Genomic DNA, 57,671 nt, shown 5'->3' on the forward strand with positions numbered 1-57,671 from the left:
TAGCCATGTCGTTCTGTGAGCCAAGGAGTTGCCAGACATATTTGTCTTCCTAAGACCGCTTGGCCTCCGACTTGGCCCAGACGATGAGGGAAGAGCGGCCCGAATGGTCGCCAAAGCGGGCTCGGCCCGCGAAAGTTGGTGACGCCCCGTAGAGTTTGCACTTCACCGCTGCAGCGGATGTATCGGGAGTCTTCGATAGAAGGGATGCCTCGCTCAATTCCATCGCTCACGATCCAAGATTTCCTTTCCCAGACAAAGACTGCATCGAGCTGGCAACAGTCTATCGTTCGGCGGAAGAAAACTTCTATGCTTATCCATGGATTCTGAACGTATAGGGTCTTCCACGGCAGCATGCTGGCGGCTTTTAGCAGGCGCGATTTCGTAGCCGATGGGCCGAGTGACGGCGTCGGACAGGGCGCTCAAAGTGTTCGACGTCGACCGGTCTGGCCGAGACCACTTCTCAGATAGATGACGGAGATTGCGGGTGAGAACATCGCCGAACAGGGGCGCGCCGCGCACTGCATTGTTGCTACCTCGTTGAAGCGCGATGCATGAGGAACTCGGCCTTTGCGCGACTGGTTCGTTGGCCTAGCCCCGGCCCGTTAGTCCTTAATGTCTCGTTAACCCTTTCTTCATTGCCGAGCGGTAGAGAATCGGAGTTACTAACGCCGAACGTAGAGTTTTCGGCAAAATGTCGTAACCACGAGATGCCGCCGTGTCTTTGACAGAACAAACTGTCGCCGATCATTCGGCGTTAAATGAGCCTCGCGCGATCCATGAACTGATCGCTGCGGACGCTCGCGAGCTGTCTGCGAAGCTTGTCGCCCACAGACTGAAACTCTTCCCGCCGAAAGCCGCCAAAACCTTACGTCGATTCTCGTCCGGCGAAGCGGCCAAGTTGATCGGCGTGAACGACTCCTATTTGCGGCAGTTGTCGCTCGAGAAGAAGGGGCCCGATCCCGAGATCGGCCCAGCCGGCCGACGTCTCTATTCCTTGAGCGACATCCAGGCGCTTCGGACTTATCTCGACGAGACCGGAAAGGCCTCGCGTCGATATCTGCCGACGCGCAGGGAAGGGGAGCATCTGCAGGTCATAGCTGTCGTTAACTTCAAGGGCGGTAGCGGCAAGACCACCAGCGCGGCGCACTTGGCCCAGCATCTCGCCTTGCAGGGATACCGCGTTCTTGCGGTCGACCTCGATCCCCAAGCGTCCTTATCGGCACTGCACGGATACCAGCCCGAATTCGACGTCGAAGAGAACGGCACCTTGTATGGCGCCATCCGCTACGACGACAGCCGCCGCGAATTGAGCGACATCATCCGACGGACCTACTTCCCGCTCCTGGATATCGTGCCAGCGAACATCGAACTGATGGAATTTGAGCACGAGACGCCCAAGGCTCTGGCCCAGCGGCAGTCCGGAGATCCACTCTTCTTCGCAAGGGTGGCGACGGTGCTCGGGTCGGTGGAGGCGAACTACGACGCCGTTGTCATTGATTGTCCGCCCCAGCTGGGATTCCTTACGCTGTCGGCACTATGCGCCGCGACCGCAGTCCTCATCCCGGTGCATCCCCAGATGCTCGATGTGATGTCGATGTCGCAGTTTCTTCTGATGACCTCGGACTTGTTGGAAGTCGTCGCGAAAGCCGGCGGCAACATGAATTACGATTGGATGAGATATCTCGTTACGCGCTACGAACCCGGCGACGGTCCGCAGGCGCAGATGGTTGGCTTCATGAGATCGCTTTTCGGCGACCGCATGATCACAAACATGATGCTGAAAAGCACCGCAATCAGCGATGCCGGCATCACCAAGCAAACCCTCTACGAGGTGCCGCGCGAACAGTTCACGCGATCGACCTACGACCGCGCGATGGAGTCGCTCGACGGCGTCAATGGAGAAATCCAGAACCTCATGCAAGCGGCCTGGGGGAGAGCCTGATGGGACGCAAGAACCTACTCAGCGATCTGCTGAGCGATGCCAAGCCGGCCGCTTCTAACGCGCCGCCGGCCGAGGAGGGGAGGGCACCCCACCCGACCCTCGGTGGGCGTGGCGTCGTCGGAGCCATGAGTCGATCGCTTGAGCGATTAACGGCCGAGAGCGAAGCGGCGAGAGCGCTAGCCGATCGGTTCGCCAATGGCGAGACAGTGCTCGAAATCGAGCCCTCGCTGATCGACGCATCTATCGTGCCCGACCGGATGCCTGGTACGGACGAGGAGCATGAGGCTCTGGTCGAATCGATCTCCGCCAACGGCCAGCTCGTTCCCGTTCTACTGCGTCCTCATCCAAGTCAGCCGGCCCGCTACCAAACGGCTTACGGTCATCGCCGGGTGAGGGCGCTGAAGGCACTCGGACGGCCGGTCCGTGCGGTCATCAGGAAGATGACCGACGAAGAACTCGTGGTGGCGCAAGGCAAGGAGAACGGCGAACGGAAGGATCTTTCGTTCATCGAGAGGGCAATCTACGCCGTCACTCTCGAGGACCGTGAGTTCAAGCGTGACACGATCGGCTCCGCCCTTAGCGTCGATAAGACCGAACTTTCCCGCCTGATCTCGGTCGGCCGCGCCATTCCGCGTGCGCTGATCGAGGCAATCGGCCCCGCCCCGAAAACTGGCCGGAGACGGTGGATGGAGCTCGAAGCCTTGCTCCAGGGCAAGGATGCAATTGGCGACTTGGCGCCGCTGATCTCGAGCCAGGCCTTTCGCAGTAAAGATTCCGATGCGCGCTTCCTTGCCGTATGCGCAGCGCTTGCGCCCAGGCCGCAGCGAGCGGAACCTGAATCTTGGACATCTGCCGACGGCAAGGCAGTCGCCTCGATCGACCGCAAAACGGAAAAGACCACTCTCGCGGTAAACGAGAAGGTTGCCCCGGGCTTCGGCGAATTCGTCGTAGGACGGCTAGGTGAACTCTACGTGGAGTACCTCAAGGGAACTGCGTAAGCGCGCTTCCCGAGGCTCCTGCAGAACATGGCGCAGCCAGCAAAGAATGCTTGCCGCGCGATCAGTAGGCGTATCGATTTTCAACAGAGGAGTAGAACGCAAAGAAAAAGGCCCCCGAAACGTCTCCGCCCGGAAGCCTTCTCTAACGTGTAAGCAGCCTTAGAGAATCACGGACGCGAATCCCAGTCAAGCGTATTTGCTGCGGTATCGATTCGCCGAGCGCTTTTTCTTTGCCTGAAAAGGCGAAGAACATGATCGACAGTCACCCAACGACGCCCTTCGGGCGGCGCGCGCTGACGCTTGCCATGATGGCGAGCCAGGCGGCCGCGAAGGCATGCCCTGAAGACAGAGTAGTTCACAAGTGGAAGATCTTCCGCGCGATCACCGATGCGAGGGAGCGGCTCGATATCTCGGATCGTGCGTTGACCGTGCTCAACGGCTTGCTGACGTGTCTACCGGAGACGGCTCTCACCCCTGGCAACCTCGTTGTCTTTCCCTCGAACGCGTCTCTGAGCGAGCGCACGCACGGCATGGCAGGGACCACGCTCCGCCGGCATCTCTTCGCGCTGGTCAACGCGGGACTCATCATCCGCCGCGATAGCCCCAATGGAAAGCGATACGCTCGGCGATCTGGCGATGGCACAATCGAGCAGGCGTTCGGGTTCGATCTGACGCCGATCGTGGCGCGGGCCGATGAGTTCGAACGTCTGGCCGAGGAGGTAAGGATCGAGCGTCGCACCGTCGCCTTGGCGCGGGAGCGTGTCTCGATACTCCGGCGGGATATAGCCAAGATGATTGCCGTCGCGGCGGAGGAGGGGGCCCAGGGCGACTGGGGGGATGTCCGGAGGCGCTTCGCAGGCCTCAGTGGCCGCTTGCCAAGATTGGTCGGGCTAGGCTTCCTCGAGCCTCTTGCCGAAAGCCTGGAGTCCCTTGCCGCAGAGGCGGGCAAGCTGTTGGATTCCCATCTCTTTGCACAGAAAACGGACGGCAATGACAGCCATTCCGGTGCGCACTATCAGAATTCAAATCCAGACCCCTTTATTGAACTTGAACCAGCCTCCCAAAAAGGCGGGGGGCCGATCGGTGAAACCCAACCGGTGCCGGAGAGGAGGAGCCAACAGACGACGGGATTCCCGTTGGGGATGATCCTCAAGGCTTGTCCCGACATCGCGATGTACTCGCGGACAGGGATCGGAAGCTGGCCCGAATTCATCGCGACGGCCGCGGTCGTTCGATCGGCGCTGGGGGTCAGCCCGAGCGCCTGGGAAGACGCCGTGGACGCTATGGGGGAGGGCGATGCAGCGGTCACCGTCGCCGCGATTCTGCAACGGTCGGCGGAAATCAAAAGTCCCGGCGGCTATCTACGGGGTCTGACGGCTAAAGCTAGGGCCGGGAACTATTCCATCGGACCGCAGATCATGGCGCTCTGGAAGAAGCAAAAGACTGCAAATCATGAACAAGCTTCCTAGCAGCGAGCGGGCGTTCCGACGCCCTGCGACTGGCGACTGCGTCTCAGGAACGGCGGGACGCGAACTGCACTGCGGGTGCGATTGAAGTGTTCGATGGTTCGCTAGAAGCGATGCCGCTGCCGGAGGGCGCGGGAGGCGGTGCGATGCGAAGAAAGGACATAGACTAACGGCGCGCCTACGATGTGGCGGTGAAGTAGCCCACGATCTGAGCTGCGACCTTTTCGCTAGGACTCGCCGGAGCCGGCGAACAGCACCGTCGGTGGCGTTGCGCGCGGCGGCGGGATGGACCGTCCGCCTGGTGATCCTGGTTTGCTCTTGAGATCGTATCGCTGGGCTAGGTCGAGTAGTCGCCGCCTGGTGAACGGGTCCGCGTTCTCAGCCAGATCGCGCGCCCGCTTCGCGAAGCCCCTATAAAAATCTTCCACGACGCCACCCCCGCAACATCACTGAAAACCGGATTTCAGTGCGGGACGCGCTCCGCGTCAAGCGGTCTGGTGCATACGGACAAGTTTTGGCGATCTACATGTGCTCGCGGTGCACCGGGAACTAAGCTGGTTCCGGCAGGGAAAAACCATGGCGGCCGGCAAGTCCAGCGACGCTAGCATCTGTCTCACGCCTCGCCGGGTGGTCGCGTGGATGCGGAGAGTGGGCGTTGAACCCACCTGGCGAGACAGGTCACCAGCCTTTTATCGATCTTGCGACGGCGACTTCGACAGGTGCGCCGACGTTGTTAACAGCGACAAGCTCCATCGCGGGTGATGACCGGCGCCGAGCTGGCCTGCTCAGGTTGATCTGCGCTTTATTACTACGCCGTTGCCTTGAGATCCGAATGGCTGAACCGATTGGGGCCGCCTGTCTTCACTCCATGCGTTTTCGCGATGGGCGCACCCATCTGCGTCCTCGATTACGGCTGGTCTGACCGAAGGACGGTCCCGCTGCGCGGGCCCTCGATCTCGCCCCCGCAACGGCCGTCCTCGACTTTCTTCCCCTGACGCTGCGCGCCATTCCTCGCGAGACAAGAAAGTCGCTGCCGGCCGCCCTCCACTTCGTTTCGGCCCTTCAGGTGCGGGTCGATCGCCTCCGGTCTCACGACCGCCATCGAGGTCGCGATGGGCGCGGCCCGAGAAAACCAAGGGAATGAGACAATGGCTACCATCGGCACCTTCACCTCCACGGGCAATGGCTTCTCCGGCGCGATTAAGACCCTTAACCTCAACGTCAAGGCCAAGCTGATCCGCGTCGAAAATCCTTCCGACAAGGGACCGCACTTCCGCATCTACTCGGGCAACGTCGAGTTGGGTGCGGCCTGGCAGAAGACCGCCAAGGACACCGAGCGCGATTACCTCTCCGTCAAGCTGGACGATCCGAGCTTCCCCGCTCCGATCTACGCCACCCTCGCCGAGGTCGAGGGGGCGGAAGGCCTCCAATTGATCTGGTCCCGGCCGAACCGGGACTGAGTCTCCCAAGAGGGCTCCGCCGCGAGGCGGGGCCTTCTTCCCTTCGAACGGGGAGAAGCTCATGACGGTCGACACCATCGAGGAACTGCGCGCCGAGCTGCGCGACTGCCTGTTCAGTCCCGGGGAGCGCAAGGCGCTCGAAGCGCAACTCGCCGAGCTGATCCGGCAACGCAACCAGCCAATCACGTCCGGCGACGCATCGTCCGCCGATCAGCGGTTTTCCACCGCCGGGGCATAGCCCCGGCGTCGCCTCGTTCGCTCGAGCGGGTCAAACACCTCGCCGGCTCTCGCGCTGTCGTCGAAGCTTTGCATCATCGTCCGACCGTTCGTACCGAACCGGCCTCAGTTGCGGACCACCGCCACGCCGCGAACAGGGTTGGCGCCAAGGATAGCAGGTAGAACCGCCGCATATTGCGGGCTGCGTCGACACGGCGAAGATGGACGCGGTCCGGCGGAAGCTGAGGCGTCCCGCGATTCTTCCGTCATCCAGAATCTGTGTCCAGTTGGATTGTTGAATCGGACAAGGGCGATCGGTTCATTTTTCCTGATAAATCGATTGCAGGTGCATGCGCGATCCCTCGATGGGGGCAGTTGTAGCGGCGCTGACGACGAGCATGAGCCATTTGGCGTGCCGGCCCCAGCTAGATTCAGCTCCCATTCCGGCCCGTTCTCTGGGATTTTCCGTCCGATCAGAGGACGCCATGCCTTCGGATTCCACTCGACCCCGAGACCGCCCAAGGCCTTTGACGCGACGCCGAACGAAGCGCGGAGCAAGACGCAGCTCGAGCAATGGTGGGATCGTCCCTACGGCCTCACCCGTCCGGATGGTCGCATCGAGGTTCGGTGCTTGAACGGCGGAGCAAGGGACCGTTCGACCCATCTCGGCATTGCGGATGACTACGATGCTGCCAGCGCATTTGGCCGAAGCAAAGCAGGCCGAATGCCTGCGATTCCGCGAGTACTTGTCTTGACAAGGCGGGGTCACAGTGCTCCGGCAGCCCCAGCGGCCCGACGAGGAGATGCTGGAGCCCGCTGCGTTCTCGACGGCGGAGGCGACGACCGAGTACCTGCGCGCAAATCCCCCGGAACCATCTTCCTCGCGATAACCGCTCCGAGGGCATGGGCGAGCCCCTTCGGGGACGGCTCTACTCGCGCCGCCAACGCGGCGCTCCCGGAGCCCGCACGCGGTCTCCGCGCATGCGCGTGACGATCCTCTCGCAGGTCGTGGACACATCTTTCGATTGTCATTGAAGTTCCGAAGCCTTGCTTCCGGTAGAAGCTCGCCATCTGGTACATGCAGGCATCTGTCGGTGAAAACAGCGGACGGATCGCAGCGGCGGATTGCCGGCCGTGAAGACGATTTGTTTGTCGGTTCGCGTGTGCAGCTTCGTGCGGCATGATCAGCGGTCTGCGGGCGAGTTGCTTCGATCGTGTCCGCGACGAAGCCGACGTTTGCGAGGACTGGCTGCGCAGATCGACCTCCACGGTCGTGTCGCCGCAGCGCTTCGACATATAGTCCGCTGCTTCGGGTTCGTTGATCGCCGTGAACGAGATCCGGGACGCCGCTTTCGAATGATTTGCTCGTCGCATCGCAGCCGCCATACGCTTCGCGCATCTTGCCGATCAACTAGTAGAGCATCAGCAGGTTGATGCCGTATTTGCGCCCGAGGGCGCCACGCGGTTCTTACCGTCGTCCAAGTTGGGTGGGCGTCGGCTCCGTCTCGTCTTCCCACACTATACGGAGATTGCGAGGTGGCGCTGCCTCAGAACGTGTTGGTTTGAACCAACGCGGCTAGGGGCCCACGCATTTGGCTTTCGTTGTCTTGCTTCAACGCCGGTGTGCGCCCGCCAATTGATGCGAGCTCATTTCGACTGAGCGCCCCGTTCCTATGTGGCTCGCCCACCTGACTCTTCTGGCAGGGGATTTTGTGCCTGGCTTTCAGGATTCTGCCGCGTGCTGGTTCGCAGTGGGCGTTGGTTCAAACCAACACTTGGGATGAAGAGGCCAGTCGAATCAGGACCGAGCCGGTAGGCGAAGCACGGTCTAGAGGAACATGGATGAAACGGGCGCAGATGGTTGCACCAAGGTCGACCCGGTGAACACGATCGTCATCAACAACCAAAAGGGCGGCGTCGGCAAGACGACGCTTGCCGTGCATCTGGCCTGGTTCATGGCGGAAGCGGGCCGCCGGGTTCTGATGATCGATATTGATGCGCAGGGCAATGCGACCGACACGCTCAAGCAGCATATAGGGTCAATTTCGGCGGCCGACCTCTTCAAGCCGGCGACCCGGTTTGTCGCTGGGGAAAACAACGGCATCACACTGGCGCCGGCCGACAGCTCATTGACGGATATTGATCGCGGCAATGCTGCAGCTGTCATGACCCTGCAGCAGAATCTCGCCGATGCCGCCAGCCAGTTCGATGTTTGCGTGATCGACACCCCGCCATCGCTTGGCCTTCGCAGTGTCGCCTGCCTGGTCGCCGCCTCGCATGTTCTGGCGCCGATTTATCTGGAAGATTACTCCGTCAAAGGCGTCAAAGCGCTGATGCAGACCGTGATCGGTGTGCAACGACGCTACGGTCAGGACACGCGATTCCTCGGTCTGCTGCCGTCGAATTTCAACACAAAGTCGCCGCGTCAACGAGCGCACCTAGAGCAGTTGTTGCGCGAAGCGGGCAAGTACGTGTTCCCGGGCCAGATTGTTGCGCGAGATGGTTATGCCGAAGCCGTCGCAGAGCGCGTGCCGGTGTGGAGCTTGAAGCGTCGCTCGGCGCAAGAAGCCGGTCGGGAAATCCGTGCGGTTCTCGCAAAGATCATGGAACGGCTCGATCAGGAGACGACGAATGACGCTTGATCTCAGCTTCAAGGAGCTCGTCGATGTCGCGGCAAACCCGGGCACGGCAGGCGGGCGGCCGCTCCTGGTCGCGATTGACTGCATCGACGAAGACCAGGATCAACCACGCCGGACCTTCAGCGAACAGGAATTGGAGGAGCTCTCCCAATCGATTGCCGAACATGGCGTATTGCAACCCATCGTGCTTCGCCGTTCTAGTGAAGATGGACGCTACGTCATCGCCATCGGCGCGCGCCGGTATCGCGCCGCGCAGCGCGCTGGGCTGCGTGAAATGCCCGCGTTCGTTCAAGACGCCGCCTTACCTGACCGATACGCGCAGATGATCGAGAATATCCAGCGGGATGATTTGCGCGCGCCCGAGATCGCGAGGTTCATCGCAGACCGATTGGACGCCGGCGATACCCAGGCGCAGATCTCGCGCAAGCTCGGCAAGCCAAAAGACTGGGTGTCGCGCTACGCTTCGCTTAAAGCTATGCCGGACTTCCTGCGGGCGCGACTTGAGAGCAGTTCGATCCGTGCTCTTTATGAACTCTATCAGGCCTGGCGCACGCACCCCGACGAGATCGAACGGCGATGCGCGACGCAGGACAGCTTTACCGACGCACAGGCTCGACAACTGGTCCGGGACGTTCGCGGGGATGCCGGCCGCGCCAATCCCCGGAACGAATTACCGGTTGGGCGACCTCGATCCGAAAACTCCGCTCCCCTCCCGGAAGCACTGCTCCCGCGCAACGCGGTGAACGACCGCGAGGCGGCAACGGGGGATCGGCCAAAAGCTCGCGTCGTTTCACAATTGAGGTCGGCAGCATCTCTGGCAATCCGGGTTCGGTATCAGGATCGGACCGGGCAGCTTGTTGTCGATCGGCTCGCGACGCAAGGCTCCCGTCACGCTGTGGTGTTGGTCGACGGCGCGGACCACGAAGAAGAAGTTCCAGCATCGGCGCTTACAATCGAGGAGATCCTGTCGAGATGAACTCGTTCGACACTTTCGCTGCCGCGGCGGCAGACCATCGGTGTGCGCCGGCGGAGCGACTTTCCCATCCGAAGGATGGCGCGTTAGCGCAGCAGCCGAAGGCCGAACGCGCTCCCCACAGCGCCGTAGAGAGGCCGCAGGCTGCTGGAAAGTCGCGGTCCACAGTGCCGGTGTCAGTTAGTGCCTTCGTCTCCTCGCTTGCCGGTGCATCGGTATTCGCGATGCCTACTCCGCCAAGAGAGCGCTGCGAGCAGAATCCGGTACAGAGGGCAGGGGCCCTCGATCGCTTTACAGCGGCGAGCGTTGAATGCAGAGAGTGTTGGTTTGAACCAACATCAAGGGACAAGTGTTTTTGCTTTCTAGTGCAGGATAGGCTTCGCGCCAGCGATGTATTACATCGCGATTGGGATTGGAGTGCATGGCTCTGATCTCGCTTCGCGTCTCCGACCAAGTGGCGGCGGAGTTCTCAGTTCTTGCAGCTACCCAGGGCGGTAAGTCCGCGCTGCTGCGGCGTCTCATTGCTGATGCACTAGCTGCGCCAGCGCCGCGCATCTTGGCGTTGCCGGTCGGGCGGCCGGAGAAGGTGACGGTGCGGTTTCGCGAGAGCGAGATGCGGCAGCTCGCGGAAGTCTCCCATCAGCGTGGCATGACGCGCACCGGCTGGATTGTCGCACTGGTGCGCTCACGGTTGGGGTCGCCAGTGCAGCATTCTCCGGACGAGCACGAAGCGCTTCGCGCGATTGTTCGCGAGCTCAATCGGATCGGCGGCAACATCAACCAGATCGCGCGGGCCGCAAACATCAGTGTGCTGCAGGGCAGGGCGGTTGAGCTCGATTTGTCCGTAATTCAAGAGGCCAAACAGGTTATAGAAAGAGAGCTCGCGCAATTGCGCAATGCGCTGCACGGCAACGCGGATTATTGGGATGGAAGACCATGAGCCGGCGCTCGCCGCGGCCGACCGACTTGGCCTCCGAACTTCCGCCGATCTCGTATGTCTGGGAAACGCCCAATCGGCGCCCACGGCGGGCCGAGTGGGATATCCCCGATCCGGCTACTCCGGGCCGCCTTACGCCGGCGATGCGTGCAAAACTCGAACGCATCGTGCGTCGTGCACCAGAGGTGATGGTCAAGATCACCGGTCGCACAAAGGGTGTGGCGCATCTCAAGTCGCACCTTGCATACATCACGCGAAATGGCGAGCTCGATGCGGAAACAGAGCAGGGCGCGACGCTGGCGGGTCGTTCCGGGTTGAAAGATTTGCAGCGGCGCTGGGAGGATGATGCCGGTCTCGACGACAAGCGCCGTCGTGATGCATCGCTTTCGATCAACATCATTCTGTCGATGCCGGCTGGCACCGACGCAGTTGCCGTCAAGGATTCAGCCCGGGCATTTGCCATCGAGACATTCGGTGACAATCACGATTACGTCTTCGTCCAGCACCTCGACGACAAACACCCCCACGTGCACTTGACCGTTCGGTCCCTCGGACATGATGGCAAGCGCCTCAATCCCCGCAAGGCGGATCTTCAGGCCTGGCGACAACGGTTTGCTGGAGAACTTCGGCTTCGCGGGATCGCGGCAGAGGCAACGCCGCGGCGAACCCGCGGACGGGTTCGAAAGGCCGATCGGGGGGCGGTGGTCGCTTTGCGCAAGCGAAAGATCACGCCCGATGTCGATCGGCTCGCTAGAAAGGAGGTGCTTTCGGAGGTGACGAGCGGCAAGTCTGCCAAACACCCTTGGAGCGAACAGATTAAGACACGTCAGGAAGCGATCCGGCGACGTTATCTCGACTATGCCGCCGAGCTACAGCGCTCTGAGACAGCAGGAGATCACGAGCTCGCGCGCCAGATTCGGCAATTCGTCAAGGACATGCCTGCCGTCGAGACTCGGCGGCATGCGTTGATGAACGAGCTTTCGGAGCTGGCCAGTAGTCGGCGCCGAGACACGAAACAGGACATTGATGCACAGAGGCACGACAAAACAAGAGGCGATGAGCGGACCAGATAGGGAGCGCAGGAATCGTAATCCTGGGGTCAAGGGTTCAAGTTCCCTTTAGGTACCAGCAAAATAAGCCCTTTCGAAGTTCCGCGGTTGTGCATCTCGCTCCGAGGTGTCACCCTATTCATCGGCGTCGTGAGCGTTGAGGACAGAAAAGGATGCTTCCCAAGCTGGATACGAGGGTTCGATTCCCTTCGCCCGCTCCAATTCAAGAAATGCCCGTAGAATAAGGGTTTCCAGCGCCTCCGGGTGACGAATTTCCGTGCTTTTTTGTGTTTGCGTACAACGTCCGTACAAATCCATCGATTTTTTCCGCTCCCGGCACCTGCCTTCACTCGTACAACGGCGGCAAATTGTATCTCTCGATCGCAGCTTTCAGGTGGAAATCGGCGGAGGTTTTCGTTGGAGCGTGTGCTTGTTTAGTCGCTAGGCGAAAGAGAGGGACTAGGCCGGTGTGGCAGCGTCATTCCGCGCTTCAGTCCAGGCGTCGGCGTAAACAGCCCCGTGGAAGGCCAGACGCGCCAGCCAGCCAAGATGAGTTCATTTGGCGCGGGGGCGTTCCTCGACGCGTTTTTGCCGACGTGAGCTCCAGTGGTAGATACCATCGGTCGAAAGGGAGCCGCGCATGGCCATCGTATTCATCACCGGCAGCACGGATGGGCTCGGGAAGGCCGCGGCGCAGTCGCTGCTCGATCAGGGGCACCGTGTGGTGTTGCACGCGCGATCGACCGATCGCGCCGGCTCGCTCGGAGATATCGCATCGCGCGCGGAGGGCGTCGTAATCGGGGACCTACAACGCGGCGTCGAGACGAAACGCATAGCCGACCAGGTCAACGCGATCGGGCGCATGGATGCGGTCATCCACAACGCCGGTGTCTACACGCGGCGGAGCCGCGGTTCGACTCCGGAGGGCCATGCCGTCACCCTGGCGATCAACACCCTCGCGCCGTACGTTTTGACTGCGCTTATCGAACGGCCGGCCCGACTGGTGTATCTCAGCAGCGGGCTTCATCGGGGCGGCGAAGGCTCGCTGGACGATCTCGATTGGAACAAAAGGTCGTGGGACTCGGCGAAGGCCTACGCCGAAAGCAAGCTGCACGCCGTTGCGCTGGCCTCGGCGCTGGCGCGCCGCTGGCCACAGGTGCTGAGCAACGCGGTCGATCCCGGTTGGGTACGCACGCGCATGGGCGGCGCCGGCGCACCGGTCGATCTGCAGATCGGTCAGAAGACCCAAGCTTGGCTGGCCGTGAGCGACGAACCTTCCGCATTGGTCAGCGGGCGATACTGGCATCACATGCGCCAGCAGGAGCCGGCAGGTGAAGCAGTGGATCCCGGCTTTCAGGACAAATTGCTCGACAAGCTGCAGGGGATTACGGGAGTGGCGCTATTGCCCTAGGCACCGTAAAGAGTCCGTTGTTCTCGCTTACCTGCCGGCAGCAGGCACAGGTCCGCTACCAGTTGAGGCAATCGCATAATGGTCGCCGCACCGAAGAAGCCATCGCTCTATGCACGCATGCAAACTCACGGCACTCTGACCGAAGCGCCGCGCGACGTGCCCGACGCGCGTTTTGCGTTGCCGTCTACGATTCACTGGATGCGCGCGTTGGCGATCCTGGTCGCCGACCTGAACGTCGATTTCGCAACGGGCCGGACCTTCTACACGAGGGTCCAGGCGCGCAGCGTGCCCGATCGCGAGCTCAACACCGTTTGCGAGCAGCTCTTATTCGTGCTCAACCAGATTGCTGCGCTGCGAGCTCTGACGTCGGCGCCGAACAAGGCAGACGTTGCGCGGACGGCGATTGTCGCCTGGTACTACGGCGTCTACAGCGCCGCGTCCGCCATGACGGCGGCGATGGACGGATCGTTCCAGGACAATCACACGGAGACCGCGAGGAAGTGGCAGGAACGCTTTCCCGCCAATCGCCTGGCAATGCCGCCGTTCGCCGACTGTCTGTCGAGCGTGCTTCCGGCCACCGCCGATGCCGAACTCGTCCCGATCAGGGCGAGGGGCCGGCACTCCCTGGTCAGCACGCCATCTACGGCACAGGAGGCCTGGGGCTGCTGCGCCGAGTACCTCTCCGGAACGGCGGGCTGGGAGCGGTGGAACGTCGAGGAACGAGTGAGGGAGACGGGAGCCTTCAAGGCGCTGGGTGTCTCCGACTTCCGGAAGAAGGCCGCGCGCGACCTGCGCGACGCGGGCTATGCTCGGCGCGGCATCGGCTTCCTTCACCAGGCGTCGCGGTACCGCGGGAAGGCAAACTACCGAGACGCGATCTTTCTCGCCTACGGCACTTCCGTCCCGACGCAGTTGTCGGGTTTCGTCGACGATATGCTGGCAGTGTTGCAGGCCTTCGCGGCGATGGCGGGGGCCTACTGCTCACTCAGAGTGGGTAAGGCGGCGTGGACGGACTTCGTTGACGATCTCGACCGCAAGAAGGCCATCTCCGTGTCGCCCGGGGATGTCTGGTGACGATCGAACGTGTCCAAGCGGTCATCGCGGATCGCCGACCATCGACCAGTATTCGCGCTCCTGCGCGGCTTCGAGCTCCTCCGGTGTCACGGGAATGAGCGAGAAGTCGAGATTGTACATCGGGATCTGCCAGGTCCGGTAAAGCGTGGCGAGATGTTTCTCCTCGGCCGTGTCCAGCATGAGACCTTCCGAATGGAGGCGTTGCAGCAGCCGGGCGGTCAATTTCTCCCCGTCATGATGATCTTCCCTGTCCTTGTACTCCAGGCTTCCCCAGATGTCGGAGACCGCCCGCAGGCCTTTGACCGTGAACATGCCGACCTGTTCCATGGCGACGGCGACTTGCAAGGCGGTCGGCACGAAGGAGTCGAGGACAGCAAAGCCGGTATATGAATGACGCGGCGCGTTCCAATTCAGCTCGCCGTCCTGATAGGCCTCGATGTCGACATAGAGCCTACTTTCGCGCTGATAGATCGTCCAGTTGGGCAAGATGTATTCACCGGCGTGTCCTTCAAGAAAGTGGCCACGCCGCTGTTGGTCTACGTACTCGCGCAGTTGCGCGAGGTGCATCGGCTTCCAAGAGACCGCCTCGGCGTAGATCAGGCGAGCCAGATGATCGTAGAACCATCCGACGATGCGGTTCATCTTGGACGCGATCAGCTTGGGCGGGCAGCGCACAGCGTCCATGAGGATCAGGATCTTTGCGGCTTCCTCCTTCGCGAATCCCTCGAGCACTTTAGCTTCCCGCCCGTGCTCCTCGCGGAGCTGCTGCGACGACTGCCAGAAGCCTTGCGCGCTTTGAAGTATGATGGGCAGCCCCTCGGCGAGGAATTCGAGTCGCTGGCGGTGGTTGAGCTGGCAGAGACGCTTGGCCTGGTGAAGCCCGATCTCCGGGCCCTTAGGTCTGCTTTTCCGGGCATCCATGTCTGAAATCTCGGTTTCGATACCGCTCGACTATCGCATTAATCGCGTTGGAAGCGAGTGACGAATCTATTATTCGCGTAACGGTAGTGCGTACCGCGGAGGAGCTCGTGCCGGCAACAACAATGAACTTCCCCCGGAGGCTGGACATGGATGGTGTCCTGAAGCTTGGGAAGTCGCTGGAGGCGTTGCCTCAAGCCGACGAATACATATTCGACTTTTCGCACTTTGGGCACGCTGAGCCGTTCGGGATGCTGTTCGCCGCAGCTATCATCCAGGAGTTCCTTGCTCGTCGCGGCGCTCGCGTCGCGGCCCAAAATCTTCAGGGGTGTGGATATCAGAGCCACATGGGATTCTTCCAGGCGATCGGTATCGAGCACGGAAACAAACCGGGTGACGCGGCAGGCGGCGAAAACTACCTGCCCATGACTTCGATGAACGTCGCAGCGTTAAGGCGAAAGGCTGACCTTCAGGGCGTCCAGCTTGGCGATGTCATTCAGCGTGACGCGGAACGAATGGCGGAACGTCTCGCCCGCACCGACGAAGGTGACATATTCGACGCGCTTTCCTACTCGCTGCGCGAGATCATGCGAAATGTCGCCGAGCACAGCGAGGCGCCGGACGTGCGGTTTTGCCTTCAACACTGGCCAACCAAAGCCCGGGTCCATCTGGCGCTTCTCGATTGCGGAATCGGCGTCCGAAGGAGCTTGGAGCGCAACCCGCACTTGCGCATCGAAACAGATTTGGCGGCTTTGCGGCTCGCCCTCAGGCCTGGCATCTCAGGAAAGATGTACGAAGGAGTGGCGCGCGACGAGAACAACAGGTGGGAAAACTCAGGATATGGGCTGTACCTGACGAGCAGGCTCGCTGCCCACTTCGGCAATTTCTGGTTTTTTAGCGGCAGCTCAGCGTTGGCGATGTCCGCGGACAGGGAACGAACCGAAGCGTGCCCTTTTGCAGGGACAGCCATCCGCATTTCGCTCGATACGCGGAAGATAAAGGGGACGAAGGGCCTTGTTGCCAAGTTCGTGGCGGAAGGTGAAACGAGAGCTGCTGCGACCCCCGGCACCTCAAAAAGCGCATCGAAAGGGTCGCAGGTCGGTTGAAGAGCCATCCGCCCGAAATCTCTATGATCACATGTAGAAGCGATAGCGCGGATCCGGCGTCGTGCCGTCCGGCACGTACTTGAGGATGTCACCGACTTGTCTCGCCGCCTTCAACGTGATCGGTAGCGCACCGTCGAACTGCGTGCCGTTCCAGTTCATCTTAGTCAAAGCCAGCGTCTCCTTGAGCAGCAGATTCCAGTCCGGCGTGTCTCGACGCTGCGCGTGCAGTAATAGGGGGTTGGGAACGTAGAGACCCGGGTAGGTCCGGAAAAAGTCAACGCTGCCGCGCGTGTAAAGGATGGTCTGGGCATCGTCGAGCCGCATCGCCGTGCCCCGCAGAGGCGGGTAGACACCGTTGCGGAAGAGCCGGACCGGCGAGCGGCGCGGCATCCAGATGAAGTCCGCGATCTCGATCTCGGATTGTTCGATGGCCTTCTGGAAGCCCTCACGCTCTTCGGGGTGGAAGCGCGACGTCTTGTGAATGACCAGGCGGGCAGGATAGTTGCCGTGCTCCTTCTTGTAGCTCTGCAGGGCAGTGCGTGTCAGGTTGAAGGCGTCCAGCGACGACAGATAAGGCTGCCGGTCCGCCTTGTCCTTCAGGCCCGGGCCCCCTTTGAGGATCAACCCTTCGCCGCGCTCGTCGAACAGTTGGGCCGAACTCGTCTGTAGCGACGTCCCGTCGAGACCTTCGAAGAAGCTGACGCCCATGAACGTGGCCGAATACTCGCGCTGGTCGCGCACCATGCGCCAGGGCGTGCCGCCTGCCTTGTAGTAGAGGGCGCAGAAGAAATTCCAGGCACGCGTCGCCTCGTCCTGCACCTTACGCGTGGACAGTTCGGCGAGCTTACGCTTCACGACGGCGTCGTTGTCGTAGGTGGTGGGCCAGACGATCTGGATCGGAATCCGAAGCGCGAGGGTCGTGGCCTTCAGCGCACCCCGGAAGTTATCGATCTCCCGGTCGGTCACCGGCGCGTCCTCGGGCTCCTTCTCGTCGGCAGGAACGTCCTCCTGGTCGTCTTCCGACGGTTGGGTCCTCATGTTGCTTACCCGCTCGATGATCTCGACCGGGAGTGCGCAGATGACAACCTGGGGCGGTTGGTCCTGCTCGGCGAGGACTTTGACCTCGTTCGTGAAGACTTCGACCGCCAGCGACACGGCCTTGTCGTCGTCCTTCTCCGAGACAATGCGCGAGATCACGGACTGCGACAGCGTCCGGACGTGACGCGGGCCGACCTCGAAGCTGCAGCGAAACGGCCCCAGGATGGTGCTGCCAGGGAATTCGGGGAAGAGGTTCGGTTGACGGCTGTTCTTCGCGGGGATTCCGGATTCGCAGCGGCGCAACCAGTCGCCGAGCTTTCCGACGGTCTGGGACGAGCCGACCACACCGAGGTGTATCTCCTTCGTCCGTGCGGTGGAGAAGTCGACGGGACCATAGTGCATCAAGCCGAAGCGCACGTCGATGTGCCGGCCGTTGGCGGCGAATTCGAGCAGCGGTTCGGGAAGGTGGGAGAGGTCAAAGGAGCTCAAGCTGTGCCTTTTCCATTCTTGTCTTTTCCTCCTCGTCCTCGTTCTCCCGCCACAGATCGTCGTTGAGGCCGAAGGGCAGGCCGGGCGCCGGGATCGTGGTGAAGACGAGCGGATCCTTGCGCAGCAGGTCCGGCTGCCGGACGAGAAAAGCAGTCCACATGCCGATGTGGCCGCGGACGCTCTGGTTCGTCTCCAGCCGCTTGATGCCGCTCATCCTCTCGGCAGAGTACCTGGACTCGTGGTAGCCGTCGGAGGTGAAGTGATAGGTCGGCTCGACCGCCAAGTGCCACTCTTCGCCGATCCGGAGGAAGTGGGCGTGAAAGGCGTCGTGCCGGAAATAGGATGGCTTGTCGTCGTCCTTGCGTTTGTAGGATTTCACGACGCCGCGCGACGTGTTCTTCTCGAACGAACGATAGGGATAGATTCTGCTCAGTTTGCCTTTGCCGAGCTTCCAGAACAGGTACCGGCCGTCCCGCCAGTAGGCGAGGGGCTCACGGACCATCTCACCGAGCGTCTTGTTCAGCAGTTCGACGAAGAGCCGCCGCGTCACCTCGCCCTCAGATTCGCTCCACTGCAGGGTCTCGATCGTCTCCTCGCTGCCTTCCTCGATCACGTCGCGGAAGGGCGGCATCGAGATGTCGCGGAAGCTGTAGATCCGCTTGCCGTACAGGATCCAGTCGACGGGCACGCTTTGATAACGCTCGACCAGAGCCTCGCGGACCTCCGAATAGTTCAAGGTCGTTTCTGCCACGTGCAGCATGGTCGGGAAGGCGACCTTGAGCAGGTTGGTGTTGAGCGACTCTTTGATGCGGGTCGAGGGCACCACACGGCCCGGGGCGGAGAAACTGGCAACGGTGGCCGCCAAGCCCGGCAGGGCGGCCTCGTTAACGGCATCCTTCGTTTTGTTGAAGATCACCTTCCGGGAGCGCCTGTGGTCGGCGTCGGCGAACCAGGTGTGAAGCGGCTTCCAGAAGATGCATTCGTCGCTAAGGCGGGCGAAGAAGAGGACGACCGGCACGTTGGAGCCGAGCCAGTAGTCCAAATCTTCCTGTCTGCAGAGGTAGCTGAAGCTTTCGTCGGTCTCCTCGGTAAGACGACCCTGCCTTTGCGTTTTCAACTGGGCTGTAATCCATTGCGCCCGGACTTCGCCGGTTTCGGAATCCCGCAGTTCGAGAAAGCCGTCGATGCCGGCATCCAGAGGACCGTTAGGCTGAAAGCTCAGGCCGACCGACAGCAGGCGGGCCCCAAGTAGATGCACGCCTTGCTGCCCGATTCTCTGCTGTTCGGAGATCTTCTTCACCGCGCACCGACTCGTTGCAAATCCAACCCTATAGCCAGTATGCAACGAGAACTTGAGTCTAGACGGTAAACTCGCTCTCCACAGGAATCTCCCGATCCGGAGCGAGCATACTGGCAGTAGCGGAGGCCAACGGCTACGAAGTTCCGATCGACATCGATGCATTTTCCACGGCGATCATGTCCGGCCGGCCGTACACACGTAAGATAGGACTATCGACGTGTCTTGCTCCCGTCGGCCGGTTTCGCGCGCACCGAAGACCGGTTGTCATGCGAAAAGGCGGATAGATCCAGCGTGAGACTACGCAATTGCTTCGCGCTCTCCGAGTCATGACTTGCCAGCAGATTTACGAGGTCTTCCTGATCGGGCTGTCCCATCGCCAGACGATAAAGCAGGCGCTGATTTCTCAAACGCGCGAAACGTCGGACGTCGCGGCTCTGAGGCAGTGCGAATAGGTGCCGTTTGATTTCCGCGTTGGGCATTGTCCACCATGGGCTCATCCCGGTGTCGTCTCCGTAGGACCTGTCAGCCTCGCGCGCGATCACGTCCCATGGGGAAGATCCCAGTTCGCGCGCTTCGTCGAGGGCTGCCTTGCCGAGCGCCTGGGCCAACGGTCTCCGGACGGTCAGACCGCCGAATCTCTGGATCCGCCCTTCCCGTTGTTCGAGATCGACCGGGCTCGAGCAGAGATCCCAATGGCCCAGCCGATCGCACCAACTGTGAAAGTCGAGCCCCTCCTGGCCGACCGAAGTCGTCACCAAGATGTGGGGCCAGAACGGCGTATTGAACGCCGCGCGGATCTCCTCCGCGCGCGCGGCCGGAGGATCGTCGGCTCGTCGGTCCTGCCGTTGGGTCTCGCTCTCCGTCGCGCCGAAGGGCACTGCGGCGTGACAGCGAATCCGCAGCCGATCCTTTTCGCCGACGTCCTTGAATGCGAACGTTCCGACGTTCGCTGCGAGCGCGACCGCGAGGTCGTCGATCAGCTCGGATGGGGCGACTTTCGACTTGCGCAGCCAGAAATGTTCGTCGAGCGCCGCTTCCAGACATCCATCGGTGCAAGCGCGTTGGAATTTCTCGGTAGCGTTTTCGCCCGGCAGGACGGACCAGAAGACGGGGCGGTCCAGATAGAACCGGAAGCTGGACCAGCAGAACTTGACTAGACCGAGATAATGTTCGCTCCCGGATTGGAATACCGTCGGAAGGTGTCGGAGCAGGGCTCGGCCAACGACATTTCCGGGGGCGCCCAAAGCCAGATCAACCAAGGCGTCCAACTCCCCTGATGAAATCCAGGCGATCGGCTCCGCATCGTCGCGTTGGCCCAACAGCAGTTGCAACGTGGCGTCATCGGACGAGACCTTTTTCCATGCTTTGCGGACCGGCTCGTAGTCGTTGGGGCGGATTTTCGCATGCGCACGCTCGATAGCCGCCAGGACCGCCCAAGCCGGCTTTCGACGACAATTTGCTCGTGCGTTAGGCGCTTTTGGCGCGATCGCCTTGGGAAGTTCTTTGATGATTTGCAGCCGAACGGTCGCGCGAACTTGCTTGATCGTGGAGTTGACCTTTGCGCGCAAAGGGTCGGCGCAAAGGATCAAAAATGGGGAGGGGTAGAAAAGCGCGAGCGTCGGACCTTGGTTCGGTTTCGGATTCAAGTGCCGTTTCTTCCAGGCCTCGGAGTATGCCAGGTGCGCTTTGCCGCCGAAGCGCCTCTCCACCTCCAGGCTCGTGAGGGCCGCCACGCTCTGCGGCGTTGCGCGGAAGCGGCTGAAGATCAGCATCTTCGGAGAAGTTTCGGCCTTTGCCCAAGGGCCGGACGGCGTCCACCAGGCGAGAGACGGCGCGACCCATGGCAACGCGAGAGAGGCGGGTGGCGCCAAAACGTTCAACGCGCGGAGCTTCGCGCTTCCCCATCCATCTTTCGGAGCCTTGAAGCAATTGGTCACGCCTAGGCGAGGAACGCTGCGGGACGTCGGAAATTTGACGCCCTTCGAGATCTGATACCGATCGCCGAGCGACTGCGCCGGGAGCGGTACCGACAACCAGTACGCTATCGCGCTCCCTTTGAATTTGTCGCGAACGTTCGCTGCGAAATGACGGTACACGTCGAGGTCGTGCGGCTCCATCGAGCTGGGTTGCTGCAGATCGCCGACATTCATCGCGACGGGTCGTTCGGTCCGCGACATGAACGGCGTCAACATCGTTTGCAGTTGCCGCTTGATTTCACGCGCTTCGGCCATCGGCCCGGTTCTTTCGTGCGGAACCAGCCGTCCGATCGCGTGCAGAAGGTCGCCGAAGCGCCGGAATTTCTTCTGGGCAGCCGTCCGCACCGACGCTCCCGCGAGGAATTCGACGATGTCGAAGAACTCCTGGTGGGGTTGGACTCCGGCCTCCGTCTCCCAGCGCTCCGCATAAAAGCGATACGGCGTGGCGGATAGCAGCAGCAGAGGCGGAGGCGTTCCGCCGTCCGCTCCATCGAGAAGAGCGCGGGCAAGCGGGTTGTCGACTTTGGCGTCGAACAGGTCGCGGTAGCACTGAAACTCGTCGAATACGACGACATCGGGCGGCATAGAGGTCAGAGCGGCACGGGCGAGCGCCTTTCGAAGATGCCCGAGAACATTACCGGCCTTGGATTTCTTTACGGCGGCCAGAATGCCGTCACCTACGGGAAACCCGAATTCTGCCCGCAAGGCGCTGGCATAGGCGTCGATGAAGCGTCGTGAGACGTTTTCCATCCTTTCTCGCGCTTCGCTGACCGCCCATGGCCAGCTTGTCGTCGCGCCGTGCTCGAGAAAACCTCTCGGAAGGTCCTGCCGAAGGCCCGGGTAACGTTCGTCCAAGAGGCAACCGATGAAAGCCCGCTCGAGGGCCTTCCCGCCGTAGAGCCGCTGCGAGCCGGAGAACGACGTCTTCGGCGTGAAAGCGTACAACCTCAACGTCCGGGAAGGAGGCTCGAACGGCATGAGTCCGACACGGTCGACGGACGAAAGAGCGGCCTTTGCGTCCTTCTCGTCCAGAAAACGCAACAGTTCGGATTTGTTCTGATCGGCTACCTTGAGGCCGCTCGTGACATAGTAGACCGTGAACTTCCGGGCGTCGGCTGCCAATTCAGCGATCGTTTCCCGCGCCACGATGGTCTTGCCGAGACCGACCTCGTCGGCGACGAGAAAACGTCGTGTGCGATTGCCTCCGCGCAACGCCGCGATCACGGCTTCCACCGTCGCCCGCTGGAAAGGTTTGACCCTGGCCGTCATGACGCAAGCCGCTCGCGCGCCATTGCCCAGATCTTCGCTAGTTCGTGGAGGTCCGCCCGGTCGGCCTCGCTGAGGGTCTGGTCGTGGGCGAGGATCGCGTCGACGTAAGGGCCGAAATGGCGGTCGACGCGGGAAAAAGCTTCGGGATCTCTGGCCCAGGCCGACAAGATGTCTTCAAGCGTCAGGCCGTCATGGATGACCGATTTCCTGTTCCGTGACGATTTGCCCGGCTCTTCGTCCCATTGAGTTGGGTCGGAAGAACGGACGTCGCCGTTCAGCCTCGTCCGCATCCATTCATGGAACGCGCGCAGTCCCATGTGACGGGCGAGAGCCGCGATGTCACGGCCGGCTTCCAAGCCCGGCGTGACCTCGACCCGCTGCATCCAAGCGAGCTCTCCCTCCGGTCCCGCGATGCGGACCTGAATGAATTCGCTTTGCAGCGCAAGCGGGACGGATCCTAGGGCGAGTACGCTTACGCCCGCCGGCCACGCCAGCAGGTCGCCGTTGGCAAGTCCGACCGAGAGTTCGTGCGTAAGCTTGGCGAGTTGCGGGACAATCCCCGCATCCAACGTGAATTTTTCCGCATCTCTCAGTAGGCGAGGATTCCACGTAGCCATGAGTTCCCGGCGCGACTTGTCGAGAGCTTTGGCGGCATCGGTCGCCGTGGACGACATCGCGGCGATCTCATCGATAACTACAGGACTAGCGGAGTCCGCCAGGAATTGCAGACCGCGCCGAAACTCGTCGCCGGCTTTCAATTCCAGCATGATTTCCGAATTTCTTCCGAGCCATGCGCGATCCGTGGCGTTGGCGCTCCCTACTCGCACGACGCATTCCGATTCCATGTCGAAGGCGTAGATCTTCGCATGCAGGGACAACGGCGGAGGTTCCGCATCGTCACCCGCGGCGGCGTCCGGCTCGCCAGGGACCGACGGCGCCTGATCGATGGCTGCATCCGGAGCGGCATAGGCGAGAACGCGGGAGAAACCCGCCAGCGGCTTGCCTGCCTTGCCGGCTAACTCGATGAGAGCCGGCATCGAGGAGATCAACGTTCTTCGCCCTTCGGGCCCCCATTTGGACGCCATCTTCACAAAAGCCGGCGACAGAAAGGGACTGACGATGGTGATGCCGCGAACGCTGCCGGCCGGCGGTTCGACCGGAAGCCCAACGTTCTCGCCGAGACCGTCCAACAGCGAGCGGATGGAATATCCGGACGGCGCCTCCCACCAGATCTGTTCGAGCTCCACAGCCAAGGCATCGGCGTCGTCGCGACCTGCATCCGCCGCGAGTTTCGCGGCGACGGCTCCGATGCCCGGGAGGAGAGTCTTTTTCTTCCCGCGCTTCGGCCCACCTGTCAGGAGGACACCGACGTCCAGATCGCGCGAGCGCGTGAGGTTTCGACTTCCGATCCAGAGCCGCCATGACGAGGCGAGCGATGGCGCGTCGTAGGCGACGAGTGCGATCTTAGGATGCCAGCTTCTCGTCCGCTCGTCGTGAGTCTGCTCGACGATGAATTGATCGAGGATGCCTGCGATCTTTGGAAGGGCAATAGGGCGGGCGATGCGGCCCCGCTGGATGAGGATCTTGACCTTTCCGGACAGTCTATCGATTGCCTGAGCAAAATCGACGACCGTGCCGCTACCCTTCTCGTCGTTCCGACCGATCAACGCTAGGAGCATCGCGGCGACGGCCGAGACGTCGACCGAATAAGTAGCGAAGAGAGCGAGGCGCACCGAAGCCGTCGGGTCTGGACGCAATTCGTCGAGATAGGGCTGCCCTTGCCAGGCCGGGCGCTTCTCGCTCATGCGTTTCCCGTCAAATCGTTGAGAAGACGCTTGATGTTGCCCCACCGGTAATGCAGCGGTTCGGCTTTCCCATGTTTCTCCGCTTGCCATTCCAATCGCCGGTCGATCCCGAACTGATTGTCGCTCAAGCGAGTCCGGTCCTGCTTCCGAAAGCGTTATGCCCGGGCATAGGTCTCCAGCAACTGCATGGGGTCGTGATTGCCTTTTCTGACCCACTCGTGCGTCTCCGAGATCACCTTGTTGACCGGTCCGGGGAGATTGCCGACTTCGTCGTGGAAGGCGTCGAGGTTCAACGCCGCGGCCTTTTTTCCCCATGACGCGATGGTCGCCGGCAGATGATCTCGATGGATCGTCGTGGGAGACCGCTTATCGCGGACCGACTTGATGGTTTCGACCTGCGCGGCATAGATCGCCCGTCCGATCGCAGATAGAGCGGCAGCTTGTCCTGCACGCGTGAGCATAGGCGCCTCGTCGCCCGCCAAGGCGACGATCGACTTGTCCCAGCAGTACGTCGCATCCTCTATGGGTCGATCGACGAGCCGGGAGAGCAGGGAAGGCCGGGAATGATCTTCGGGCGAGCGCACAGCCTTGAGCTTGCCGGAAAGGAAGCGACGTTCCTCCTTGGGCATAGCGAGCGAAAGTTTCCCGGTCCCGCTCCAGTCGCTCGGAGGATCTGGCAATCCGCCGATCGGCCACGGGACCCCTTCGAGCGGCTTGCCGTCGTCATCGATCAATGCGCGGGTTCGCGATGCGACCAGAAGATCTGCCATCTCCGCACGGCTCCAAGGACGTCCGTCAGGTCGCAACCCGATCAGACCCCACTTGGAAAGTGCGGTCCAGTACACGTATGCCGGTGGCTGGCTGATCGGCTTAGGGTAGACATCGCCACCGATGACGCCATCCTTCTCGCCGCCCTCGCCGTCAAACTTCAGGCGTCCCGTGATGTCGTGTTCCATTTCGACATAGGCTTGCGCGAAGTCGCGAGGCACGGGTCTCTTCTGACGAAGTGTCTCGAAAATCCAAGGTATCAGCAGAGCGTATCGCATCCGCGTGTGCAGCACCGATGTCCCGGGAAAGAAATGATCGGCGTAGCGTTGGTGGATGATCAGGAAGCCGACCTCGTCGCGCACTCCGGCCGTTCCACCGAACATCGATTGCTCGGCCTGCCCCAGTGCCTTCTTTGAGAGAAACGTGAATCCAAACGACGACATCCCGCCCCCTGCCGCAGCGGTCGCTCGTCGCCGCGGGACAAATCGATTCTACTCGTGATCAGCGACAGGCGCGCCGCTTGATTTTCAATGTCGACAATTCGGTTAACCCATCAAAGAAACCCTCGGACAGTAGCTAAGGAGAATTGGATTTGTGAAGCCAAGATTAGCTTTCGCTTTCCATCGAAACTAGTTCGCCGGCGATGTCTTTCGAGTTCTTCACCCAGACGGGCACGTCGGCTAGGTCTTTGTCCTGTTGTCTGATCGCTTTCAACAGGCGCATCTCGTCGAGCAGATAGAACAGCATCGCTCGCCGCACCGGGATGACCGATAGACCGGCAGTCATCCCGTATTCCCGAGCGATCATCGAGCGTTGCGTCGGCGATAATCTGGGGTGGGGTTCGAATTCAACATCGACCGTCATGTGCCAGTCGTCGTCGAGCGTCGCGGGAACGGGGGCATGGTCGGGCAGAAGATCCGACGACAGCACACGGGAAAGGGAGAAATCGAGGAACCGCTTACGCGAGAAGTCGAATGCCCTGACGTGGTAGCGGCCGGAGGCCTTCACGACGGCGTGCGGACAGACCACGCGCTCACTGGACTCCGCGCTGGTCATCGATTGGTATTTGAGGCGGCAACTTTCGCGGAGCTCCGTAGCGGCAAGAAGTGCCCGGACATCGTCCGGTTCGATCCGGTGTTCGGGGGCGCGCAACAGCTCCAATGGACATGCTGCGTCTGGTCGTGCGTCCGGAAGTCTGGACAGCCACAGGTCGTCAAGGGAACCCGCCATGCCGAACACGGGCACGAACTTCTCGGGTCGAAGGTAGGTGCCGGCTCCCAGGACACCGGCAGCTGCGGGGCCGGGTTTCCGCTCGGCGGGCGGCGTAGTGGATAGGTTGCGATAGGTCTTTATATCTATTTTTCCTTGTACGTCGGATATGCCAAATTTTGCGGCATGATCGGCGAGTCGCAAAAACCCGAACCAATTCAACCTGTCATCGACGTGCTTGAGGCGAGCCGTCAGAGCGCTGCCGCCTCTCAAGGATTCGAGTTCGGATAGTGACTTTACAGACATTTAATATTCAGTTTTAATGTTCGGATGGTGAATAATCAATCAGATTCGGGGGAGGACGTCGAGATCGCGCTCCGCGTGCTGAGCCGGGGATTCGTCGATCTGCATCAAGGCGTCCGGGCCGGCGAGATCGTGGATCCCTATGCGCTGCCGCAGACCATGGGCGAAGGGATGCGGATGCTGTCGAGATTGTGCGTCATGGCGGCTGCGGAGGATCTCGGCGACAGCATCCACACTCTCTCCGACGTCGCCCGGCGCCTCGCGGTCGGCGAATGGGGGCTTCCGCAGCTCGCGGCTCCGTTCCGCTTCGCCGAGGCCAAGCTTCTCACCTCCGAACCGGTCGCGCCCACCGAGGAATGCCGCGCGCTGGCGAGCAAGGGTGGTGCGGATGGAATCCTTGAAGGCGTTCATCACCTGCAGCTTCGCGAAATCGTGCAGCGGGTGCGCAGCCAGAGCCGCCTCCAGATCTATTCCGTGCTGCGCGAGCGGATCGTCCGCAAGCCCGTGTACGAGCGACGCGAGCTTTCCGGATTTCTCGAGGACGAAGGCATCGTCGCCGCCGACGAGGTCATGCGCCAATGGTCCTGGGACATCCCGCTCGGCGCATTGCGGCGCGACGGCTCGTTCGCCATCTGCGCGAACTGCGGCGGTCTTCTCTATCCGCACCGCGACGCCGCTCGCTTTCCAGATGGCCGGTGCAAGATCGGACCCTGCCGGGAGGAGGTACCGTCTTCGACGGCGGGGCAAATCGTCGAAGATGCCGCGGGCTGGCGGGTCTTCAAGGACGACATCCTGGCCTACTGGGTGGGGCCTGGCCTGGCGGAGATCCGCCTGTACGACGACCTCCGCAGGGGCGGGGTGGACGTGCAGCTCTATCCCCGTGACGATGCCGCCGACGTCGGTCGGACGCACGAGCTGGGCATCGACGTGAAGAGCTACGCCTGCCCGCGGTTGCTCGGGGACACGCTGTCCGAACGGCTCGGTGGTCTGACGACCTTCGACGAACGGTACGTTGCCATTCCGGACGCGATCGTGAACCGCCGGCCGGGGTATCTGGAGGATCTCCGCTACGCCTATCGCGGGTCGACCAGCGTCGTATTCGGAAAGGTCAGCGAGATCGCCGCGAGGATTCTCGGATGAGGGTCGCTCCGGAAGGATACAAGCCGGCGTTGCGCGCCCAGTGGATGGCGTGCGTGATGCACGACATCCTGGGTCTCCGCTCGCTCGCCGGCGCGCCGGCGCTGTTCTCGGGCTATCGATCCATCGTCACGCATCCCACCCTGGCCGAGGCGCGCGTCGCGCTGCGGAACCTTCGACTTCTCGGCGTCAACATCGAGTCCGAGGCGCACCTCCAGGAGGCGGTGACGGAAGCCCGGGCCTGGGAGGAGGATCACTCGTCCGCGGACGATTACGTCGAGCCGCCGTTCGAGATCTCGACCGATCCCGGCACCGGCTTCGCGATCCGCGAGCGCGTCCGTCGCGACGACGCCCGTCGCGCCGGCATGCTCGCCTCCCTGCTAAACGTACTGCCTCACGACGTCCAGAAGACACTTCCCGCCGACCATACGCGCCGATTCCGCTTCCGTGTCGACGGGGATCGCGGGCCCGACGTGATCTGCGACACCCGCGAGATCGCTACGTTGCCGCCTCCGCCGCAGACCGCTCCGGAGATGCGCCACCGCGCGCCGATCAGCGTGACGATAGCCGAGCTCGAAGGCGTCGCCAGGGAGCTCGACGAGGAGGATGCGCGCGATCCGACGCGGGTACCGCGCAACTTCTTCACGCGTTTGAGGTCGGAGCAGGGGCAGGCCGTCTTCTCGGTGCTGTCGCCGCAAGGAGCGGGGCTCGCGCCGACGGACCGGATCGAACTCGACGATGTCAGTCACATGATCGGTCTTCCCGGAGCGGGCAAATCGACCTTGATCTTCCTGCTGGTCGTCCTTCTCGCGCGGCGGGGCCGGCGCATCACGCTGCTCGTTCCGTCAATCGAGTTCGCGCTCGCGCTCGATGCGGACCTCACCCGGTATGCCGTGCCGACGGCGCTACTCGTCGGACAATCGCCGGATGCGCGGAGAAGACATGCGACACGGTTGGCGGAGCGTATCGCGACGCTCGACAGCGCCGGCTTCGGCCAGACGGCGCCGGGTGCGGAATTGCTCGGGACTCGCTGTGCCCTCGCCGGGTTCGTATCCGTACCTCCGCCCGGGTTCGACTTCCCGCATGATCGCCCGCCTTGCAGATCGCTGCGACAGGCCGCGGTCAACAAGGACGGGAACGAAGGCAAGGAGGGCAGCAGGCTCTGTCCGCTCGCCGTCGCGTGCGGGCGCCAACGCTCGTCGCGACGGCTTGCCGACGCCGCCGCTCTCGTCCACATCGGGCACGTGATCTCGACCGAGGTCGTCGCCTCGCCGCATTTCCATGCGGAGCGGATGAGGGAGTTCGAGATGCTCGCCCGCACCAGCGATCTGGTGATCATCGACGAGGTCGACGGCGCGCAGGCCGCGCTCGATCAGAAGGGCTTCGCCGAACTCGATCTCTTCGGCTCGTCCGACTCCTACGAATCCATTATTCTCGACGACGTCTTCGATCCGGTCGCGTCGGGGCGCGGCTTCGCGGTGTCGAATTCGATCGAAAACTACACGCTGGCCTCCAACAGATTCATGCGTCTGAACCGCGGGCTGCGCGCTCATCTGCTCGAGCGGATGGTCGAGGAAGGCGGGGTCCTTTCGCGGTACAAGGACGCCTTCGTCACGGGAAACTCGATCCTCGCCGGCATGTACCTCGATCCCGAGGTAGACGAGGAGGAGCACGGTAGCGCCAGATTCGATCTGATCAGGCGGCTCTTCGAGCAGTTGGTCCGCTCCGTCCTGACGTCCGGCGTCGGCGGCGACGGCGAGGACGAGCTTTCGGATCTCGATCTCGAACGCGTCGCGCGGGATCTCGGCGTCGAGCATGCCGCGCTGGTCGCGGCGGCCACGCGCTTCCGCGACGCGCTCTTCGCGCTGCTCAATGCGCGCCTCGTCGAGAGGTTCGCCGAGTATTACGACCGGATGCAGGAGGCATTCTTCGGGATCCTCCCGCCGCGCTCGGAACTCGATCCGCAGGACGCCCGCATTCTGTTCCGCTTCCTCGTCGAGGTGACGACGGTGGTGCTGCAGTTCCTCGCGCTCGTGCCCGCGCAGTATGCGATGATCGCCGAAGGGGTGCACACCGAGCGCGTGTTCGGCCAAGGCGTTTCGCTCGACATGCGCCGCCACCTGCCGGAATCTCTGATCGGACGGCTATCGGGTATCCGCTTCTCGTACGAAACCGACGAGCGCGGCAAGCGCAAGCTCGCGTTGCAGTACCTGTCCTTTGCGGGCGTGCCCCGGTTGCTGCTGTACCACCTGTCGAAAATGCTGACGGAGGACGGTATCGAAGGGCCGGCCGTGTTGCTTGCGTCGGCGACCAGCTACCTGCAGCCTAGTCCGAGCTATCACGTCTCCGTCCGCCCGAACTACGTTCTGCGCCGGGAGGGCGAGCGCGAGGCTTGGCGCGACAGCGTGTACGCCTTCAGGCCCGTGCGCGACCCGGACCGCCCGGGCGAGTTCGTGAAGGTCAGCGGCGCCGGCACCGAGCGCGATCGCAATCACGCCCTTCAGCTCCTCACCGATCATTGGTTCGGCGGGGCGGACCCGTACGTCCGGCAGTTGCGCGAAGACCAGTTCGATCCGGGCCGCCGGACCGGCATCGTGGTGAACTCCTACGAGCAAGTGCGTCTCATGAAAGCGCACCTGAAGCGGACTTCGTCGTCGGCCCACCGCGTCATCGGCGTGACGTCGGACATCGCCAAGATCCCGCTGCAGGAGCGCGCGGAATGGGTCTCGGCCAGCCAGGTCGAGATGCTCGGCACGCGCGACGACTGGGACGCCATCGTCTTTCCGATGAAGGCCATCGGCCGCGGCGTGAACATCGTGTTCCCGGACGGCGAGCGCGTGCGCGACGCGGTCCTGGGTTCGGTCGCCTTCTTCGTCAGGCCCCATCCGACCGCCGACAGCCTCGCGTTCACCGGCGGCCTGGCGGGTCAGTTGGCCTTGCAATTCGACCAGAGGAGCATTCCACCCGGTGCAGACATCCCGCGGCTGGCCCGGGAGTGGCGGGGCGCCCGCGACGACGCGCTCGAGTCGCTGCGGCGGCTGCTGCGCCGGCCGCAACAGATGAGCCGGCTCGGGCCGATGATCCGCCCCTTCGTCGCCGACGGCATGGTCGATCTGCTGCAGACCATCGGTCGCGCGATGCGCAACGGCTGCAAGGCGCGCGTGTTCTTCGTGGATGCGTCGTTCGCGATGAACTCGACGCAGAATCGTCGGGATAGCCAACGCTCGAGCATGATCGTGGCGATGCGCGACGTACTCCAGGAGCTTCTCTCGTCCGCCGACCCGGTCGAACGCGAGATCTACCGGCTTCTTTACGAGCCTTTTCTGCATCCCTTGCGGAATTGCGCCAACGTGATCTTTCCGGAAATGAATCCCGAATGACCGACGCGGAGAGCCTTTTCGTCCGATCGTACGGGGATCAGTCCATCCTCGAGAGCGCGTTCGTCTGGCGCGGTCTGCCCCCTTCGACGTCTTCGCCGGTGCCGCCGCTGCGTTTCGGCTGGACTTCGACCACGAGAGATCTTCTCAGACGCATCGCGCGCAAGGCCGCCGACACGAACAAGGCCGAGGGTAAGGAACTCCCCTATTCCGACCTGAGGGCAGCGCTGCAGGCGCGGATCGGCGGCCTGGTCCTGCTCGACAGCAGATTTTCGCGGACCGACGATGCTCCGCTGTTCGCCGCCAGCGGCGAGGCGGCCGACATCGAAGCCGCGGCACACCGTTCCGTGGCGGCATGGGTTCAACTCACGCTTCGTCCCTGGGCGGAAAATCTCGGAACGGATTGCGGCGACATCGACGCGCTCGAAGATAAGGGCCGACGGCGCGAGCTTTTCGCCAAACTCCCGTCGCCTCCGGTGCCGGAGCCGGCCAACGTGCCGGACGCGTTGCGATCCGACTTCCGGCAGTACGCCGACATCCTGCTCGCGATGGTGGCCTCGAGCCTGGAAGGCGTCGAACTCTTCGACGGACTGGGCGCCGTCCATCGGGTTCTCGACCGCGAGTACGGAAACTCGATCGCTTTCGAGACCTGGCCGTCGGCCTTGCCGGGCGGCGACGACCTGTTCTCGATGGTGGCCATCGTCAGCGTCGAGACTCGCCCGTCGTCGCGTCTGCCGTTTCTGGTCGTGAAGGCGGCCAAGCGTATCTGGTGTCGCGAGTTCCCGCCGGCGAACCGGCTGTACGGGCGGCGCCGGATTTCCGTCCGCGTGCTGTCGCGAAATTCGCCGGCCCGCGCGGTGACGTTATCGGCCAGATTGGAGCAGGGGCTGCCGAAGACGCAGATCAATGCGATCGTCTACGAGGCCGGTCGCGAAACCGGGGAATCTTTCGTCGAGGACCTGACGTCGTTGGTCGCCTCGCGCGGGCGCGCCCCCGATCTCTTCGTAGGAGTGCCGTTCCGGTACGGTTATAGGCCGGAGCCGAAGGTCGCTCCGGGCGTGACGCTGCAGGATCAGGTCGATCTCTTCCGGAAGGTTCAGGACCTGATCGGCGGCTTCGGTTTTCAGGAGCCCCGGCTCATGGAAGTCGACGCGAAGATCAAGCGGCCCAAGGAATCCCATGACCAGGCGACCCTGCACAACCTAATCAACCATCATTTCGGGCGGGTGGAAGAGCAGGATGTGCCGGCGCGGGTCGAGGAGCTGTTCGGCGCGCCCGAAAAGAAGAGGCGAGGCCGCGAAGCTCCCGCCAAGACCGTACCTCTCGAACCGTTGGTGCAGGCCAACCGGGAGCGGCTCGACAAGGCCTTCGGCGAGGGCGTCCCGATCGATCTGATGTTCGTTTGCCGGCGCGAGGAGGAGGGGCGTCTGTTCGCTTCCGTCGTCTCGTTGATCTTCGGAGATCGGGTGAACGTAGTCCGCCACGCGACGCCCGACGGCGTGCACGGCACCCGCCAGCAATTGGACGGCGACGCAAGGAATAGCAGGCTCAAGAGGGCCGCCGCCCGCAGGGAAGCTTGGCTGCCGCTCGCCGAGCGGATCCGGACCGGCTTTCCCGGGGCGCCCATCATCGTCCAGGCCGCGCTCAAATACGACGGCAAGGACGAAGACGAAGTCAACAAGAGCGTCGGCCGGAACACGCTGGCTACGGTCGCCGGCAGCAACGTCCAGTATCTCCTCCCGCCGACGGCTGGCCATGCCGCCGAATACATGCATCGCATCCAGGCGGCCCTCTACGACCTGCTATTCGGTCATGCGGGGCTCGGACCGGTGCCGGCGCCCATCGTCGAAGCCGCGTTCGTCGATGCTCCGCGGCCCCGTGTCATCGTCGGTATCTCGATCGTGTCGCAGGCCAGCTCCCGCACCGGCCGTCCCGAGGGAGCGACGATCGCGGTCGCGATGAAGACCGATGTTGCCACGGGCCGCATATCCGGGAGGCTCGGATTTCTGCGCAACGGCGCGATGGATACCGGTAAGTTCGAAGCTCTCTCGAAGACGCTGATCGCGGTCGCCTCGGCCGGAATCACCTCGCTCGGAGAGAAGCAGCCCGAGAAACGCGAAAACTTCCTGTCCTTCGTGCGACGCGTGGTGGACGAGGTCGCGGCCGAAGATGCCAACGCGTTGGTGCTGGTGGATTCGACCTCAGCCCGGTCGCTGTGGTCCTGGCTCTCCGACGAGAACATCTCTTCGGACATATATCTTGAGGACGTCGCGGCCGCGCCTCCGTCGTCGTGGAAGAAGCTTCGCTTCGTCCGCGTCAGAGAAGGGTCCGCCGGGCGGCTTTCCGTCCTGACCGAGAGGAAGTGGACGCCCGTCACGCGCCAGGGTCTGCCGGTCGCCGCCGACCCTGTCGAGGAAGTCTACGCCACCGCCGCGGAGCGCCTCATCGAAAGTTTGCCCGAAGGGAACGCGCGGGCACGCCACTATTTGACCGCGCATGGCTTCGACGTCCGCAATCGCGGAGCTCGCGGACAGTCCGTCTATCGCGGCAAATCCGGTTTCCAGAAGTTCGGATCCTCGACGCCTGCGGATTCGCCCGTCGGGAAGAAAATTCTGATGCGGCCAGCGCAGGTCAAGCCGTGGGACGTACCATCGAGAATTCCCGTCACGCTCGAAGTGACGGTATTGCCGTCGCAGACCGGCGACGAAGACGCCATCGCGGCCTTGGTCGCCGGTCTCCGCAACGGCTACGCCCACACAGGGGACGGCACCTTCCTGCCGGCTCCGCTTTCGTTCAAGTCGAAGATCATCGACTACATGGATCGATACGGCACCGGCGCCGTCGAGGACGAGCCGGATCCCGACCCGATCGATGATGGCGACGATCGCCGGGACGATGACGACGACGCGGTCGCGCGGGCTGATGTGATCGGCTACGCCGAAACGCGTCGTTGGTTCGAAGGCACGGTCGACGTCGACGAGGACGAGATTCCGGATTTCGACGAGCCGCCGGCGGAAGATGCTGCGCCATCGCCGCCTGCGCGATCGCAGAGCCCGCCAGCGATCCTGCGCCTTCCGGAAGCCCCACCGTCCGCGTTCGCGCCTGTCGCGGACACGTCAATCAAGGTCCCAGTCATGCTCGAAGCGCTCAAGACGGACACAATGGCGGACAGCCCGAAGTCGGAGCAGTCCCCGATGGAATTGGAGGATCTGGTCACGCTCCTGCGGAGCAGGTCGGCGCCGCTCCCGCCTTTCGTGACCGAACAGTTCCTCGCGAACGCTATCAACATCGTACCTCGCGATACGCGCCTCATGCATGAGGACCGCGAGTGGATACGGAAGGCGACCGGCTATCCGTGGCCGGAGGAACGTCCCGGCGCCGACGACATGCCTCATCTCTACGAGGAAGCCCTGCGATATCCTGCATTCGCGATCGTCTTCCAGCACCAGTTCTTCCCCGACGACAACAACCGGGGCGGTCGTGGCCTGCCGAAGAACCTGATCATCGTGAAGAACGCCGACGCGTGGAAACGTTTGCGTATGAAGGGGCCGATACCGAAGGGAGTAAATGGAGCTCCCTTTCTGCGGATCCTGCATAGCGTCCAGAAGGGGAGCGACAAGGAATCCCATCTAGCCGAGGCTCTCGGTCTGCCGGGGCACGCCGCTTGGGGCGCGCGGTGCGCCACGGCGACCGATGGTCTGGAGAAGCTTGACGCCGAAGGCGAGGAATGGGCCGACCTGGCCAAATATCTGCGGGCGGTGCTCGGTCCTTTCCGGCAATTCGGGCCCGACAGGACCATCGGCGAGATCATGGAAGAAGTCGTGATCCCCCTGGCGATGAAGCAGGTACAGTTCGAAGCGGCTCCAATCAGAGAGTTGCCCGAACCGGTAGGCCCAGTGGGCGAGCCCGACGCCGAAGTACCCGCCGCGCATGACGTCGAGGATTCCCGCGAGCCGGTCGACGATCTTTCGGTGATAGAAGAAGCTTGGCGTTCGGAATGCGACAAGCTGGCGGTCTTGACTGGCACGGCGTCTTCCGTTGGACCGCAGGGTGCCGGCGACAGCATCGACGCCATCAAGGCGAGCTTATCCGTCTTGGAAGACTTGAGTAGCCGGGCGGCGCGTCTGGTGCCCGCGAAAGTATCGACCGCCGAGCTGCACCTTAACCTCCAACGTCTGACGGCGAAGGCGGCCGATTCCCTGAACTCGTTACTTGGCGAGTCGTTGACCGCTCCCCATCTTCTTTCGCGCCTCTTCCATTTGCCGAAGGAGGCGAGCGAGTCCGAATTAGCTGCGGCTGACGCCCTCCGCGCGCAGGCCGATGCAGCAATGGCCGAAGCCGACGCAGGGGCGGCGGAGATCAGCCGCCTCGAAGCGACGCTTCCCCTGAAAACCGCTCGGGCCCAGGCGGTCGCCATTGATGAGGACAGAGAACGGGCGTTGCAGTGCGTTCTCGAGTACGTCGGCGCGGCCATCGATGTCTTCCCGAACGAGACCGATGCCGAGGCCTCGAAACCGGCGACTTCGGACGAAGAACCTACCGAGATCGCTCCTGTTTCCGACGAACTGTCTATCGCTCCGGCCCCCACCCCAGTCCCGCACCAGCCTGCAGAGGTCGCGACCACCGATGCGCCGAACCTCGGTGACGCGGGCATGCTAGATGTGAACGTCGTCGACGAGCCGCCGGTAGCATCGCCGGCCCAGACGGTTGCGATCGATGTAACCGAGGAAGTCGCGGAAGATCCACTGTTGAGAGAGATAATGGCGCACTTGGACGCGCTCTTCGCCGCTGGCGAATTCGGCTTGGCTTACCACCTTCGGCGCTGCGCGAGATCGGTCCTGCCCCCATCTCCGGACATCTATGCGGAAGAGGAACTCAGACTTGCCGCCGCCGACGGGCGGGCGATGGGGTTGTCGGGTCAGGACGTCCAATTCCTGACGTCGTCCAGGAGCGAAGCACTGGCCGTCGCGCAGTCGCTCGCGGATCGGGAGGACGATCGGTCGATAGCCAGGTTGACGATGCTGCTCGCCACCGCCATTCCGGCGGCACTGTTCCGACCGGACGACGGCGCCGCGGTGCCGCTCGTCGAAACGATCACGTCCTTGAAGGCCTTCGAGCACCTGCGCAGCGCCTACACGATCGTCGAGGAGAACCGTCGCTTCAATTTCCCGCTGACTGCAGCCAATCTGATGGCGATCGAGGCCCACTCGCGCGAGAACTCGTTCGTGAGCGACGCCGTGGCATCGATCAAGGACACGGTGATCGGACTTCGATCGGCCAAATTCCGGTTTCAGTACGGCGAGCGGATCAAAGCCGCACTTCTGCGGCCTGAGGGCCTGTTGGGCCGACTCCTTTCGAATCTGACGGAAACGAGCCATGACATCGCTCGCGAGGTTTCGGAACGGCTTCACCGCCGGGAAGACATCATCCTCCTCCTCGACGCCGCCGGCTCGGAAGGCGCGAGCCAGGAGGTCGACCTTCAGGCACGGGAGCGCATTTTTGCCGCCCTTTCGCGGGTCGGTCAGCAGTGCGCCGATCTGGTAAGAGCGCTCGAAGGCTTGGCTACGCTGCGCAAATCCGCGCAGCGGCTCGAAACGGTCAAACGGCTGCGCGATACGGCGCTGGCAGAGATCGATGCCTTGCTGGCGCGGCCCGCACCGGAGGGGTCGCGTCTGACGGCGGCGGCGAGCGGACATGCGGCGGCCATACTGCGCACCGTGCGGGACACCCTGAAGGGGCTGTCCTCATCCGATCGGAACGTGCCCCCGCTCGCCGTCGGATTGCACACGCCTCTGCTTTGGCTCCCCAACATGACCTGGACCGGCGGGTGGATGCCTTCCCCGTACACCGAGGAGCGCGTGCTCCAGGAGATCATGAATGCGCGGATTCCGCTGAAAGGTACCGACCTCGGCGCCGCTATCGCGCAAGCGTTCGAAGCCCGCCGCGCGGAATCCGCTTTCGTGCCGGCCTACATGCTGGTGAACATCGCGCATTGGTTCGGCGTGAGCGAAGCGGCCGCCGAATCGCTGCGCGCCAAGCTGGACGCCGACCGCGAGACCAAGAAGAACCAGGTCAAGTCGCGGCTGGCGGCGGCCGAACGCCTGATCGAGCGCATGCGTCGCATGGCGGTGGGATCGCTCGATCAGTCGGCCCGATTGAAGGAGACGCTTTCGACCATCAATCCGAACAATCTGCCCGCCGAGCTGTCGCCGTCCTTCTTGCCGGAAACGCTGGCCGGGGATCGCGTCGAGGACTTCAATTCGGCGTTCGCCAGGATCAAGGAGGTCGAGAACGAAGCGCAGCGGGAGTTCGACAAGACGGCCGCCGAATTCACCGGCAGGATCGCGTCACTCGGCGAAGAGAAGAAGTTGGATCCGGAGACCGCCGTCGAGCTCCGCAATCTGCTTCAGCGGCGGGAATTCACCACGCTGGCGGACTGGCTCAACATGTTGCGCACGGGCGCTCCCCGCCGCCAGCATCTTCCGAGCGGAACCCTCAACGTGCGCTTGGCCGAGTTCAAGGAGCTGCTGCCGCTGCAGGAGTTCTCGGCCGTCGACGTGCTGAAGGCGGCGCGTGCGATGGATGAAGGCCGCTCGTACGGCACCTTGGACTACAGCCATCTCGAACCCGAACAGAGACAACAGGCGGCGAACATCGCGAGAAGCCTGTTGCCCGCCTTGAAGCGCCATATGAAATCGGCCTCGGGCTCGCAGGTGAAGGATACGCTCCAGACCGTCGTGTCGCAGTTGCTGTTCGAAGTGACGAAGCTGGATCCCGACGAGGTTCTCACCAAGGTGAAGCAGCAGGTCTACGTGTTCGACGCGAAGGTCTCGCTGCCGTCGGTGGATTCCAAATCCCTTCTGCTGCCGGAGTTCGGCAGCCTTACGCAGGGCTCCTGGCGCATCTGCGTGGCCACATCGACGACGCCGCAACCGGCTCTGCTGGAATTGGCGGAAGGCGCTGCGCCCCGCGGCGTTCTCCTGGTCTATCTCGGCGTGCTCAATCCGGAGCGGCGCAAGAACCTGCGGCTGGAACTGTTCAAGCGCAGGAAATCGATGCTGGTCGTGGACGAGGCTCTCGTCACGGTCGCGCTCGCGGACATCTCGGACCATCGCAGGGCCGTCATGGAGATCGCACAAGGATACTCCGGCGCCGATCCCTACCGCGACTACAATCGCTCGGCCGTTCCTCCCGAAATGTTCAAGGGCCGCTCCTGGGAGAGAAGCGCCATCGAGCATTCCTTCGGTTCCCACATCGTCTTCGGCGGCCGGCGCCTCGGCAAGACCGCGCTGCTCCGGCAGATCCATGCGACCCCGCCGGCGAACGCCATCTTCGCCTACGTCGACGTGGACTCCGTCGTCGACGCGTCGAACGCGTTCGAACAGATGTCGCGCCGCATCCCGATCTTCACGTCACCCGTCAGGAACGAGGACGAGTTCACCGCCACGATCGCCAAATGGCTTGATGAGGACGAACGGCGCCGGTTGTTGCTTTTGATCGACGAGGCGGACAACTTCGTACTCTACGAAAGCCGACACAATTTCCGCTGCATCCGGACGCTGCTTCGCCTGATGGCGGACACCGGCAATCGGTTCAAGTTCGTCCTGGCCGGTCTTCACAACGTGTCGCGCATCGCGCGCACCGAGAATTCGCCGCTGGTCCACATCTCCAACAATCCGCTGGAGATCGGTCCCCTGCTGGGCAAGGACGTCGACGACGCGGAATTCCTGATCCGAGGCCCGCTCGCCGCCATGGGCTTCGAATTCGAGAATAGGGAAGACGCCTGGCGCATCCTGAGTTTCACGAACTACTATCCGGTTCTCATTCAGGTGTTCTGCGAGGAATTGCTCAAGATCATCCACGAGCGCGTGCAGCAGACGAACCGGCTGCCGGACCTGATTTCGACGACGTTGGTGGAGCAGGCGCTCGAGTCGGCGGACGTCCGGGGCAAGCTGTTCCTGACTTTCGAGAAGACGATCAATTCGATCGAAGGTCGCTACGAGCTCCTCACGTACATCCTAGCTGCCCGCGAACTGGTGGACCACGGCTCCGGCATGTCCGCCGAAGGCATGACGCCGGCCGAGGTGGCCGAGCGGGCGATCGAATACTGGCCCGCAGCCTTTCCTCGGGGTAGCGATCCGATCGAGATCGAGTATCTGCTCGAGGAGATGGAAGGCTTCGGAATCGCCCGGCGCACCTATTCGGGCGGGTTCGCGTTACGGTCACGCAGCCTTCTGGAGTTGATGGCGTACGACGAAGCCGATCTGACGAGCAAGCTCGAGCAATACCACAAACGGCGCCCGGATCGGATCTTCGATCCCAAGAACAACCGCAGGCTGCTCGCAAAGCCGCTTCCGACGGTCGACAGCAACGGCCACCTTTCGCCGTTGACGAACGGTCAGGAGGCCGACCTCCTCGCGCCGTTCGCACCTGCCGCAGCGGTAAAAGCAGACGGATCTCCGATGTCCTCCCGCGCCCACGGCATCGGCGTCGTGTTCGGCACGGAGTGGGCCGGCGTCCGGTTCGTCGAGGCGGCTCTGATGGACGCCGAACGGACGAAGGACGGACTGGTCGAAGTCGAGCCCCGGACCTACGAGGCGAAGAAGGACCTCTTCGACGATGTGAAGCGGCCGTCGCGATCGGGCCGGCCACGCGTGCTCGTGGTATCCTCGAAGACGCCGTGGCGTCCGGACTGGATCCTCGAAGCCGAGCGGCTCGGTCGCGTGAGGAAGGGAGAGGTGAGGATCGTCTTCGTCGGTGATCCGCTTCACGCCTCCGCGTGGTCCGAGGACACGGCCGTGCTGAAGCGCATCAGGCCCCTGGTCAAGTTGGTCCGGCTCCGCCCGGTGACGCGCTCGTACCTCGGATCCCGCCTCGAGTCGCTTCAGCTTTCCGGAGACCTGATGGATCGCATCATCGAGGCGACCGGCGGTTGGTCGGAGACGGTCGGACCTCTCATGGGCCGGATCGCCGAGCGGCCGAGCCAGGCTTCGACCCTGATCGAGGCAGACAAGAACGCTCTGCTCGCGGCGCCCGGTCTGTACGACCGATTGGGCATCCAGCCCGATCTCGCGGCCTTCTTCCGTGAACTCGCTCAGTATGCGCATGGCTCCGTCATCACGTATCGGGATTTCCAGCACCTCTGCACGACGGACGGCAGGAAGATCGTCCCGAGCGTCCTGGCGGTGTACAGCGACGTCTTGGGGATTATCTCGTTCTCGCCGGACCAGTCCGGCAATCGCAGTCTGCACAAGGTCGACCTGAACCCGCTGGTTCTCGCCGCATTGCTGAAGGCGGAGTGACGGATGGATCGCGAAGCTTTGTGGTGGGCCCAAGCCGGACCGTCGAGCGTTCTCGGCAAGATCGCGCTCGCAGTTTCCCGAAAGGAGAGGGTCGTCTGCATCTCGACGCCGACTCCGCGGATGTCCGGGTTGACGGCGGCGATCGAACGCAGGCTCCGTACCGAACTGTCGCTCGACAGCGTATCGATCGACCTGACGGCGGAGGATCAGTCGCAACCCATCGCCCACATGCTGGCGGGTTTCCTCGACGTGTCGGCGGTCGAGATCGGCACGGTAGCCGAGTTCGCCGTCCATCCGAGCCTTGTCGACCGGGTAATGATCGTCGACGGACTGGACCGAACGCAACTGCGTCGCTGGAGCCTATTTCTGCGCCAGCTCATGGCCGAGCCGCCGGAGGAGACCGTCGTCGGACCGGTTCTGCTCGTTCTGCTCCCGACCGGGCTCGATCGGGACGACCGATCGACGCTCTGCGGACCCGTGCCCCTCGTTTCGACCCAAGGGATGTGCGATCGGTACGACAGCGCAAGCTATGCCGCCGCGATCGGCGCCCGTCCTGCGCAGGGGCTGACCTCGCGCGTTGGACACGCCGCCGCGATCGAAGTAGCGGCGTGGTCGCGAGAACTGCTGGAGGAGACGGTCGGCTGGGACGCCGCCGACCAGATCGCGCCATTCCCTTTGCTCGATCGTCTGGTTGCGAGAAGACAGTATCCGTTTCCGTGCTGGGAAAATGGCTTGGTCGACTACTGGGACGACGAACCGGCCGCGCACGCCGTGGCCGCGCTCCAGCACGGACATGTCGATCACGTCCGGCGGAGAGTTTGGAGTGCACAGGCAAGCGTCCTGCTGCCGTTCACCCATCGCGTCTTGAGGTCGCTGATCTCGCGATACCAACACGTGCTCGCCAGAAAGGTATCTCCCGCCAAGCCCTACGTCCGGAAGATCCACGATCACGTGAAGACGATCGATGATTTTTGGAAACTCGAGTTCTACGACCTCAAGGAGTTCACCAAGGACCTGCTCAGCCCCAACGAGGCCAATCTGCTGGGTCAGGCCGGCTGGATACGCAACAAAGTCGCGCACTTCGATCTGATCGAACCGGAAGTCGTGTCGCGGTTTTCCGATTACTACGAAGCGACGATCGGTGACGTCGACTTCGACATTCCGGGTTGGAACTGGCCGCGCTGCGGGCAAAGCATGACGCTTACGGTCGGTCCCTCCGGAGCGGGTAAATCGACGTGGTCGGCAGCACAGGGCGTAGACGTGGTCTCCTCCGACGAAATCAGGAAAGAACGCAGTCCTGACGGGGAGGTGCGCGGCGCGCAGTCCGAGATCTTCCACGAAGTGCGCATGAGGAGCGCCAAGACCCTTGGAGACGGACGATCGGTCATCGTCGACGCGATGCACATCGAAGCGGACGATAGGCTTCGGCAGTTGGCGATAGCCCCAGCCGACGTGCAGAAACGATACGCGCTCATCGATCGGCCGCTTGCCGACAAACAGCGGGACGGCGGCTGGAGAGGACAGAAGGGTCTCGTCGACAAGTATCATCGCCTGTTCGCCGACCAGGCGGACGCCGCGCTGGCTGCGGACGGCAGAGACGACGTCGAGGTGATCGACCTTCGCATCAGAGAGGGCAAACAAGCAGCCGAGTGATCCGGCGGCACCTTCACCGGCATTAGGGGGCACGCAAGCGTCGGTCCGCCAAGTCCACAAGGCTTCTGCGATAGGGCATCGCCGAGGTCCTGCTGGATTGCCGCTTGCGGTTACGACAGATACAACTTGGCCGAGGGGAAGGGCAGACCGAAAGCAATGGACGTTGGCGACCGGAACAAACTCAAGGCGAGGTTGGCGCGTGAAAAGGACGCCGCGGTCGCGACCGACAATCTGCGTGATGCCGGATCGCCTCAAGCGTAGCCGCCGCAGCACGAGACCGGGACAGCCGGTCGCGCTCGCCGCCGCGATGCGATCGATGTTCCCGTCGTCCTTCGTCGCGGCGCGTCTCTGCGTCGTCTTCGTCACTCTTGCGTCGGGAGCGGGCTTTGCCTCGGCGCAGGCAACCGATCCGGTCGAAGCGCTCGGATATCATCAGAGCTCCGAAGGGCGGTCGCTCGTCCAAGCCGCGCTGAAGTCGGCGAACGCAGTCCTGTCGTCCTCTTCATCCTTCCGCCTCAAGCCGTCATGGAGCCTCAAAGACCGGAAGGCCCGGTCGCCGAACGATATCCTCGTTTTCAACGTCGCAACTACGGCTAAGCCCTTCGTCATCCAAGTGCCGTTCCAATCCTGCCGCTGCATCTTCGTCCAGGAGGCAGCCTTCCGGAAGAGCGTCGACCGATATGCCCGGAATTCGAAAAAAACCTCAGAGATAGATCCTTCGGAGTTGCTCGCCTTCATGTTGCTCCACGAGGTCGGCCATCAGGAAAGCGGCCATCCTGGGTTCATGGACCAGGAATCTCCGGACCTGAATTTCGACGACAACGAAATCAAAGCCCGCGAGCGTGCGGCCGACGAGTTCGCTGCAAAAGCGTTGGTGACAGCCAGCAAGGACGGCGGCCGCGTGGACGCATTCCTAGCCGCGATGAAGCTCGAAATGGCTCTGTCGAAAGTCTCGTTCAACCTGAGCGGCCTCCGTATCGTGGATCATTTCGGCGGGTCGACCCTATGTTCGAAGGACCTGTTCGCCGATAAGGGCGTCAGCCATCCGAATTTCGAGCTGCGCATACTGGTGGTGAACGACATAATCTCGGGCACCGCGACTTCGCGCCAATTGCTCACCGATTTCGAAAGATGTCGCCTGACCGGATCGAGATAAGCTCGCCCGACCGTGGCGGAGGGGCAACACGTTAGGTAGATTCGAAGATGCGCCGCGTCCTGCGATTGCAAAAACGATGCGAGGCTCATACGCTCGCCGCGTTTGGCATCTCGGTGACCCATGTATTTTCGGTCCATATTGGTTTTTGTCCTCCTGATTTCGTCGTCGGCCGCGATCGCTCAAAGCCGCAAGGGTAGCGATCCGATCATCATCTGTCCGACCGCGAAGATCGCCCGTTGCGACGTCCTGGTCGATCCCATGGGGAATCCCGCTCAGCCGGTCAGATGCCCAGCCTCCCACTGCAGAGCGAGCGCGACGATCAGGGACGGTAAGAAGGTTTGCAATTTCTCATGCCCCGAGTACTTCGACATCTTCAACTGATCCCTCGGCTTGTTGCTCCACTCGCGATGGTGTCAACGCTCGCGGGCTGCGGTACTTACGTTCCGCCCCTACAGGAATATTTCGAGACGGCGTCTCCCGACGCGGTCTTCTCCGCTGGCGGTCAATTCGAATACGCTATCAAGACAAAAATCTATTGCGACATCGTCGAAGCGGTCGTCGCCAGTCGCGAGGCCGGCGTCCTACCGACGGGGTGGGCGGTTCAGACCACCCTCGATCTTCAGGTCGACGAGTCCGGTTCGTTGAACCCAGGTGCAACGTACATCGATTCACCGACGTTTTCGATCGGCGCCGGCGCCGTCTTGTCATCGCAAGCAACCAAGGAAAGCAAGTTCGGCAGCTATTGGAATCTGGACAAGCTGAAAGGGGCCGGGAGCAGTCCGTGTGCGAATGGTCGCCCCGTAGGCAGCTCTCTGCTGCTGAGCGAGTTGGGGATAGCCCAGTGGCTGAAGGACTCGCTGAGAAGTCGGTATTTCCTGCCCTCGTCCGAGGGGAAGAAGGGCGACCCGTTCTTCAAGCAGGACTTTCTATCCCTACACGTGAAGTTCATCGTCACCTCGAGCGGAAGCGTCACGCCCGCCTGGAAGCTGGTGCGCGTCACCACGGGTAACGGTGGATTGCCGCTGGTCGGGGCAGGCCGGGTTCGGACGCACGACCTCCTTCTCACTTTCGGACCCACCTTCGCTGCGGGAAGCCCGAACCTGGCGATAAGTTCGCATGCGGCCCAAGACTTCGGTATTGCGGTCTCCAACGGCCGCCGCGTGGTCCCGACGCCTTAGCGGCGCCGACGTCGGCGTTTCGTCGAGTTCGTGGAAAGCATCGTCATGACGCGCGACACCTCGCGAGCGTCGAAGGCTTCGTCGCCTTTGAAGTCGGCTGACGGCCTGGTACGATGCCATCCTTGGGGATTTCGGCGGGAATGGCAGGCGCATCGAACGATGAGCTCATCAGGATGTCCGCATTTGCGGCGCTCGATCGGCTCATGGTCGGACGGACGGTGCTTCCATGGAGCGCGATTGAGACTGGATTCGCGGCGCCGGGGTTCGATCACCGCCTACGGTTCGCCGGCCGGGCGAAGGGGATATTCAAACCCAAGGAAATGACCGGCATTCTCTCGGTGAGAACCGTCATGCCGCGCAAGGGCAGAAAGGTTTGGTACAAAGATCAGCATGACGGCCGTGATGCACTGTACGCCGGCGATTCGACGGTCCGGTACAGCTTCAGGGGCGAAGACCCGACGTCATCGGACAATCTGCTGCTCAGGGATGCGGTGGAAAAGCGCAGCCCGATAATCTATTTCGTCGCCGTCGCGCCGGCCGTTTACGTGCCGCTATACCCGGCGTTCGTCGTCGACTGGTATCCGGAGAGGCTGGAGGCAGATCTGGCTTTCGCGCCGATGACGATCGCCGGAAGGGCCGCAACACTTCCATCGACCACAATCGAACGGCGCTATCGGCTGGTCGAGGTGAAGCAACGGGTGCACCAGGCGGAGTTCAGGGAAGCCGTGCTCGATGCGTACGGATCGCGCTGCGTCATTACCGGGATCCCTGTCCGCGAGCTTCTCGATGCTTCTCACATCGTGCCTGATGCGGACCAGAATTGGGGGCAGCCCTGGATTCCGAACGGCATTCCACTGAGCAAGATTCACCATGCCGCCTACGACGCCAATCTGATCGGTATCGATCCGGACGGCATCGTTCACGTTTCGCAGCGGCTATCGACCGATTGCAGAGACCTGGACGTGGTCAAGGCGATCGACGCAATGAGAGGAGCGCGGATTCGCGCACCTCGGTCCGACGAGGATCGCCCGGACCGCAATCGACTGGCTTTGCGGTTCGAACAATACTGTGCCGCAAACTGAACTTTCCGATCTGGATTGCCGCTTGGGACGTGGTCGCTTAGAGCGGCACAAGGCGGGTGCCGACCTCGTATGCGATCGACATCGTCGCGGAGCCGTAAGAGTTCCGGTCGAAGCGGCACTACCTCTTGGGACCCACGAGCACATGGATGGCATGGTGATTGCCGGTCGCGGACGTGTATGGCACCTCGCCAGCATCAATTCCGACCGATTTCAAACCTTCGATCAATGCTTCGGCCACCGGCTTGAGGGCGGCTTGATATCCAGGGTGCAGCTCGATCTCGACGTTCTGAGCCAGCGCCGATCCCGCGAGCGGACGGCTCGTACGCTGTATGGCCGACGCGCCGGGCAGCGGCGACCAGTCGATCTGTCGCCAGCCGGCAACGTGTAGCGCCTCTTCGATGTCCCACAGGATATCCCCAATCTCTCGTTCGAAATGGCTCATGGCCGTATCGAATTCGGTCCCCGCGAACGGTCTCAGCCGGTCGGCAAGCTGCGTCTTGTTCGGTCCGATGACGTGCCGTCTGGTCTTTCTGAACTCGAGGAGCTCCTGCTCCGCCGCGGAGGCCCGATCCAGTGCGGCGGCGAGCTTCCCGCGGTTCTCGTCTTCCGCTTCCCTGGAAGCGATGATGGTCCAGCGAATGCAGAAGAACTCGATTAGAAGACCTAGCCCGATGAGTACATTTGCCGCGATGGAGCTCCAGAATTTCCGATCGGGATGATAATCGTAATAGGATAAAACGATTATCTCGATGATGATTCCGATCAGGATTCCGAGTGTCGCACCCGCCGACCACTTCTCGTAGGTCTCCAGGCGGTCGTGCGGCGACTTTTGCGTCGTATTGACGTTCGACATGAACTGGTCCCGTATGCGCGGCAGGATCGCGAATATAGCGATCATGGGCCACGCCGCCAGCGTCTGCGCTAAGGATATAACCGAACCGCTCGTGGCGATCGAGGTCATGTCCCCGACTTCGCAGCGACGGGACTGCGACGTCAAGCGCGCCTTCTACCTAGCACTGCCGGCGATCCAGCACGTCGTCATGGTCGGCACTCTTAACATGGCCATCTGGCACGACGCCCGGATCGAGGGCGGATACTGTCAGACGATGCTTCGAAGCCGGGCCACGTGCTAGATCTGATGGCGATCGGGGCCGCGGTCAGGCTCGACATCTACGCCAGCGGCGCTCTCGAACAAGCATCCCGCAATGACCGAGGGCTATGATCCTGGCCTCGGCGGTCAACCGGCGAGACCGACCCAGTCGACGTGCCCGGACGTCATGTACACGATGGCGCCCCGAGTCGAACCGGTCGCCCGAAGGTAGTGGCCGAGTTGTCGCCTGTAGGCGGAGAAGTCGGCTTCCTTGGGATCTACGTCGCTCTTCCAGTCGAAGACGATGGTGCCTTCGTCGTCGCGGGCGATCGCGTCGGCCCGACCGCCGACCAGATCGTCGGGGCCGGCCGCCGTACCGTAGACCGGCACTTCCGCGACGAGCCTTCCGCGGTATCTGTCGACGTCCGGCAGTCGCAACGTCCGCAGCGCGGTCGAAGCGAGCTCCCGCACGTCGATCGCGGAGAGCGTCGGCGCCATCGAAGACAATTGATCGAACAGTTCGTTGGACCGGGCGGTCGCGGCTTCTTGGTTCTCCTCCAACTCGCCGGAGATGAGCTCCTCCATCAGCTTGTGGAGAAGGATGCCCCGGATGCGGCCTCCTTCGACCGTGGTCTCGGCGCGTGGCAACTCTTCGCCCGTCTCGAAGGACAGTTCGTCCGTGATGACGTCGGGATCGCTGTCGCTGGGCTTGATCCAACGGACGCGGGGCGCGGCTTCGATGCGCGATCGCTCTTCCGCGAAGATCTGCGCGGTCTGCCCGTTTGCCACCGGAACGCGCGAGGCGACGGGCGTGCGGGGGAGACGGCCGATGTCGAGTTCGGGAACGGTTTCCAATTTGAAGTCGAGAAGCTTCGCCCAGGAAGCGTCGTTGCTCCATGAGAAGTCCGGAATGACCAGGAGCTCCATCGCCCGGGTGCATGCGACGTAAAGGAGCCGCACGTTCTCGTCCCTTTTCTCCGCCTCTTCCGTCCGCAGCGCGTCGCCCAGTCCCGGCGGCACCACTTGGCCCAGCGCCCAATGCAGGCTTTCGTCCCGTCTCCGGTGGACGAACGCCTCCGCCCGCCGCGGCATGGACGAGCGGTTGATCGGAATCACGACCGGCCACTCCAGGCCTTTCGACGAATGCACGGTGACGATCTCGATCGACTGTCCGTCGGCCTCCATCATGCCTTCCGGTGACGCCGATCCGCTCGACCATTCGTCGTCGATGTCCCTGGCGAACTGGACGAAGCCGCGGACGTCGTAGCTTCGGGCCCGTTCGACGAAGCCGTCAACGTTCGCGAGCGCCCGCGCCGCCTGCTCGCCGCTGCGGGCCGCGACGATGGCGCGGATGCGCAGACGCTCGATGGCCTCGGCGAGAACGAAGGCGGGCGCCGTCGCGTTGATGCGGCGGCGCAGGTCAGTCAGAACGGTCAGCACTTCCCGTGCGACCGGGTTTCGGACCGCCGCCGGTTCGGTCCGGAGAGACAGACCTGCGATCCGGTCGCCGTCGACTGGAAGATCGGCGGTGATGTCGAGCAGTTCCTGCTCGGTCAGGCCTACGAGCGGACCGCGCATGAGCGCGCCGAGCGCCAGCGTGTCGCGGGTGTCCGCCAAGGCGCGGATCAGCGCCACCAGATCCTGCGCTTCCTGCCGCTTGTAGAGGTTCTTGCCCGCCTGCGAGGCGAAGGGCAGTCCCGCCTCCTCAAGCGCGCGTTCGTACCGCCAGAGGTCCGTGGAAACCGGTGCGAGCAGGGCGATGTCGCCCGGACACAGGCGCCTCGTCTCCCCGTCGTTGAGCTTGATGTCGACGTTGCCGATGAGGCGCGAGCATACTTCGGCCACGGCCTGGGCTTCCTCGTCGCGGGCACTGTCGACCCTCGTCAACGGAGGAAGCTCCACGGAGACCTTCGCCACGCACGGCAAGCCGTGCTCGCCGGCGGCCCTCGTGGTCTGCAAGGCGACGTAGCCGGCCTGCTGCGACGACAGCCGTTCCTCGAAGCAACGGTTCACGTGATCCAGAATCTGGCCGCGAGACCGGAAGTTCGCGGTGACCCTGAGGATATTGTCAGGGAATTGCGCCTCGATCGTCTCGCGCACCCTGAGATACGTCGCCAGGTCCGCACCGCGGAAGCGATAGATCGCCTGCTTCGGATCGCCGACGACGAAGAGATGGCCGGGCCTGAGCGATCGCGCGTGCCAAGTGCGGTCGTCCTCCGCCGTTCCGCAGAGCAGGAAGATGATCTCCGCCTGCACGGGATCGGTGTCCTGGAACTCGTCCACCAGAAGCCGCGAGAAGCGTTCAGCGGCTGTCGTCCGGACGGAAGGATGGTCGCGCAGTACGTCGCGGCACGTGAACAGAAGGTCGTCGAAGTCGAGGACGGCGGCCCGCCTCTTGAACGTCTCGTACTCCGTCATCACTTCGTCGAGCTCGGCCGAGAAGATCCCGATGATGGCCGTCGCGATCCGTCCCATCAGCGCGCCGTAGACCCGGCGACATCGGCCGAAATGCTCTTCGGCCTGGTCCGCCAATCGCTCGCCGGCCGCGCCGCCGGCCTTCCGCCATAGCGTCCGGCGTCTGTATTCCCGAAGATCGGACGTATCCTTGCGCATGATCGGCAGCCACGCGGGATGCGCGAGCTCCAGTAGGCCTTCGAAGTCGGGCATCGGATCGAAACGTCCCCGGAAGTGAGAGACCAATGTCTCGAGCGCGACGATGTCCGGATCGGCCTCGGGGGGCACGTCGACCTGATCGCACCAGCGCCGGAATTCCCGCACGCTCTCCGCGAACTCGACGTCCGCCTGCGCATCGAGATCGGCGGGCAACGGCCGCGCTCCCCGATGGCGTCGGCGGAATTTGGCGAAGCTGCGCAGCAGTCCTTCGGCGTCGATCGGATCACGCCGCGCCACGGATGCGATCGGATCCCCGGCCGCTGACGCGGTCCTGTCGAGCCTGCCGCGCCACCACCTGTCGAAGATCGCGTCGAACACGAAGTCGGCCTGATCGCCGTCCAGGACATCCGCGCCGGGATCGATCGCGGCTTCGACGGAATACGTCTTCAGGAGGTCGTGGCAGAACGAATGGATCGTTCCGCAGGTCAATTCGTCGAGGCGCTTCGCGGCGCCGCGTAACATCGTGGTCTGGGCGGCGTCGGGCCCGGAGGGCAGGGCCGGCCGGAGCTCGTCCGGAATCCGGCCCTCGAGTATGCGATGGAGGTAGGAGGCGATGCGGTGACGCAGCTCGCCCGCCGCGAGCTCGGTGAACGTGATCGCCGCGATCAACCGCGGATCGATCCCGTGCGCGAGCAGCATCACCACGCGACCGGCGAGCAGGGACGTCTTGCCGGTGCCCGCTGCGGCTTCGACCAACAGGCAGGAGTCCAGCTCGGTCAACGCCCTGAGACGTTCGGCCCCGTCGACCATCTGCATCACGGAGCGCTCCAATATCGCGAGATGGCCGCGTTGATCTTGTTGCTTGCGGCCAGCTTGCGCCGTTCGTAGCCGGGCGACGCCGGGAGCGCCAATCGAAGTTCGTTCGACCTGTCGAACGAAAGCCGGCCCGAGGTGACGACGCCCTTGCGCATCATCGAGACCGCGACGTTGACGAAGGCGGCGATCTGCTCGACGGCGGCATCGAGATCGGGAAGCCTGACGGCGAGAGTATCGCCGCGCAGATAGAGCAGCCGGGCGACGACCGTCGGTTCGCCCTCAAGCAATTGTCGGCAGGCGAGCCCGTACAACGCCCGCTGCAGCTCGGACCCGCCGTCGATCACGACGCGTCCCGCGTTCCTGGGCGCCTCAGCGGTCTTGTAGTCCCAGACGCGGACGGCAGTGCCCCCGCTGTTGAGATCCAGCCTATCGATGGAGCCGCCGAGCGTGATGGGCGTCCCGGGTACCGTGACCGGAATGGTCGGATCCCACGGGAGTTGCCCCTCCGCGGCGACGGCATCCGGTTGGCCGAACGGCACTTCTGTCCAGCTTCGAGTGCCCGCGTCCGTTATCTCCTTCCGCAGCAATCCCGCGAGAGCCAACGTTGCCGCGAAGTCCACGGTATTGCGCCATAGCAGCGCCGGCGGCGTCTGTCCCCGCAGCGGCCACGCGTCCCTGACGGTCGACGAGGCGTCCGCCAGAGCGCTTTCGATCTCCGCGTCCGACGCGCGCGCATATCCGGGCACCGGCTCAAGCGCATCCACCGCGCGCCGAAGAAGCTCGTGGACCAGCTTTCCGAAGTCGTCGGGCGCGATCGTCAACGGCTGTTCGCGATCGCGAGGCGCATTCCAGCCGAGGGCGTAGCGCCACACGAAGCCGAGCGGATCCCGCAGCATCCTTCGCAGGGATGTCGCGGACTGCACGCGTTCGATCGATCTCACGACGACCGGATGTTCGGCGTCGAACTTCCCGTCGTGCGACGTGAACCGCTCGAGATGCCAATCGCGCCAGCAGGCGTCGGCCGATCGCACGCGTTCGACCTGGGCCGCGTCCTGCGGGCGGGCCATGATGCGATCGGCTTCGTTCCAGGCGTGCTCGGGAACGCGCGCTCTCGAGAGCTGCTCTTCCGGCAGGCCTTCCGGAAGCGGGCTTCGGCCCACGCGGCTTCCCTGCGCGCTCCGGCGGCCGCGGGAGAGCACAGCTCCGCCCGTCGCCGCGTCTACGACGATGCGGAAATGCCGACGGTCGGCTTCGGCGACCGGATCGACATCGACGATAGCGCTCGAAAGAACGTGATCCGGAACGATGGAGTCGTTGCCTTGCCGGCGAGGCCAGTGCCGGTCCGTCAGGCCGAGAAGCCGGACATGCGGGCGCGGCGCGGTGGCCAGATCCCGCGCCGAGCACCAGACGACGGAGTCGGCTGGGTCGTGATCGGATTCGAAGCGCGAGGACCGCAATGAGAGCTCGATGGCCTCGGGAGGCGCGCTGCGCAGCGCGCTCTGCCATAGCTGTAGCGCCCTACCGTGCAGAACGAGGACCGCGGCTTCGGCCGCCGCCGAGATGCCCCGTGCGAGGATATCCACGATCGGCAATGCGCCCAGCGCGTCTGCCAGAGACGCATCGTTCGCCGCGGCCGCCGAGATCGCGCGTCGCCATTCTTCTGGCCGCGACAAGGTCGCGCCGCGCGGCAGCGAGGTCAACCAATTCGCGGGCAGGCCTTCGAATGCGCTGCGCTCGCCCCGGCAAAGGGAAACGAGACGTCGCAAGCGTTGCTGGTTTAGACCATGTTGAAGCACGTCTGCCAGCGCGGCGCACCGCTGACCGTCGCGGGTCGAAAGCGCGGGGATCCCGTGCGGGAAGGCCAATCCGAAGCCGGTGTCCTGCGCGAGGGCACGGAAGTGATCGTCCCACGGCGCCGTTCCCGCCGACACGATCGCGATCTGGTCCGGCCGGGCGACGCCGGAGGCGATCAGATTGCGTGCCCACCGCAGACTTTCGATGGCCTCGTGGTGCGGATCGGCGCAGGACACGGCGGAGGGCGCCGGATGGTCGACTTCGGGCGGCCGCACGATCCTTCCCGCGAACCAATCAGTCTCCGCGTACGGCGACGCGATCCATTCGATCGGGACCTCTTTCGCCAAGGCGTCGAGCAGGGGCCGCCAAAGCGGGGGGATCAAGGAGAGGCGATCGATCGTCAGTGGTCCGATCGCCCGGGACGCGTGCCGTATCCTGGACAGAGCCGCGTCGCGCAGGTCGATCGGAAGCGCCGTCGCGAGCGGCAGGTCCAAGCGTACGCGCTCCTCGATAGTGGCCAGATCCGCGAGGCGGGCAATCTTCGGGTCCGTGCTCCGAAGCGATATATCGGCGTCCCAGACCTTACGGAGGGCGCGAGAGACCGCCCGTGTCATGCCCGGAAGGAGCCGCACCTTCTCTATTTCTCGAAAGCCGCCCGCCGCGAGAGCGTGCTGGATGGCACGATCGAGCTGCTCTGAAGGTACGGGCGATCTGAAACCTCCGGCAACGCGGGCCGCGAGATTCGGAAGGGTCAGGATCTGGAGGCCGCATTCGTTGGCTCGGGCGGCGACGGCACGGCGCATCTCGAACGCGAGCGCACTACCAACTATCGAGGTTCGCGGTTGGAGCATCGTTGGCTGAGTCGCCTCTCAGGATTCGTCGCCGATCATCGTATCACCTTGCCGCGGATCCGCCGCCGAAAGGGCAAGTGAAAGTTCCGCGGAAGGCGCAGTTTCGAAGAGCCTCGGTTCGGCGCCGATCCCGGACCATCGCTACCTGCCGGGCTTGGCGAGGAGTTCGCTGACGGTCACGCGTAGGACGCCGGCGATCTGCTCGATGATTAGCAGGGTAGGGTTGCGCGCCCGGTTTCAATGAGCGATATCGCCGCTTGATCCGTCTTCAGAGCGTCAACCACGTCCTTCTGACTGAGTCCCTGAGTCTTCCGCAGGCGACGCAAGTTCGTGGCAAGGATTCGTGCGGCGGCCGACTTCCGCTCAGGGAAGCGTCGGCCGAACGGCTTGTTCGACCCTTCCTTGTCGGGCGGGTTTACGCTCGGGCTCGCGGGGCGTTTCGGCAATCCGATATCCGATCTTTGGATGCTGCCCGATGCGGGCGACCGAAGACATGGGAGCGGCCACCGTCGGGTTGCGTCAATCCCGACGCCCGCTGTTCCACGGTTTCGGCTCTCGTGCGGAACTACCAAGCGTCGGCCGACCTTGAATTCCGCCCGTTCGCCTCGGCCCGTGCCATGCGTTAGGCCGCCCTCTAGGGCTGGCGCCGACGCCTCCCGGTCTCGCTGCGGGAAGGCGTCGTTCACTTCCGTCGCCATGATCTTGTCGTGGACCGTGTTGAGGCGGAGCACGAAGGCTCTGCGGTCTCACGCAACGCCGCGACGCGTGTCGGGAAGGTCAGGAGCCAGGTTCCGCCGAAATCGTCACTGCAGGGATCGTTTCCGCCGACATGAGCTGGATCTTTGGCTTAAAAACACCCGGTTCCAGCTCGAAATGGAGGAAATGGACCTATTGCCTGATTCAGTAATTAGTCATATATGACGTTTTATAGATCGTTCTTAGTCAGATATGGTTGGATCATGGGCTCGCCGAAATCAGGTACCGCACTCGAACGCCTTGGCCACGACCTCCGGTCGGCTCGCCTGAGCCGTCGTGTGGCGGTGGCCGATCTGGCAGCGCGCGCGGGTACGTCGCCTAGCACCATCGCGCGTCTGGAACGAGGCGACCCCGGGGTCGCGGTCGGCACGCTCGCGGACGTGCTCGTCTCTCTCGGGCTCATCGAGAAATTGGCAGACCTCGTCGACATCCGAAAGGACGATCTGGGTTTGGCGCTCACCTCGGAGCGGTTGCCGCAGCGTGGTCGCTCGTACGCGTCCAAGCTGCGCAGGCAGGAGAAGCAAGAGGACAAGGCTGGGAAGGACGAACCGGACGACGTTGATCCGAACGGCGTGGCCTTCTGATGACCGAATACTATGCCCGCGTCGCGCTTGGAGAAGGCTTGACCCCCGTCGGCGAGCTGCGTTTTACGCAGACCGGGCCTCGTCAGTTTTCGATCTTCAGCTACGATCCGGCCTGGGCGAAGGATCCTCGCGCCTTCGCCTTGCAGCCGAACATGCCCTTCGACGCCGGGCCGTTTCATGCGTCGGCGCAATCTGGAAATGCCCGCGAGGCGCTCGCCGGTGTCTTTTCCGATACCGCACCCGATAGCTGGGGACGCAGACTGCTCGAACGAGCCTACGGCAACGGTCTGACCGAATTCGAATACCTCACGCTGTCCGACGATGCATGCCGGCAAGGCGCGCTGCGCTTCGTCGACGCCCTGGGAAAGATTATCACCGGCAAGGCCAACGAAGCGGTACCGCGCCTCCTCGATCTGGAGGCGATCACGACGATCGCCCGGGCCTACGAGCAGGGCAAGGAGATATCGCCAGCGGACATGCAGGCGCTTGCCGGCGCCGGCGGCTCGGGCGGCGCTCGGCCGAAGGCCAACGTTCGTGACGGCGACGTTCTCTGGCTCGCCAAGTTCACTTCCGTCCATGACCAGCACCCGATCGAACAGGTGGAGGTTGCGACGCTGAACCTCGCGCGGATGTGCGGCATTCGCATTCCCGAGGTGAGACTGGAGCTTGCCGACACGAAGTTTCCTGTTGCGCTCGTTCAGCGCTTCGATCGGCGCGGCCGCGCCCGCATTCCCTACATTTCCGCGAGAACGGCGCTTGGGAAAACGGGCGCGGAACTCGGTTCGTATACGGAGATCGTAGATTTCATGCGGGCGGCAGCTCCGGATCCGAAAGTCGATTTCGAAGAGCTCTATCGACGAATGGTCTTCACCATTCTTGTGTCGAACAAAGACGATCATCTGAAAAACCACGGCTTCCTGTATGTCGGTTCGGGACGCTGGCGTCTCTCGCCGATGTTCGACGTGAACCCGGCACCGGATCGCAATCCACATCTCGAGACGGCGATCATGGAAGGCGGCACTCACGACCGGTCGATCAAGCTCGCCCTGGAGGCTTGCGAGTTTTTCGAAATCACCGAAGCCGACGCGCGGAAAATCATCCGAGCTACGGCTCAGCGCGTATCCGATGGATGGCGCGAGACGTTCCGACGGGCGGGGGTTAGCGGCGCCCAGTCGCGCGATTACGAAGCCGCCTTCGTGCACGATCAGAGCGAGATAGCGCTTGGACTCTAATTCATCATATATAATAGAATAACTTATATAAGTAGTCATATATGACTAATTAAAGGGAGCGTTTCTGGGAGCTAAGGGTTCTGTCCGACGTGGGTGAGCGAACCGCGCCCCGCACGCAAACTAGCCACCACGATCAAGCAGCTTTCGGGTTGCCGCGCAGGTCACGAAACTTCCGGCTCTCCTTCGCGTAGGCGGCGAGCAGCGTCTTCACCACAAGGCCATGCCTTCGGCCTTCAGGTCGATCTTTTGCGCGCGACTATAGTGTTGCTCGGTGACAGGGGCGAGCTTCTCGCGTTCCTTGGTTTTGCCGAACGAAGTCTTGTGGCCGAGAATGGCCGTCGCCGCTCCGCCCAGACGTCTGTCGTCGAGATAGGTGGCGATCGTGCGCCTGCAGTCGTGCAGACTCCACCTTTCGATGCCGTAGAGCGCGAAGAGATCGAGCCGCTGCTTTTTTGGGCGCGGCAAGCGATCGACGAGGACCACGGAGGCAACCTGAAGGTCGACGGCGCCACGGCTCCTCATCACGGGGCGGCCTGGTGAATTCCCAGGCAAGCCAGTCGGCATCGTAGCGGAAATCGATCGCGCCGCTGGACTCACGCTTGAGCACCCCCGTGTGACGGCCATTCACGAACACATTCAGCGGGGCATTTGCTCGTGGGCGGCCCATCAGAAGATATCCTCAATGTCGGCCGCGTTTGCTTTGCTCCGCGGACGAACAACGAGCTCGAGATCAAGCGCAGCCAAGGCCTCCATCACAGTGTGAAGCTGCACGGCCGGTGCGCCTGCCTCCAGCCGTGATACGGTCCCTTGGCGAAGGTGGATGTTTTTCCCGAGATCGGATTGCGTCAGTCCTGCTTTCTTGCGGGCCCGGCGCAGGATGGCGCCGAGCTGTTTTTCTGTTCGCGCGATTTGCTGGGTCATGGCCCCACCTCCGGAGCGAAATATACGCGATCGCGTATAAATCGGCCGCATACGCGATCGCGGATAAGCTCTCAGCCCTGCCTAAAAGCCCCAAAAACGGTCCGACTGTTAAGTATTTCGAAAGGTCTCACACCTCGTCGGCCTACTTCTGGTTGACTGCGAGCCAGACAAAAGGAAGGGTTGAAAGCGGCAGACCTGAACACAGGCGGCTGGGGAGTTGCGTCATGAGTATCAGTGCCGGCGCCACCGCGCCGATAACGCCTGCTGCGTTCATAAAGAAATGGAAGAAGGCGTCTTTAACCGAACGACAAGCCGCCCACGAGCACTTCCTCGATCTTTGTGCGCTCTTCGGACATCCAACGCCTACCGAAGACGACCCAACCGGTGAGCGCTTCGCCTTCGAGAAAGGCGCCACAAAAGTAGGCGGAGGCCGCGGCTTTGCCGATGTGTGGAAGAGGGACCACTTCGCTTGGGAATACAAGCGCAAGAATGGAAACCTAGACGCGGCTCTTCTTCAACTCATCCGCTATGCGCCGGCTCTTGAGAGCCCCCCGCTACAGGTCGTCTGTGATGTCGAGCGCTTTCGTATTCACACGGCCTGGACAAACACAGTCCCGACGACCTACGAAATCGAGCTTGAGGATCTGGCCGAGCCCGCCAAGCGTGAAATCCTCCGTAACGTCTTCCATGCGCCCGAGAAGCTGAAGCCGACCAAGACGCGTGCCGCAGTGACGGCCGAAGCGGCCGACAAATTCTCCACGATTGCCTCACGCTTGCGGGGCAAAGGGACAGCCGACGAGATCGCGCATTTCGTCAATCAGCTCGTGTTTTGCTTTTTTGCTCAAAGCGTAAAGCTTCTGCCCGATGGACTGTTCCCGAAGCTCCTCCAGCGATCTTCGCAGAATCCCGACCGCGCCAAGAACTATCTTAACAAGCTCTTCGAGGCCATGGAGAGCGGTGGTGAGTTCGATCTCAACGACATTGCATGGTTCAACGGCGGTCTATTCGATGGCAGGCGCGCGCTACCGTTGGATGCCAGCGATATCGGCCTTCTCGTAGCCGCGGGGAGCCTAGACTGGAGTCTGATTGATCCGACCATTTTTGGCACATTGTTTGAGCGCTTTCTTGATCCAGATAAGAGAGCGCAGATCGGCGCTCACTACACGGATCAGGACAAGATCGCCAAGATCATTGATCCGGTCATTCTTCGTCCGCTAAGGGCGGAGTGGGAACTTGCCAAGCAAGAGATCACAGCGTTCCTGCACGGCGAGCGCACGCCGCCAATGCGCAAAAGGCCTCAGAGACGTATGACGAAGCAAGAGGCCGCCGAGGAGACCCGGTCGCGATACCTCGAGCGCCTTCGTAACCTCCGCATCTTGGACCCCGCTTGCGGCTCTGGCAATTTTCTTTACCTGGCCCTCCAAGGCGTGAAAGACCTCGAGAACAAGGCCAACCTCGAGTGCGAGATACTCGGGCTCGAGCCACGCTTGCCGGTTGTGGGGCCTGAGATCGTGCGCGGCATCGAAATCAACCCGCTGGCCGCGGAGCTCGCTCGCACAACGATTTGGATCGGCGATATTCAGTGGCGCCTGAGAAACGGAATCCATGCCAAGCCCAAGCCGATCCTGCGAAAGCTTGACGCCATTGAAGGTCGGGACGCTCTGGTCGCGGCGACCTCGACTCTCCTGAGCCACGGTAAGAGGGGAGGCGCCAAAGATCGGTCAGACGCGCAATATGTGGAAGCAGACTGGCCTGAAGCCGAATTTATTGTCGGCAACCCGCC

The 57,671-nt window shown here is 62.7% G+C and carries 38 protein-coding genes and 2 pseudogenes (1 of these 40 running past the window's edge); 23 read left to right on the forward strand and 17 right to left on the reverse strand.

The features are described from left to right. Window positions 1-721: 721 nt before the first annotated feature. The 3 genes from repA to repC all read left to right on the forward strand — a co-directional run bounded on the left by repA (window position 722) and on the right by repC (window position 4,409). Entirely contained in the window at window positions 722-1,942 is a 1,221-nt protein-coding gene (gene repA / locus QJT82_RS34140; protein ID WP_016846624.1) for a plasmid partitioning protein RepA, read from the forward strand. Continuing rightward, the gene (repB, locus tag QJT82_RS34145; protein WP_038387554.1) at window positions 1,942-2,940 is read left to right on the forward strand and encodes a plasmid partitioning protein RepB; all 999 of its coding nucleotides are present in this window, start codon (window positions 1,942-1,944) and stop codon (window positions 2,938-2,940) included. The genes repA and repB overlap by 1 nt, the downstream gene beginning before the upstream one ends. 254 nt (window positions 2,941-3,194) lie before the next feature. Further along, complete coding sequence (repC, locus tag QJT82_RS34150; protein WP_038387558.1) at window positions 3,195-4,409, forward strand: plasmid replication protein RepC; 1,215 nt, start codon at window positions 3,195-3,197, stop codon at window positions 4,407-4,409. A 224-nt stretch (window positions 4,410-4,633) separates the two neighbouring features. Here the strand turns inward: repC and QJT82_RS34155 are convergent, their stop codons facing one another. Continuing rightward, entirely contained in the window at window positions 4,634-4,834 is a 201-nt protein-coding gene (locus tag QJT82_RS34155; protein ID WP_075968394.1) for a hypothetical protein, read from the reverse strand. 720 nt (window positions 4,835-5,554) lie between these two features. Between QJT82_RS34155 and QJT82_RS34160 the strand changes: the two genes are divergently transcribed. Further along, the gene (locus QJT82_RS34160; RefSeq protein ID WP_016846620.1) at window positions 5,555-5,866 is read left to right on the forward strand and encodes a DUF736 domain-containing protein; all 312 of its coding nucleotides are present in this window, start codon (window positions 5,555-5,557) and stop codon (window positions 5,864-5,866) included. Between the two features lie 61 nt (window positions 5,867-5,927). Further along, window positions 5,928-6,104, forward strand: coding sequence for a hypothetical protein (locus QJT82_RS34165; RefSeq protein WP_016846619.1), 177 nt, complete (start codon window positions 5,928-5,930; stop codon window positions 6,102-6,104). On the opposite strand, the pseudogene QJT82_RS34170 reads toward QJT82_RS34165, so the two are convergent. Next, a pseudogene (locus tag QJT82_RS34170) lies at window positions 6,077-6,276 on the reverse strand (WGR domain-containing protein). The gene QJT82_RS34165 and the pseudogene QJT82_RS34170 sit on opposite strands and share 28 nt — an antisense overlap. Before the next feature lie 918 nt (window positions 6,277-7,194). After that, window positions 7,195-7,532 (reverse strand): annotated as a pseudogene (locus tag QJT82_RS34175) (type IV secretory system conjugative DNA transfer family protein); the annotation flags it as partial. Between the two features lie 388 nt (window positions 7,533-7,920). Here QJT82_RS34175 and QJT82_RS34180 point away from each other — a divergent pair. The 4 genes from QJT82_RS34180 (at window position 7,921) to QJT82_RS34195 (ending at window position 11,704) form a co-directional block, all read left to right on the forward strand. After that, window positions 7,921-8,724: a ParA family protein gene (locus QJT82_RS34180; protein ID WP_016846617.1), complete on the forward strand. Its 804-nt coding sequence runs from the start codon at window positions 7,921-7,923 to the stop codon at window positions 8,722-8,724. After that, the gene (locus QJT82_RS34185; RefSeq protein WP_016846616.1) at window positions 8,714-9,697 is read left to right on the forward strand and encodes a ParB/RepB/Spo0J family partition protein; all 984 of its coding nucleotides are present in this window, start codon (window positions 8,714-8,716) and stop codon (window positions 9,695-9,697) included. Before QJT82_RS34180 ends, QJT82_RS34185 begins: the two co-directional genes overlap by 11 nt. 418 nt (window positions 9,698-10,115) lie before the next feature. Continuing rightward, on the forward strand, window positions 10,116-10,634 hold the full coding sequence (locus QJT82_RS34190) for a MobC family plasmid mobilization relaxosome protein (protein ID WP_016846615.1): 519 nt from the start codon (window positions 10,116-10,118) through the stop codon (window positions 10,632-10,634). Then, window positions 10,631-11,704, forward strand: coding sequence for a relaxase/mobilization nuclease domain-containing protein (locus tag QJT82_RS34195; RefSeq protein ID WP_038376357.1), 1,074 nt, complete (start codon window positions 10,631-10,633; stop codon window positions 11,702-11,704). Before QJT82_RS34190 ends, QJT82_RS34195 begins: the two co-directional genes overlap by 4 nt. 111 nt (window positions 11,705-11,815) lie before the next feature. On the opposite strand, the gene QJT82_RS34200 is transcribed toward QJT82_RS34195, so the two are convergent. Continuing rightward, window positions 11,816-11,998, reverse strand: coding sequence for a hypothetical protein (locus QJT82_RS34200; RefSeq protein WP_125459144.1), 183 nt, complete (start codon window positions 11,996-11,998; stop codon window positions 11,816-11,818). Between the two features lie 322 nt (window positions 11,999-12,320). Between QJT82_RS34200 and QJT82_RS34205 the strand changes: the two genes are divergently transcribed. Together QJT82_RS34205 and QJT82_RS34210 are read left to right on the forward strand one after the other, a co-directional pair. Beyond that, entirely contained in the window at window positions 12,321-13,091 is a 771-nt protein-coding gene (locus tag QJT82_RS34205) for an SDR family NAD(P)-dependent oxidoreductase (RefSeq protein ID WP_016846613.1), read from the forward strand. 78 nt (window positions 13,092-13,169) lie between these two features. Beyond that, on the forward strand, window positions 13,170-14,165 hold the full coding sequence (locus QJT82_RS34210) for a hypothetical protein (protein WP_244435972.1): 996 nt from the start codon (window positions 13,170-13,172) through the stop codon (window positions 14,163-14,165). A gap of 21 nt (window positions 14,166-14,186) precedes the next feature. Here QJT82_RS34210 and QJT82_RS34215 read toward each other — a convergent pair whose 3' ends face one another. Further along, window positions 14,187-14,807 carry a hypothetical protein gene (locus tag QJT82_RS34215; RefSeq protein WP_244435973.1) on the reverse strand — a complete coding sequence of 207 codons (621 nt, stop codon included), beginning with the start codon at window positions 14,805-14,807 and terminating at the stop codon, window positions 14,187-14,189. On the opposite strand from QJT82_RS34215, the gene QJT82_RS34220 reads away from it, so the two are divergent. Both QJT82_RS34220 and QJT82_RS34225 read left to right on the forward strand, forming a co-directional pair. Continuing rightward, window positions 14,775-15,092: a hypothetical protein gene (locus QJT82_RS34220; protein WP_244435974.1), complete on the forward strand. Its 318-nt coding sequence runs from the start codon at window positions 14,775-14,777 to the stop codon at window positions 15,090-15,092. The two genes, QJT82_RS34215 and QJT82_RS34220, sit on opposite strands and share 33 nt — an antisense overlap. Window positions 15,093-15,232: 140 nt before the next feature. Then, window positions 15,233-16,189 (forward strand): hypothetical protein, encoded by a 957-nt coding sequence (locus QJT82_RS34225; protein ID WP_157788121.1) that lies wholly within the window; start codon window positions 15,233-15,235, stop codon window positions 16,187-16,189. Window positions 16,190-16,216: 27 nt separating this feature from the next. On the opposite strand, the gene QJT82_RS34230 is transcribed toward QJT82_RS34225, so the two are convergent. The 7 genes from QJT82_RS34230 to QJT82_RS34260 all read right to left on the reverse strand — a co-directional run bounded on the left by QJT82_RS34230 (window position 16,217) and on the right by QJT82_RS34260 (window position 26,349). After that, window positions 16,217-17,716, reverse strand: coding sequence for a hypothetical protein (locus tag QJT82_RS34230; RefSeq protein ID WP_016846609.1), 1,500 nt, complete (start codon window positions 17,714-17,716; stop codon window positions 16,217-16,219). Then, window positions 17,703-19,016, reverse strand: a complete 1,314-nt coding sequence (locus QJT82_RS34235) for a DUF4365 domain-containing protein (RefSeq protein WP_016846608.1) — start codon at window positions 19,014-19,016, stop codon at window positions 17,703-17,705. The genes QJT82_RS34230 and QJT82_RS34235 overlap by 14 nt, the downstream gene beginning before the upstream one ends. A gap of 209 nt (window positions 19,017-19,225) precedes the next feature. Next, on the reverse strand, window positions 19,226-22,261 hold the full coding sequence (locus QJT82_RS34240; protein WP_264641929.1) for a DEAD/DEAH box helicase: 3,036 nt from the start codon (window positions 22,259-22,261) through the stop codon (window positions 19,226-19,228). Next, window positions 22,258-24,066 carry a phospholipase D family protein gene (locus QJT82_RS34245; RefSeq protein WP_016846606.1) on the reverse strand — a complete coding sequence of 603 codons (1,809 nt, stop codon included), beginning with the start codon at window positions 24,064-24,066 and terminating at the stop codon, window positions 22,258-22,260. Before QJT82_RS34245 ends, QJT82_RS34240 begins: the two co-directional genes overlap by 4 nt. Next, a complete protein-coding gene (locus QJT82_RS34250) occupies window positions 24,063-24,194 on the reverse strand; it encodes a hypothetical protein (protein WP_259240113.1) in 132 nt (43 codons plus the stop codon). Before QJT82_RS34250 ends, QJT82_RS34245 begins: the two co-directional genes overlap by 4 nt. A 27-nt stretch (window positions 24,195-24,221) precedes the next feature. Next, the gene (locus QJT82_RS34255) at window positions 24,222-25,277 is read right to left on the reverse strand and encodes a DUF6361 family protein (RefSeq protein ID WP_016846605.1); all 1,056 of its coding nucleotides are present in this window, start codon (window positions 25,275-25,277) and stop codon (window positions 24,222-24,224) included. A 163-nt stretch (window positions 25,278-25,440) separates the two neighbouring features. Continuing rightward, window positions 25,441-26,349, reverse strand: coding sequence for a WYL domain-containing protein (locus QJT82_RS34260; protein ID WP_016846604.1), 909 nt, complete (start codon window positions 26,347-26,349; stop codon window positions 25,441-25,443). 24 nt (window positions 26,350-26,373) lie between these two features. Here QJT82_RS34260 and QJT82_RS34265 point away from each other — a divergent pair, with 24 nt between their 5' ends. The 7 genes from QJT82_RS34265 (at window position 26,374) to QJT82_RS34295 (ending at window position 45,231) form a co-directional block, all read left to right on the forward strand. Continuing rightward, window positions 26,374-27,486 carry a hypothetical protein gene (locus tag QJT82_RS34265; protein ID WP_016846603.1) on the forward strand — a complete coding sequence of 371 codons (1,113 nt, stop codon included), beginning with the start codon at window positions 26,374-26,376 and terminating at the stop codon, window positions 27,484-27,486. Between the two features lie 56 nt (window positions 27,487-27,542). Next, entirely contained in the window at window positions 27,543-30,863 is a 3,321-nt protein-coding gene (locus QJT82_RS34270; protein ID WP_125459142.1) for a hypothetical protein, read from the forward strand. Next, window positions 30,860-40,162, forward strand: coding sequence for an RNaseH domain-containing protein (locus QJT82_RS34275; RefSeq protein ID WP_038387561.1), 9,303 nt, complete (start codon window positions 30,860-30,862; stop codon window positions 40,160-40,162). Before QJT82_RS34270 ends, QJT82_RS34275 begins: the two co-directional genes overlap by 4 nt. 3 nt (window positions 40,163-40,165) lie before the next feature. Continuing rightward, window positions 40,166-41,815: an AAA family ATPase gene (locus tag QJT82_RS34280; RefSeq protein WP_016846600.1), complete on the forward strand. Its 1,650-nt coding sequence runs from the start codon at window positions 40,166-40,168 to the stop codon at window positions 41,813-41,815. A 238-nt stretch (window positions 41,816-42,053) separates the two neighbouring features. Next, window positions 42,054-42,971 (forward strand): hypothetical protein, encoded by a 918-nt coding sequence (locus QJT82_RS34285; RefSeq protein ID WP_016846599.1) that lies wholly within the window; start codon window positions 42,054-42,056, stop codon window positions 42,969-42,971. 407 nt (window positions 42,972-43,378) lie between these two features. Next, the gene (locus QJT82_RS34290; RefSeq protein ID WP_016846597.1) at window positions 43,379-44,149 is read left to right on the forward strand and encodes a hypothetical protein; all 771 of its coding nucleotides are present in this window, start codon (window positions 43,379-43,381) and stop codon (window positions 44,147-44,149) included. A gap of 140 nt (window positions 44,150-44,289) precedes the next feature. Continuing rightward, window positions 44,290-45,231 carry an HNH endonuclease gene (locus QJT82_RS34295; RefSeq protein WP_016846596.1) on the forward strand — a complete coding sequence of 314 codons (942 nt, stop codon included), beginning with the start codon at window positions 44,290-44,292 and terminating at the stop codon, window positions 45,229-45,231. A 118-nt stretch (window positions 45,232-45,349) separates the two neighbouring features. On the opposite strand, the gene QJT82_RS34300 is transcribed toward QJT82_RS34295, so the two are convergent. From QJT82_RS34300 to QJT82_RS34310, 3 genes are all read right to left on the reverse strand, one after another. Continuing rightward, on the reverse strand, window positions 45,350-46,192 hold the full coding sequence (locus QJT82_RS34300) for a hypothetical protein (RefSeq protein ID WP_125459141.1): 843 nt from the start codon (window positions 46,190-46,192) through the stop codon (window positions 45,350-45,352). A gap of 276 nt (window positions 46,193-46,468) precedes the next feature. Beyond that, window positions 46,469-49,750, reverse strand: coding sequence for a UvrD-helicase domain-containing protein (locus tag QJT82_RS34305; protein ID WP_038387562.1), 3,282 nt, complete (start codon window positions 49,748-49,750; stop codon window positions 46,469-46,471). Next, complete coding sequence (locus QJT82_RS34310; protein ID WP_051003238.1) at window positions 49,750-52,038, reverse strand: PD-(D/E)XK nuclease family protein; 2,289 nt, start codon at window positions 52,036-52,038, stop codon at window positions 49,750-49,752. The genes QJT82_RS34305 and QJT82_RS34310 overlap by 1 nt, the downstream gene beginning before the upstream one ends. A 1,316-nt stretch (window positions 52,039-53,354) precedes the next feature. Between QJT82_RS34310 and QJT82_RS34315 the strand changes: the two genes are divergently transcribed. Then, the gene (locus QJT82_RS34315; protein ID WP_038387564.1) at window positions 53,355-53,735 is read left to right on the forward strand and encodes a helix-turn-helix transcriptional regulator; all 381 of its coding nucleotides are present in this window, start codon (window positions 53,355-53,357) and stop codon (window positions 53,733-53,735) included. Beyond that, entirely contained in the window at window positions 53,735-54,967 is a 1,233-nt protein-coding gene (locus tag QJT82_RS34320; RefSeq protein WP_016846590.1) for a type II toxin-antitoxin system HipA family toxin, read from the forward strand. Before QJT82_RS34315 ends, QJT82_RS34320 begins: the two co-directional genes overlap by 1 nt. Window positions 54,968-55,174: 207 nt before the next feature. On the opposite strand, the gene QJT82_RS34325 is transcribed toward QJT82_RS34320, so the two are convergent. Further along, window positions 55,175-55,450: a hypothetical protein gene (locus QJT82_RS34325; protein WP_179077449.1), complete on the reverse strand. Its 276-nt coding sequence runs from the start codon at window positions 55,448-55,450 to the stop codon at window positions 55,175-55,177. A gap of 183 nt (window positions 55,451-55,633) precedes the next feature. Next, window positions 55,634-55,888, reverse strand: coding sequence for a helix-turn-helix domain-containing protein (locus QJT82_RS34330; protein WP_038387565.1), 255 nt, complete (start codon window positions 55,886-55,888; stop codon window positions 55,634-55,636). A 224-nt stretch (window positions 55,889-56,112) separates the two neighbouring features. Between QJT82_RS34330 and QJT82_RS34335 the strand changes: the two genes are divergently transcribed. Next, on the forward strand, window positions 56,113-57,671 hold the 5' portion of the coding sequence (locus QJT82_RS34335; RefSeq protein ID WP_016846587.1) for a class I SAM-dependent DNA methyltransferase. Its footprint extends 1,552 nt past the window's final position; the window shows 1,559 of its 3,111 coding nt (coding positions 1-1,559); it begins with the start codon at window positions 56,113-56,115; its stop codon lies beyond the right edge, outside the window.

Source organism: Bradyrhizobium sp. Mp19 (assembly GCF_029952935.1).
GTDB classification, from domain to species: Bacteria; Pseudomonadota; Alphaproteobacteria; order Rhizobiales; family Xanthobacteraceae; genus Bradyrhizobium; species Bradyrhizobium elkanii.

Coding starts and splice junctions, on each gene's coding strand:
- repB (WP_038387554.1), top strand. CDS start 1,942: ATGGGACGCAAGAACCTACTCAGCGATCTGCTGAGCGATGCCAAGCCG.
- QJT82_RS34160 (WP_016846620.1), top strand. CDS start 5,555: ATGGCTACCATCGGCACCTTCACCTCCACGGGCAATGGCTTCTCCGGC.
- QJT82_RS34165 (WP_016846619.1), top strand. CDS start 5,928: ATGACGGTCGACACCATCGAGGAACTGCGCGCCGAGCTGCGCGACTGC.
- QJT82_RS34180 (WP_016846617.1), top strand. CDS start 7,921: ATGGATGAAACGGGCGCAGATGGTTGCACCAAGGTCGACCCGGTGAAC.
- QJT82_RS34185 (WP_016846616.1), top strand. CDS start 8,714: ATGACGCTTGATCTCAGCTTCAAGGAGCTCGTCGATGTCGCGGCAAAC.
- QJT82_RS34190 (WP_016846615.1), top strand. CDS start 10,116: ATGGCTCTGATCTCGCTTCGCGTCTCCGACCAAGTGGCGGCGGAGTTC.
- QJT82_RS34195 (WP_038376357.1), top strand. CDS start 10,631: ATGAGCCGGCGCTCGCCGCGGCCGACCGACTTGGCCTCCGAACTTCCG.
- QJT82_RS34200 (WP_125459144.1), bottom strand. CDS start 11,998: ATGGATTTGTACGGACGTTGTACGCAAACACAAAAAAGCACGGAAATT.
- QJT82_RS34205 (WP_016846613.1), top strand. CDS start 12,321: ATGGCCATCGTATTCATCACCGGCAGCACGGATGGGCTCGGGAAGGCC.
- QJT82_RS34210 (WP_244435972.1), top strand. CDS start 13,170: ATGGTCGCCGCACCGAAGAAGCCATCGCTCTATGCACGCATGCAAACT.
- QJT82_RS34220 (WP_244435974.1), top strand. CDS start 14,775: ATGATCGTAGAACCATCCGACGATGCGGTTCATCTTGGACGCGATCAG.
- QJT82_RS34215 (WP_244435973.1), bottom strand. CDS start 14,807: ATGAACCGCATCGTCGGATGGTTCTACGATCATCTGGCTCGCCTGATC.
- QJT82_RS34225 (WP_157788121.1), top strand. CDS start 15,233: ATGGATGGTGTCCTGAAGCTTGGGAAGTCGCTGGAGGCGTTGCCTCAA.
- QJT82_RS34240 (WP_264641929.1), bottom strand. CDS start 22,261: ATGACGGCCAGGGTCAAACCTTTCCAGCGGGCGACGGTGGAAGCCGTG.
- QJT82_RS34245 (WP_016846606.1), bottom strand. CDS start 24,066: ATGAGCGAGAAGCGCCCGGCCTGGCAAGGGCAGCCCTATCTCGACGAA.
- QJT82_RS34255 (WP_016846605.1), bottom strand. CDS start 25,277: ATGTCGTCGTTTGGATTCACGTTTCTCTCAAAGAAGGCACTGGGGCAG.
- QJT82_RS34260 (WP_016846604.1), bottom strand. CDS start 26,349: ATGTCTGTAAAGTCACTATCCGAACTCGAATCCTTGAGAGGCGGCAGC.
- QJT82_RS34265 (WP_016846603.1), top strand. CDS start 26,374: ATGGTGAATAATCAATCAGATTCGGGGGAGGACGTCGAGATCGCGCTC.
- QJT82_RS34270 (WP_125459142.1), top strand. CDS start 27,543: ATGCACGACATCCTGGGTCTCCGCTCGCTCGCCGGCGCGCCGGCGCTG.
- QJT82_RS34275 (WP_038387561.1), top strand. CDS start 30,860: ATGACCGACGCGGAGAGCCTTTTCGTCCGATCGTACGGGGATCAGTCC.
- QJT82_RS34280 (WP_016846600.1), top strand. CDS start 40,166: ATGGATCGCGAAGCTTTGTGGTGGGCCCAAGCCGGACCGTCGAGCGTT.
- QJT82_RS34285 (WP_016846599.1), top strand. CDS start 42,054: ATGCCGGATCGCCTCAAGCGTAGCCGCCGCAGCACGAGACCGGGACAG.
- QJT82_RS34290 (WP_016846597.1), top strand. CDS start 43,379: ATGGTGTCAACGCTCGCGGGCTGCGGTACTTACGTTCCGCCCCTACAG.
- QJT82_RS34295 (WP_016846596.1), top strand. CDS start 44,290: ATGGCAGGCGCATCGAACGATGAGCTCATCAGGATGTCCGCATTTGCG.
- QJT82_RS34300 (WP_125459141.1), bottom strand. CDS start 46,192: ATGACCTCGATCGCCACGAGCGGTTCGGTTATATCCTTAGCGCAGACG.
- QJT82_RS34305 (WP_038387562.1), bottom strand. CDS start 49,750: ATGCAGATGGTCGACGGGGCCGAACGTCTCAGGGCGTTGACCGAGCTG.
- QJT82_RS34315 (WP_038387564.1), top strand. CDS start 53,355: ATGGGCTCGCCGAAATCAGGTACCGCACTCGAACGCCTTGGCCACGAC.
- QJT82_RS34320 (WP_016846590.1), top strand. CDS start 53,735: ATGACCGAATACTATGCCCGCGTCGCGCTTGGAGAAGGCTTGACCCCC.
- QJT82_RS34330 (WP_038387565.1), bottom strand. CDS start 55,888: ATGACCCAGCAAATCGCGCGAACAGAAAAACAGCTCGGCGCCATCCTG.